Genomic DNA, 56,876 nt, shown 5'->3' with positions numbered 1-56,876 from the left:
ATTGTCTAAACGTGCTTCTAATAACTGAAGTAAGTTTTCACCGGTAACGCCTTTTTTAGAAGCCGCTTTTTTGAAAGTCTTTAGGAACTGTCTTTCCAATAGTCCGTAAGTATATTTTGCTTTTTGCTTCTCCTTAAGCTGAATTCCGTACTCAGAAGAAACTTTTCTTCTTTTGGTAACTCCATGCTGTCCGGGAGGATAGTTTTTGCGCTCTAAAGACTTATCGTAACCAAAGATTGGTTCTCCAAATTTTCTGGCAATTTTACTTGCTGGTCCTGTATATCTAGCCATAGTTGTCTAAAATTTATTTAATTATACTCTTCTTCTTTTTGGTGGTCTGCAACCATTGTGAGGAAGTGGAGTAATATCTCTAATCATTGTTACATCGATACCTGCAGAATTAATAGTTCGGATTGCTGATTCTCTTCCGGCACCCGGACCTCTTACTATCACTTCAACTTTTCTAAGCCCTGCGTCATAAGCTGTTTTAGCAGCATCGCCTGCAGCAATTTGTGCAGCATAAGGTGTATTTTTCTTAGAACCTCTGAAACCGGCTTTTCCGGCTGATCCCCAAGAAATTGTTTGACCATTTCTATTGGTAAAAGTTATTATAATGTTGTTGAATGAAGCTTGAATAAATACTTTGCCTTCCGGTTCAACAGCTACTATTCTTTTTTTCGATGATTTTTTTGTTTTTGCCATTTTCTTTAATTCTAAAGATGTTGATCAATTTTATTTAGTTACCTTTTTCTTACCGGCAACTGTCTTTCTTTTTCCTTTTCTTGTTCTTGAGTTGGTTTGAGTTTTCTGACCTCTTACCGGTAAACGCTTTCTATGACGAATGCCTCTGTAACAACCAATATCCATTAATCGCTTAATGTCCATTTGTACACTTGAGCGAAGAGCACCTTCAACTTTGAAGTTGTCCTGAATGATCTGACGAATTGATGTCAAATCATTATCATCCCAATCCTGTACTTTTTTACTAAAATCTACACCAGCCTGAGTTAAGATAAGCTCTGCTGTTGATTTCCCCACACCATGAATGTAAGTTAATGATATAACACCTCTTTTATTCCTTGGAATATCGATACCTGCAATTCTAGCCATATTCTTTCGTTTTAACCTTGTCTTTGTTTAAACTTAGGGTTCTTTTTATTAATAATATAAATTCTACCTTTTCTCCGAACTATTTTACAGTCCGTACTTCTCTTTTTAACGGATGCTCTAACTTTCATAATCTATTTTTTTCTTACTTATATCTGTAAACAATTCTTCCTTTACTTAAATCATAGGGGGACATTTCCAATGCTACTTTGTCTCCCGGCAGAATTCTGATATAATTCATCCTCATCTTACCGGAGATGTGTGCGATTACTTCGTGCCCATTCTCTAACTTGGCGCGAAACATCGCATTTGACAATGCTTCTATGATTGTCCCGTCCTGTTTTATTATATCTTGTTTTGCCATAAAAATTTTAGAGTGCAAATATCGTGAAATTATTTGAAAAAACTAGTAAGATTTTCATTTTTTTTTATTTCTTCTTCTAATATTTCAAAGGATGAAAGTATATCTGCTTTTCCCTTTTTAACAGCAACAGTATGTTCAAAGTGAGCTGATGGTTTTTTGTCTTTCGTAATGATTGTCCAGCCATCTTTAAGCTGTACAATTTCTTTTACTCCCAGGTTAACCATTGGTTCAATTGCTAACACTAAACCTTCTTTTAATAATGGGCCTGTTCCTCTTCTTCCGTAATTCGGTACCTCCGGCTCTTCATGCAGAGTTCGTCCGACACCATGTCCGACTAGTTCTCTTACTACTCCGTATTTATGTTTTTTTTCAGCAAGATTTTGCACTGCGTATCCAATATCTCCTAACCTTTTTCCGTGGACGGCAAATTCTATTGCATCATATAAGGATTGTCTGGTAACTTCCAGCAAGTTTCTAACTTCTTCGGTTATTTCACCAATAGCATACGTATATGCAGAGTCTCCAAAAAATTCATTCATTTTGACTCCGCAATCAATTGATAAAACGTCTCCGTTTTTAAAGGGCTCATCTGAAGGGATTCCGTGAACCACTTGTTCATTTGGTGATATACAAAGAGTTGCGGGAAATCCTCTAAGTCCTTTAAATGCAGGAATTGCCTTATTGTCTCTTATAAATTCCTCTGCAATTTTGTCTATTTTCTTTCCGGTTACACCTTCTTTAAGGTAAGGAATAATAGTAGCGTGGGTCTTAGAAACTAATAAAGAACTTTGACGAAGCAATTCAATTTCGTCATTCGTTTTATAATAAATCATAATTAAAAGGCTTAAATACCTGCTCCGACAGATGCAGAGCGCCCTTTTATACGGCCGGATTTCATAAGGCCGTCGTAGTGTCTCATCAAAAGATGACTTTCTACTTGCTGTAAAGTATCAAGAGTTACACTCACCATAATAAGTAGTGAAGTTCCTCCGAAGAACATAGCAAATTGCATATTCACTCCAAACATCATAGCAAATGCTGGCAATATAGCCACAAAAGCTAAAAATATGGATCCTGGTAAAACAATACGGGACATAACTGAATCAATAAATTCTGCCGTCTTCTTCCCGGGTTTTACACCCGGTATAAAACCACCGTTCTTTTTCATATCATCGGCCATTTGCACTGGATTCACAATCAAAGCTGTGTAAAAATAGGTAAACAGTATGACTAATAAGAAGTGGACAATATTATAAGGAGCAGATGTAAAATCATTAAAGGCAGCTACAAAACCGGAACTTTCAGCTGCATCGGGGAAAAACTGAGCTACAGTACCGGGAATAAACATTAAAGCCTGAGCAAAAATAATCGGCATAACTCCGGCAGCATTAACTTTAAGAGGTATATACTGTCTTACTCCACCGTACTGCTTGTTGCCCACTACTCTTTTTGCATACTGAACCGGTATCCTTCTTGTACCCTGAACCAGTAGAACTACAGCCACTACAACCGATACCAATACTGCGATTTCAATTAAAAAGACAACTAATCCTCCTCCTTCATTTAATCTGGAAGTAAATTCTGCTGCCAAAGCAAAAGGTAATGTTGCAATAATACCAATCATGATGAGTAATGAAATACCATTTCCTATACCGCGATCAGTAATTTTTTCACCAATCCACATTACAAAAATAGTACCCGCAGTAAGAACGATTACAGTTGATAATGTAAACAATCCCTGTGAAATAATAACGGCATCTCCTGCAATAAAATTAATGTTAAATATATAGCCAAATGCCTGAGCTGCTGTAACTATTACTGTCAGGTATCTGGTGATTTGATTTATTTGTCTTCTGCCACTTTCTCCTTCTTTCTGGAGTTTTTGAAAGTAAGGTACAGCCAATGTCAATAACTGCACTGCAATGGAAGCAGATATATAAGGCATGATACCAAGTGCAAAAATTGATGCTCTTGAGAAAGCACCACCTGCAAAGAGATTAACTAATCCTAACAATCCACCTTGTCCTTGTTGTTCTAAACTATCCAGTGCACTCGGATCAATACCGGGTAACACAACATAAGTTCCAAACCTGTATATAAGAATAAGGCCGAGTGTAAACAAGATTCTGTTTCTCAGCTCTTCAATTTTATATATGTTAGTCAGTGTACGGATTAATCCTTTCATTCTTTCAGTTTTTTACAAGTACTTCGGTTTTACGCGAAGTTATAAATGTTTGTTCATTTTATTTCACTTAAATTCAAAATTCAGTACAATAATATTAATTAACAAGTTAAACTATTCCTATTTAGATGTTAATCTGATATAATTGTCTATTAAACGAAACAAAATACGCTCTATTTAATTAATTCAAGTGAACCACCGGCATTTTTAATTGCTTCCTCTGCTTTAGCGCTTGACTTGTGAACTTTAACAACAAGCTTGGAGGTCAATTCTCCATTTGCAAGAACTTTTACTTTTTCTGTTCTGCTTATTACATTCTTTTCCCTAAGGAAATCTACACTTATCTCGGTTACCTTGTGCTTATCTGCCAAATGTTGGAGTGTATCCAAATTTAGAGCAGTATATGCCACACGGAATGGATTTTTAAATCCAAACTTTGGTAATCGTCTTTGTAATGGCATCTGACCACCTTCGAAACCCGGTCTGAATTTATATCCTGATCTAGACTTAGCTCCTTTATGTCCTTTAGTAGATGTTCCTCCTCTTCCGGATCCCTGACCTCTACCAATTCTCTTTCTTATTTTAACAGCACCTTTGGCTGGTTTTAAGCTTGATAAATCCATAATTTATAAATATTCAACTTTTATTAAATGTTCTACTTTCTTTATCATGCCTGCGATTTGTGGTGAGTTTTCTTTCTCCACAGTCTTGTGCATTCTTGTAAGTCCGAGCGCCTTGAGTGTTCTTTTCTGTCTCTCCGGTCTGTCAATCTGACTTTTAATTTGTGTTATTCTGACTTTTTCCATGGGTTAACCGTTAAAAACCTTTTTTAAATCTAAATTTCTCTCTGTAGCAATAGTAGAGGCGTCTCTCATTTTCAGGAGCGCATCAAATGTTGCTTTCACAACGTTGTGCGGATTAGAAGATCCTAATGATTTGGTTAAAACATCAGAATATCCGGCACTTTCCATTACTATACGAACTGTGCCACCTGCGATTACACCTGTACCATTTGATGCGGGCTTTAGCATTACTTTTCCTGCGCCAAATTTACCTTGCTGAATATGAGGAACAGATCCCTTGATAATCGGAACTTTAATCAGGTGTTTTTTTGCATCATCTGTACCCTTAGAAATAGCTACTGATACTTCCCTTGCTTTACCTAAACCATAGCCTACAACACCATTCTCATCACCTACAACAACTATAGCAGAGAAACTAAATGTTCTACCACCTTTTGTTACTTTGGCCACTCGATTGATTGCGACTACCTTTTCTTTTAATTCTGTTTCGCTCGTTTTTACTTTTTGCTTATTGGTATTCACCTTGATACTATTTTAATTTTTAGAATATTATTCCTTCACTTCTGACACCATCAGCTAAACTCTTAACTCTACCGTGATAAAGGTATCCTCCTCTATCAAAAACTATGGTTGTAATTCCGGCATCTTTAGTCAATTTACCTAATTCCTTCCCTACTAATTCAGAAACTTCAGACTTAGTTTTACCTGCTACATCATCCTTTAATTTTCTGGAAGAAAATGAAGCTAATGTAAGACCTTTTTCGTCATCAATAACCTGAGCATAGATTTCCTTATTACTTCTGTAAACGGAAAGTCTTGGACGATTTTCTGTACCGAAAATTTTCTTCCTTACTCTGTATCGTATTTTTCTTCTTCTTAGACTCTTTTTTGTTAACATTTCAATTGAGTTTATTTAGCGGCTGTTTTACCGGCTTTTCTTCTTAAAATTTCATCACTATATTTGATACCTTTTCCTTTGTAAGGCTCAGGCTTTCTAATGGCTCTAATTTTAGATGCAACTAAACCTAAAAGCTGTTTATCATTAGACTCCAAAAGTATCTTTGGGGGTGATCCCTTTTTAGTTTCTGTTGAAAGTTTTACTTCCTCAGGTATTTCCATGTATACCGGGTGGCTATACCCTACGGAAAGCTCCAATATTTGTCCCTGATTAGAAGCACGATAACCAACACCATTCACTTCAAGTGTTCTTTTATAACCATCACTTACACCGGTTATCATATTTGCAACTAAGGTACGGATTAATCCGTGTTGCGCTTTATGCCTTTTCTGCTCTGATGGTCTTTTCACTATAATATTCCCCTCCTCCATTGAAATTATCATTTCAGGAGAGAATTGTTGAGAGATAGAGCCGTTAGGGCCCTGAACTACAACTTCATTATTTTCTTTAATTTCTACCTTTACTTTCTCTGGAATTGGTATAGGTAAATTGCCTATTCTTGACATTGCTATTTATTTAATGTTAAATTTAGTAAACAGTACAAATTACTTCTCCGCCTACATTTTCATTTCTTGCTTGCTTATCGGTCATCAGACCCTTAGAAGTTGAAATAACGGCAATACCCAAACCATTTATTACTCTTGGTAAATCGTCAACATTATTAAACTGACGTAGACCGGGTCTGCTTATTCTTTTCAACTCTCTAATAGCAGGCACTTTTGAACCTGCCTTATACTTAAGAGCAATTTTTAAAATTCCTTGTTTGTCATCTTCTTCAACTTTGTAACGGAAAATATAACCGTTATCATAAAGAATTTTGGTTATTGCTACTTTAATATTTGAAGATGGTATTTCTACCACTTTATGTCCTGCTTTTTGAGCATTTCTGATTCTTGTTAAATAATCAGCTATTGGATCTGTAAACATCTGTCTCTATTTATGATTCTTTATTAATATTACCAGCTGGCTTTTGTAATGCCCGGAATCTTACCGTTTGAAGCTAATTCTCTGAATTTAATTCTGGATAAACCGAAAATTCTAATGTAACCTCTCGGTCTGCCGGTTAATTTACATCTGTTACGTAATCTTACCGGGGAAGAATTCCTTGGCAAATTAGATAATTCAATAAATTTACCTTCATCTTTTAGCTTTTTTCTTTTTTCAGCAAACTTAGCTACCAGTTTTTCTCTTTTTCTTTGTCTTGCTTTTATAGACTCTTTTGACATTATATTATTTTTTGAATGGGAATCCTAATTCCATTAATAAAACTTTTCCTTCTTCGTCAGTTTGAGCTGTAGTAACTATAGTGATATCCATACCGGTAATTTTACTGATTTTATCAATATCTATTTCCGGAAATATAATCTGCTCAGTTACTCCCATGTTAAAGTTTCCGCGACCATCAAATCCTTTTGGATTTAGACCTCTGAAATCTCTAACTCTTGGTAAAGATACAGCTAATAATCTATCTAAAAACTCATACATTCTTTCTCTGCGTAAAGTCACTTTTGCTCCGATGGGCATTCCTTCTCTCAATTTAAAGTTTGAAACTGAGATTCTTGCCTTGGTTGAGACTGCTTTTTGACCTGAAATTGAAGTCATTTCGTTCACTGCAATATCAACTAATTTTTTATCTGCCGTTGCTCCTTTAACACCTTGATTTAAAACAACTTTAGTAATCTTAGGGACTTCCATTCGAGACTTATACTTAAATTGCTCTAACATGTTAGATACAACTACATCATCATAGTGTTTTTTTAACCTTGGTACGTAACTCATTATTTTATCACCTCCCCGGATTTCTTTGAATATCTAACTAATTTATCATCTTCTATTCTTCTTCCAACTCTTGTTGGTTCACCTGATTTAGGATCAACAAGCATCAGGTTTGACAAATGTATAGAAGCTTCTTTGTCAATAATTCCGCCATTGGGTTCTTTTGCACTTGGCTTGGTATGTCTTTTTACAAGATTTACACCTTCAACAAATGCTCTGTATTTAGAAGCATCCACTTCTAATACCCTACCTTGCTTTCCTCTGTCAACACCGGCAAGTACTTTTACAGTATCGCCTTTTTTCAGGTGTAACTTAGGAGCAAATCTTTTAAAATCAGGTATTGATTTTTTCTTAAACTTCATCGTTTTGAATTTTTACTTTTATAATACTTCCGGTGCCAGAGACACAATTTTCATAAACTGACGTTCTCTCAATTCTCTGGCCACAGGACCGAATATACGGGAACCTCTCGGTTCATCATTATTATTTAATAAAACAACAGCATTGTCATCAAAACGAATATAGCTGCCATCTTTGCGTCTAACTTCTTTTTTAACTCTAACAACTACTGCTGTCGAAACACTACCTTTTTTGACGTTACCGCTGGGTAATGCACTTTTTACAGACACGATGATTTTATCACCGATAGAAGCATATCTTCTTTTAGTACCGCCTAATACACGTATACAAAGAACTTCTTTAGCACCACTGTTATCTGCAACTCTTAATCTTGATTCTTGCTGTATCATAATTAATTACTTAGCTCTTTCTAAAATTTCCACTAATCGCCATTTTTTATTCTTACTCATTGGGCGTATTTCCATAATTCTTACTGTATCCCCAATGTTGCAGGCATTTTCTCCATCATGCGCCATCAGTTTGGTAGAAAGTTTAATAAACTTACCATACTTTGGATGCCTGATCTTTCTCTGTACGGAGATTGTAATACTTTTATCCATTTTATTACTTACAACCTGTCCGATTTTTTGTTTTCTTAATTTTCTTTCCATGTTATGTAGATTTAAGACGCAGTAGTTTCTGTTTCTCTTTTATTTAATTCTGAATAAATTCTGGCAATATCTCTCCTTAAAAACTTAATTTCCATTGGATTATCTAAAGGAGATACCGTGTGATTAAATTTCATTTTAGAGAGTCTTACCTTATCATCTATTAACTTTTCGTGCAACTCTTGAGTTGTTAATTCTGCAAAATCGAATTTTTTCTTAGCCATGATTTTATAATTTAATAACCTAATTCGGTTGATTTCACAAACTTACATTTCACGGGTAATTTTTGCATACCCAGCCTCAAGGCTTCTTTTGCTGTTTCCTCATTTACTCCATCAACTTCAAACATAATTCTACCCGGTTTAACTACAGCAACCCATCCTTCCGGAGCACCTTTACCTTTACCCATTCTAACTTCAGCAGGCTTTTTAGTGATTGGCTTATCCGGAAATATACGAATCCAAACCTGACCTTCCCTTTTCATGAACCTGTTGATAGCAATCCTCGCTGCTTCAATTTGTCTGTTCGTTATCCAGGCCGACTCCATGGATTTTATTCCGTATGAACCGAAATCAATGGTAGTTCCCCTTTGGGCATTCCCTTTCATTCTGCCTTTTTGCGCCCTTCTGAATTTCGTTCTTTTTGGTTGTAACATAATATGTTAATTATATAGTCTTAAATTTACTTTTTAGGTTTTCTTCTTGGTGCTCTCGTACCGGCACCTCTTTTATTTGGTCCACCTTCTTGTTTTACACCAATATTTGGTGATAAATCTCTTTTTCCGAATACTTCTCCCTTACAAATCCAAACTTTAATTCCAATCTTTCCGTAAACCGTTTTGGCTTCTTGTAAAGAATAATCTATATCTGCTCTAAAAGTATGTAAAGGAGTTCTACCTTCTTTAAATTCTTCTGTTCTTGCCATCTCCGCTCCACCTAATCTACCGGAAGCACGGATTTTAATACCTTCAGCTCCCATACGCATTGCAGAGGATAAAGCCATTTTACATGCTCTTTTGAAATTCACTCTGGCTTCCAGCTGTCTGGCAATAGTTTCAGCAACAATCGTTGCATCTGTTTCAGGTCTTCTGATTTCAACGATATTCAATTGAACATCTTTATTAGACCATTTTTTTAACTCTTCTTTAAGCTTATCAACTTCAGATCCACCTTTTCCGATAATAATTCCGGGACGAGATGTATGTATAGTTATTGTAACTCTCTTTAAAGTCCTTTCAATTACAATTTTAGAAATTCCACCCTTACTGATTCTCGCTTTGATATAATCTCTTAGTTTTTCATCCTCGATTATTTTATCTGCGTAACGATTTCCACCGAACCAATTAGAGTCCCATCCTCTAATAATTCCCAAACGATTGGCTATTGGATTTACTTTTTGACCCATAGTATAAAATTAAGCTTCTGTATTTTGATTTTCTTCAACAATTTCATTTTCATTTTCATTCAATTCCGGTTTTTCAGGCGGCATTGCTAATATTTGCGATGACTCGACTGCTAAAAACACATGGTTTGATCTTTTTCTGATTCTATGTGCTCTTCCCATTGGAGCCGGACGTAATCTTTTCAAAGTTCTTCCCTGGTTAACATATGCTTCTGTTACAATCAGATTGTGATCTTCAATTCTCTCAGATTCATTTTTGTTTTCCCAGTTAGAAATTGCAGAAACCAATAGTTTTTCAACTCTTCTTGCAGCTTCCTTCTTTTGGAATTTTAAAATCCCGAGTGCTTTTTCAACTTGCTCACCTCTGATAGTGTCTATAACCAATCTCATCTTACGAGGAGATGTAGGGCAATTATTTAATTTTGCGATAGCTTTCATTCTTATCTTATTTTAATTTCTTAGATGAATGGCTCTTAAAGTTTCTTGTAGGAGCGAATTCCCCTAATTTATGTCCAACCATATTTTCAGAAATATAAATTGGTATAAATTTATTTCCATTGTGTACTGCCAAAGTGTGTCCAACAAACTCCGGTGTAATAGTAGAACGTCTGGACCAGGTTTTAACAACTGTTTTCTTACCACCTTCATTCAATGCGGTAATCTTTTTATCCAGTTTAAAATCTATAAAAGGTCCTTTTTTAATTGATCTGCCCATAACTAATTATTTCTTACGTTTTAATATGAGTTTATTAGATGCTTTTTTCTTGTCTCTGGTTTTAAAGCCTTTAGCTTTCACACTATTTCTTGATCTAGGATGCCCACCTGAAGCTCTTCCTTCTCCACCACCCATAGGGTGATCTACCGGGTTCATTGCTACTGCTCGAGTTCTTGGTCTGCGACCTCTCCATCTATTTGCACCGGCTTTACCAAGTACTATCTGATAATGATCCGGATTTGATACGCTTCCTATAGTAGCTGTTGTTGTTATCAATACCATGCGGGTTTCGCCCGAAGGTAATTTAACAATAGCATATTTTTCATCACGAGACAGCAATTGTGCATAAGTACCGGCACTTCTTGCCAATTGAGCTCCTTTACCCGGCTGTAATTCTATATTGTGAATTACCGTACCTAAAGGTATATTTTTCAATGGTAAAGAGTTCCCTACTTCAATAGGTGCTTCCGGTCCATTTATAATCGTTGCACCAATCTGAATTCCTTCCGGTGCCAGAATATATCTTTTTTCGCCGTCTTTAAAAGCTATTAAAGAAATAAAAGCACTTCTGTTTGGATCATACTCTACCGTCTTAACTATGCCGGGTATTCCTTGCTTATCTCTTTTAAAATCAACTATTCTATACTTTCTCTTGTGTCCTCCACCTCTGTATCTAACAGTCATTCTACCCTGATTATTCCTTCCGGCTTTGCTGTACATTGGTGCAAGCAAAGACTTTTCAGGAGTATCCGTAGTTACTTCTGCATATAGGTTACCTACTCTGGATCTGGTACCTGGTGAAGTTGGTTTATATTTCTTAATTGCCATTTTCTCTTAATTAAATATTACTGTAAAAATCAATAGTGTCACCTTCTGCCACTGTAACAATAGCCCTCTTCAAAACAGAGGTTTTACCTGAAATAACACCTGTTTTGGTGTATCTTGATTTTTGCTTTCCTACTCTTACAGATGTGTTGACATCCAGTACAGTTACTCCGTACATTTCTTCAACAGCTTTCTTTATTTCAATTTTATTAGAGCCTTTGTCAACCACGAAAGCAAACTTGTTGAGTTTATCTCCCAACTGGGTAAACTTTTCGGTTATGAGTGGCTTAATTAAAATATTTTTCATCATTTACTATTTATAATTGTAATTCCGGTGAATCTACTTTTTAAAAATTTCGTTTATAACTTCAACAGATTTTTCTGTCAGAATAAGATTATTCGCATTTAATATAGAATAGGTATTAAGTTGTTGCGGTTTGCTAAACTGTACTCTTTGGATGTTTCTTGCCGATAAAAGCACGTTTTTATCCAATTCTGTTGATACATAAACAACTTTTGTTCCTTCTACATTAAGGTTTTGCAAAAAAGAAATAAACTCTTTTGTCCGAGGCTGCTCCATGCTCAAATCTTCGATAACCTTAATTTGATTATCCTGTAATTTATAAGTAAGAGCAGATCTTCTGGCAATAGCCACTTCTTTTTTATTCAAATTAATCTTATAATTTCTTGGTCTTGGACCGAAAATGCGTCCTCCTCCTCTGAAAATTGGATTTTTAATATCTCCAAATCTCGCCGAACCCGTTCCCTTTTGTTTTTTAATCTTTCTGGTTGAACCTCTAATCTCACCTCTTTCTTTGGTTTTATGAGTACCTTGCCTTTGAGCAGCCATATACCTCTTTACATCCAAATAGATAATGTGATCATTTGGCACGGTTTTAAAAACATCATCAGAAAGATTAATCTTTCTTCCGGTTGTTTTTCCTTCTATATTTAATACTTCAAGTTCCATAATTTCTATTTGAAAAGTATACTTTAATTTTTCTTAATCATTACAATGCTTCCCTTTCTTCCGGGTACTGCACCTTTTATGTAAATAATATTTTTTTCAGCAATTACCTTTTCAACCGGTACTTTTTTCAGGGTAATTTTATCACTGCCCATTCTTCCTGCCATTCTCATTCCTTTGAATACTCTTGAAGGATATGAGCCTGCGCCTAATGATCCGGGTGCTCTTTCTCTGTTGTGCTGACCGTGAGTAGCCATACCGACACCGGCAAAACCATGTCTTTTTACTACTCCCTGAAAACCTTTACCTTTAGATACACCTTCTACACTTACTCTATCTCCCTCTGCAAAAATCTCAATGGTTATTTCATCACCGGATTCTTTTTCCAAATCGAAATCTCTGATTTCTCTAACTACTTGCATGGAATCAGAATTATGCTTCTTAAAGTGTCCTTTCTGAGCATTAGTGGTACGAGACTCTTTCCTTACCCCATAGCCGATTTGAACGCTGTCATAGCCGTCTGTTTCAACAGTTTTCTTTTGGATAACCTTACAAGGCCCTGCTTCTATAATAGTGCAGGCGACATGCGTTCCATCCGGACGGAAGTACTGAGTCATTCCTATTTTTCTACCAATTATACCTTTCATCGTTTTATAATTCTATCAACCTAAATAATAGGTTAAATTTTAAGTAATTTATTAAACTTTAATTTCAACATCAACACCACTTGGTAGCTCAAGCTTCATTAGAGCATCTACTGTTTTGGATGTTGCACTATAAATATCCAGCAACCTTTTGTATGTACAGAGCTGAAATTGCTCTCTGGATTTTTTATTCACGTGCGGTGAACGCAAAACAGTGAATATTTTCTTTTCAGTTGGCAAGGGTATTGGCCCTGCAACAACTGCACCTGCTGACTTTACAGTTTTAGCAATCTTCTCTGATGATTTATCAACCAGATTATGATCGTAAGACTTTAGCTTAATTCTGATTTTTTGCGCCATCTTAATTTTGTTTTACTTTACCTTTTACCTGTGTTACAACAGCTTCAATTACACTTTCCGGAGCCGGTGCATAGTGAGAAAATTCCATAGTTGAGGTTGCCCTTCCGGAAGAAAGTGTTCTCAACTGGGTTACATATCCAAACATTTCTGATAAAGGAACTTTCGCTTTTATAACTTGTGCGTTCCCTTTCATATCCATCGATTCCATTTGTCCTCTTCTCTTGTTCAAATCACCAACAACATCACCGGTATATTCTTCGGGAGTTATTACTTCTAACTTCATTACAGGCTCTAATAAAATTGGCTTAGCATTTTTACAAGCTTCTCTAAAAGCTGACTTAGCACACAATTCAAAAGAAACTGCATCTGAATCCACCGCGTGGAATGAACCATCGAATAATTTAACTTTCAAACTCTGAAGCGGATAACCGGCTAATACACCTGTATTCATAGCTTCTTTGAAACCTTTTTCTACTGCCGGAATAAATTCTCTTGGAATTGACCCTCCGTAGATGGCATTATCAAACTGTAATCCTGATTTTTCTTTATCCTCGTCCGGTCCAATCTCTATTTGTATATCTGCGAATTTACCCTTACCACCGGACTGCTTTTTATATATCTCACGATGTTTAAGTGTAGTTGTAATTGCTTCCTTATAAGAAACCTGAGGGGCTCCCTGATTACACTCTACTTTAAATTCTCTTTTTAATCTATCTACAATAATCTCAAGGTGTAACTCACCCATTCCGTTAATAACGGTCTGACCTGTTTCTTCATCAAATTTTACTCTGAATGTAGGATCTTCTTCAGCAAGTTTTGACAATGCATTACCTAACTTATCAAGATCTGCCTGAGTTTTAGCTTCAATAGCCAATCCAATAACCGGTTCAGGGAAAGTCATACTTTCTAAAACAATCGGATGTTTTTCATTACAAAGGGTATCTCCTGTTTTGATATCCTTAAATCCAACAGCAGCACCAATATCTCCGGCTTCAATGAAGTCGATAGGGTTTTGTTTGTTAGAATGCATTTGAAGTACACGTGAGATACGTTCTTTTTTACCGGTTCTGGTATTTAAAACATACGAGCCTGCATCCAGTCTTCCTGAATATGCTCTGAAATATGCTAATCTACCTACATAAGGATCTGTAGCGATTTTAAATGCAAGTGCAGCAAAAGGCTCATCCGGATCCGGCATTCTCTTTTCTTCAGCTTCTGTTTTTGGGTTAGTACCAATGATAGACTCAATGTCTAACGGGCTTGGCAAAAACTTAATAACAGCATCCAACATTGCCTGAACACCTTTGTTTTTAAAAGATGAACCACACATCATTGGAATAATACTCATGTCAATAGTGGCTTTTCTAAGAGCTGCTTCTACTTCATCCTGAGTAATTGATTCCGGATCTTCAAAATATTTTTCTAAAATTTCATCATCGTATTCTGCGATGCTCTCAATCATTTTTCCTCTGTACTCCACAACGGTATCGGCCAAATCTTCCGGAATTTCAATTTCCGTAAAAGTCATACCCATTGATTCGTCATCCCAAATAATTGCTTTATTGGTGATAAGGTCAACCACTCCTCTGAAATTCTCTTCTGCACCGATTGGAACCTGAATTGGAATTGGGTTTGCACCTAACATTTCTTTAATTTGCTTAACAACTTCAAAGAAATCAGCTCCTGATCTGTCCATTTTATTCACAAATCCAATTCTGGGTACTTTATATTTGTTCGCCTGACGCCAAACTGTTTCAGACTGAGGCTCAACTCCACTTACTGCACAAAACAAGGCAACAACCCCATCCAATACACGTAATGAACGCTCAACTTCTACTGTGAAGTCAACGTGTCCTGGAGTGTCAATAACGTTTACTTTATATTCATTATCACGAAACTTCCAAAATGTAGTTGTAGCAGCAGAAGTAATCGTAATACCTCTTTCCTGCTCCTGCTCCATCCAGTCCATAGTAGCAGCGCCATCATGAACCTCTCCGATTTTATGAGATAAACCAGTATAATAGAGAATTCTCTCTGTTGTAGTGGTCTTTCCGGCATCAATATGCGCGGCAATCCCAATATTTCTCGTAAATTTTAAATCTCTTTTTGCCATTGTGCTATTTTTTCTAATTATACTTTAAAATGAGAGAAAGCTTTATTAGCCTCTGCCATTCTGTGAATATCCTCTTTACGCTTAATTGCAGCACCTTCATTTTTAGAAGCTGCTATAATTTCTGCAGACATTTTATCTGACATGTTTTTGCCACCTCTTTTCTCAGAAAACATGATTAACCACTTAATTCCCAAAGCAATCTTTCTTTCAGGACGAACTTCAGAAGGGATTTGGAAAGTTGACCCTCCAATTCTTCTACTTTTCACTTCTACTCCCGGCATAATATTATGCAATGCTTTTTTCCAGGTTTCATAACCATTTTCACCGGTCACCTTTTCTACCTTATCCAAAGATTCATAAAAAATATTGAATGCAATACTTTTCTTACCATCCTGCATCAGGTTATTAACAAACCTTGTTACCAATGGGTCTTTATATCTTGAATCCGGGGCCAGTGGCCTCTTTTTTGGTTTTGTTTTTCTCATTATTGAAAGAAATTAATTTTAACGTTTATGCTTTCGGTTTTTTAGCTCCATATTTTGATCTTCCCTGCTTTCTGTCTTTTACTCCGGAAGTATCTAAAGCTCCACGAACTATGTGATACCTAACACCCGGCAAATCCTTAACCCTTCCACCTCTGATCAATACTATTGAGTGCTCCTGCAAATTATGTCCCTCACCCGGAATATAAGCGATTATCTCTATGTTGTTCGTTAAACGAACTTTAGCTACTTTTCTTAACGCAGAATTAGGCTTTTTAGGCGTAGTTGTATATACACGTGTACACACTCCACGCTTTTGTGGACAAGAATCTAATGCTCTTGATTTACTAGCGGCCTTGATTTCTTTCCTGCCATTTCTGACTAATTGCTGTATAGTTGGCATATTTACTTTAATTTTTTGGAGTTGCAAAAGTAGAAAAGAATTCTGTTAATAACAATAAAATCTAATCATTTTTTTCCATTTTTTTTTATCCATTAAGAAAAAGATTAAATTTACTCAATAATTTTAACTTTGAGGCTTAAATGGATGAAAACAATTCATTAAACTTTATTATATTTTCAGGAAACTTAAAAATAAATTTGGATTATGAAATATGAAATGATCGATAACAATCTGTTTCAAAGAAACCGTACATTATTTATGCAAAAGATGGTGCCGAAATCTATTGCCATATTTTTCTCAAATGATGAGCAACATAAAACAGCTGATCAAAATTTCCCTTTTAAGCAAAATACTGACCTCTTATATTTAAGTGGCATAGATCAGGCAAAATCAATATTAATATTGATACCGAATTCACCGGTAAGTGAGGTGCAGGAATATCTTTTTATTAAAAAAACCGATGAGTTAACTAAAATTTGGGATGGTAACTCATTGGAGCCGGAAGAGGCCAGAGCCATTTCAGGGATTGAAAATGTTCATTATCTGGATGAGTTTAATAACATTTTGCCTTTGCTGATTAACCGTTGTGAGCATATCTACCTGACCTTAAATGAGCACGATCGTTTTAAGTCGGCATTGCCGGACCAAAACCAAAGAAAGGCAGAAGAATTGAAAAAAGCTTATCCTCTTCATAATTTTATGAGAGCTTATCCGATTTTGCAGGAGTTGAGGGTTTCAAAACATGAAATTGAAATTGAATTAATAAAAAAAGCCTGCTCCATTACAAAGAAAGCCTTTTTGGAAGTTTTGAAATTAGTGTCTCCCGGAATTAATGAATATGAAATTGAAGCTGCTATTTTATATAATTTTTTGAAAAATGGTGCTTCTAGAAACGCATTTGATACTATAGTCGCTTCAGGAATTAACAGCTGTATTTTGCATTATACCCTGAACAATCAGGTTTGTAAAGACGGTGATATACTTTTAATGGATTATGGAGCTGAATATGCTAACTATGCCTCTGACATGAGCCGTACAATTCCGGTTAATGGCCGGTTTACCAAGCGTCAAAAAGAACTTTATAATGCTGTTTTAAATTCTCAAAAGGAGTGTATTAAATTAATGCGGGTAGGAATGACTCTTGATGAGTATAATAAGGAAGCCGCTAAGATTATTGAATCAGCATTGATAGATGTTAAGCTGTTGAATAAAAATGATGTAAAAAATCAAAATCCTAAAAGTCCATTGTATAAGCAGTATTTCATGCATGGTGTGGCTCACTTTATGGGTTTAGATGTTCATGACACAGGAGACCGATACACGCCTTTAGAGGAAGGTGCTATATTGACCTGTGAACCCGGCATATATGTGAGAGAAGAAAAAATTGGAATTCGATTGGAAAATGATATTCTAATTACTGAAAATGGTCCGGTTGATCTTATGGGCGACATTCCAATTGAAGCTGAAGAAATTGAAGAACTAATGAATTAATGTTTTGACAAGTTTTTTTAAGATACCTAATATCATTACACTGTTAAATTTGATTTGTGGCAGTATTGCTATTTATCACATTTTAAATAATGATATCATAATTGGAACATATTTTATAATTGCGGCAGCAGTTCTTGACTTTTTAGATGGATTTGCGGCAAGACTATTTAATCAGGCATCTGAAATTGGTAAACAACTGGATTCACTGGCAGATGTGATTTCTTTTGGACTGGCTCCCGGTTTTATTTTTTTTCAGTTATTGAGTGCCTCCGGTCATGAAGTAGGTGGAGAGATTTTAAACTTAAATATGTTGGCTTTTTTATTGCCGGCATTTGGTGCTTTGAGATTGGCTAAGTTTAATATAGATGAAAGTCAGTCTGTGCATTTCAAGGGGCTGCCAACTCCGGCGATGGCTATGTATGCAATTGGTATGGTTTATTGGTATGAAAATGATGCAGCCTGGCAATCTGTTTTTTTTAATACAGAAATCCTAATCATTCAAATAGTGGTCTTGAGTTTACTGATGATTAGTAATTTAAATTTAATAGCATTAAAATTCACTAAAAATAAAATCAAGGACAACATTGATACTATTTTATTACTGGCTGTAAGTATTTTGTTATTTTTGCTTTTTAATTTATCGGCATTACCGATGATAATTTTAACTTACATAGTAATTTCCATTTTATCCTTTAATCTAAAAATTTTTAATAAAAAATGAAATTCCAAGCAGAAATCAAAATCATGCCACTAAGTGAACTATTAGATCCTCAGGGTAAAGCTGTAGAGAAAGGCTTGCAAAACTTAGAGATAGACAATATAACCAATGTTAGAATTGGCAAAAACATTAACTTAACTATTGAAGCCGATAGTGAAGAAGAAGCGAAAAAAGTAGTTGAAACTGCTTCTAAAAAATTGCTGGCGAATCCGGTTATGGAGTCTTATACAATACAGTTGAAAGCTGTTAAATAAAACAGGCAAAAAATGAGTTATGGCAAGCTTTATATAATACCCACCCCCATAGGGAATATGGCTGACATAACTTACCGGGCTGTGGAGCTCCTAAAGAATTTACATATAGTATATGCAGAGGACACAAGGGTGAGCAGTAAGATTTTCAGGCATTATAGTATAGATACTTCGCTACGTTCTTACCATACATATAATGAAAAAAACAGAACAGAAGAGATTTTAAACCGTTTAAAAAGCGGGCAGGATGTAGGATTAATTTCTGATGCCGGCACACCCGGAATTTCAGACCCTTCATATCTGATTATTAAAAGCTGTATAGATGAAGGCATTTTATTTGAATGTTTGCCCGGAGCAACGGCTTTTGTACCTGCTATTTTACTATCCGGCATGCCGAATCATCATTTTTCGTTTTACGGATTTTTGCCTCAAAAAAAGGGTAGAAAGAAGTCATTAGATGCGATATTGGAGGATACAAAAACGTCTATCCTTTATGAATCGCCTTATCGAATTGTTAAGCTATTGAAAGAAATTTCCGAATTGGATTCGCCTGATAGAAATGTTTCTGTTTCAAGAGAAATTACTAAAATGTTTGAAGAAACTGTAAGGGGAAAATGTAGTGATGTTTTAAAACATTTTGAACAGAAAAAGCCAAAGGGTGAATTTGTAATTGTAATAGAAGGAAGTAGAAAGTAGAAAGTTTGAAAAGGGGAAAAGGGGAAAGTAGGCAGGAGGCAGCAGCAGTAGGCAGGACCCAAGAGACCAAGATCTAAGAGACCAAATTCCAAGAAGTTCAAGACTTAAATAAGGAGTTAAAAGTAGAAAGTTTATAAAGTCTGAAAGTAATCAGTTAGAAGTTTAGGGCAAAATTATGATGGAAAATGGAAAATGTTGTGAGATAACTCCCCATTAATCCGGAGATGCTTCCTATCGTCAGCATGACAGCTAAGAGTAAGGCTGTACTTTTTCATTAATGTATTAAAAAGAACTTTTTACCACAAATCCCTCTCTAACAATAGAGAGGGTGTAGGGTGAGTCATAATATAGAGCATAATAAGATAGCTGCGTGAGAGAACTCTTTCTGATTTGCAATTCTATAGTGAGAACGCTTTCTATTGAGGACATATATTTACAACTTTATGTAAAAGTGGCAATCAGTATATAATTGATGCATATTAATTTCTAAATCATTTAAATAATGGAAAAATTAAAATATACAGTTATAAAAGATGAGCATCAGTACATTCATTATTGCGATATACTTGAGTCCTTATTGTCAAAAGAAAGTGAAGACTTGGTAGATGAAATAGAGTTATTGGAATTATTGATTCAAAAGTGGGATGAGGAACATTATTCAAATATTGAACTCAATCCGGTTGAGTTGTTGAAAACATTAATGGAAGAAAATCAACTAAATCAAAATGATCTTGCCGGAATATTAGGGCTGACTAAAGGAACTGCTTCAAAAATTTTAAACTATCAAAAAGGCTTTTCAAAAGAAACTATCCGGAAACTTTCAGCATACTTTAAATTGTCACAAGAAGCATTCAATAGACCTTATGCATTAAAACAGCATACAGCTTAATTTTTTGGGTTTTCTGTTAAGAATTTTTGAAAGTTTCAGTAAAGATTTTTGTGGTTGTAGCAATGCAATTGCAAACGGATTATTTACAAATGAACAAACCAATCAAAGTAAAGCTGTACACCAAAAAGAACCCGCGAATAATGGGTGCCAATTTTTTTGATTGCGGACCAAATTGGTTTTTTGCCGGATTCGATGACGTGGGGAACGCGTGGGATTGTGTTGTAGAGACGTTGCATGCAACGTCTCTACAATGTGGGTCACGTTGTTGTTTATTATGTTTATTATCCCCTATTCTAATACTCGCATGAAAATGATTGGGCATTACCACAAATTCAACCATGGTTAAATTCATATCCGGACGCAATTCAAATGTTTTTAACTATTCTGATTTAACAATATCTCCAAACCAATAAACCTTGTCTTTTATACAGATTATGATGAAATACAGGGCGGCCGGCCGTAATCCCAATTTTGTATTTATTTTGACATTTTCACATAACGTGTCACAGCCCACACTATTAGTAGCATCCTTGCTACCGAGCAATACTTAGCCGATTATTTCTAAAAAGACATTTTTGCATGTCGAATTAAAAATAAGCGTTTTTTAAAGAACAGTTTTTTTAAGCTGCTTTTTGTTTCTACTGGTTTCTTTATCAGCCTGAGGCAGAGAGCTATCGAAGGATTTTGTATAGAATTGTTGTGGAAGTAGCCTAGCAACTATAATATTTATTGAAAGAGTAATCAGATAATTAATGCATCAGTTATATTTCTGAAGAAAAACCTTGATTTAAAAAGGAAAAAAAGTCTAAAACAGTTAATTTTGCAGTAAAATATCGGGGTGTAGCTCAGCTGGTAGAGTACACGTCTGGGGGGCGTGGGGTCGCTGGTTCAAGTCCAGTCACTCCGACAAAAAAAGGTTTCAGAGCATTTTCTGAAACCTTTTTACTTTTTATATAAAATGTATTAAGCCTGAGCAGTTGGTCCGCCAAAATTCATAGGCATTCCACCCTGACCGGCCTGACCTCCTTTGTCCTCTATTTCACCATGCAGCTTTTCATACTTTTTAATATTATCACTTAATGCATGCAATAATCTTTTTGCATGTTGAGGGGTCAGTATAATACGGGATTTAACTTTTGCTTTGGGAACTCCAGGCATCATTCGTACAAAATCAACCACAAATTCAGCGTGAGAGTGTGTAATTATAGCTAAGTTTGAATAGACACCTTCAGAAACATCTTCAGATAGTTCAATATTCATTTGTCCCTGTTGCTTCACATTTTTTTCATCAGCCATATCAATAGTTTTTATTATAAATTTAATTACAAAGTTAAGATACTTTTATTAAAAAGAAAGGCCGGTTTCATGAAACCGGCCTTTCTTCGCTATTCATCCCTTTTGAAGGACTATTCTATTCTTCAGTCTCCGCAACATTCTTCACGTCTTTTTTATCTGACGAAAGTTCTTCAAACTCTTCTCTTGAACCAACTATCAGATTGTCAAATATCCTTAAACCGGTTCCGGCAGGGATTTTATGACCAACTATAACATTTTCTTTCAGACCTAATAAAAAGTCTTCCTTAGCTGTTATTGATGCGGTGCTTAACACTTTTGTAGTCTCCTGGAATGAAGCAGCTGATATCCAGCTACTGGTACTCAAGGATGCCTTCGTGATACCTTGTAAGACCGGAGAAGATGTAGCTGCCTGAGCATCTCTGAATTCTACTATTTTCTTATCATTTCTTTTAAGTATAGAATTCTCTTCTCTTAATTGTCTTAAAGTAACAACCTGACCAACTTTTAAATTGACAGAATCACCTGAATTAGTCACAATTTTCTTATCGAAAATAAAATCATTTGCTTCTAAAAAGTCAATTTTATCAACTGATTCGTTTTCAAGAAAATGCGAATCACCCGGATCTGTAATAATTACTTTACGCATCATTTGTCTTACAATGACTTCAATGTGCTTATCATTAATTTTCACACCCTGTCTTCTATAGACTTCCTGAACCTCATTTACCAGGTATTCCTGAACGGCATAAGGTCCTTTGATAGAAAGTATGTCTGAAGGAGTAATTGCTCCCTCACTTAAAGGTAAACCGGCTTTTACGTAATCATTTTCCTGAACAAGTATGTGCTTGGACAATGGAACCAGGTATTTTTTAACCTGTCCGTCTTTAGATTCAATAATTATCTCTCTATTTCCTCTTTTAATACCACCAAAAGATACAGAACCATCAATTTCAGTCACTACAGATGGATTTGAAGGGTTTCTTGCTTCAAAAAGCTCAGTAACACGAGGAAGACCTCCTGTAATATCCCTAACCATACCCATCGTTCTAGGTATTTTTACGATTATCTGACCGGATTTGATCTTTTGGTTATCCTTTACCTTAATATGTGAATTCACCGGTATATTAAATGATTTTATATCATCATTTTTACCTTTAGGTTCTACAATTATAGCAGGTATTTTTGTTTTATCCTTCGTTTGTATAATTACCTTTTCCTTATAACCCGTTTGCTCATCGGCCTCTTCTCTGTAAGTAACACCTTCGATAAGGTTTTCAAACTTAACAGTTCCTTCTATATCAGAAATAATAACGGCATTGTAAGGATCCCAGGAACAAAGTACATCGCCTTTATTTACTTTTTGTCCATCTTTCACAAATAAGTCACAACCATAAGGTAAGTTATGAGTTGATAAAACTTTATCTCTTTTAGCATCAAGAATTCTCAGCTCACCCATTCTACCAATTACAATGGTTTTTGTCTCACCATTATCATCAGTTACTTCAGTTGTTCTTACTGAATCAAACTTTATTACACCCTCAAATTTCGCGGCTAATTTGTTACTGCTTTGAACTGAGCCTGCTGTACCACCAAGGTGAAAGGTTCTAAGTGTTAACTGAGTACCCGGCTCACCGATTGATTGAGCAGCGATAATTCCGACAGCATCACCAATCTGAGTAATTCTGTTATTTGTAAGATTTCGTCCGTAACATTTTGCACAAACACCTCTTTTAGACTCGCAGGTAAGTACAGAACGAATTTCTACAGTATCAATAGGAGAATCTTCAATTACCTGAGCTATGTCTTCAGTGATATAATCTCCGGCACGAATAATTAATTCATCCGTAAGGGGATCATAAATATCCTGAAGGCTCATTCTACCAACTATTCTTTCGTATAGGGTTTCAACAACTTCTTCATTTTCTTTCAAAGAATTTATTGCAATTCCTCTTAGAGTTCCGCAATCTTCTTCGGTTATAACCACATCCTGCGCAACATCCACCAATCTCCTGGTAAGATAACCCGCATCTGCCGTTTTCAAAGCTGTATCGGCCAAACCTTTTCTTGCACCGTGAGTAGAAATAAAGTATTCCAAAACCGACAGACCTTCTTTAAGGTTTGCCAAAATCGGGTTTTCAATAATATCGTTACTGCTGGAAGCTCCGGATTTTCTAGGTTTTGCCATCAATCCCCTCATACCGCTAAGCTGTCTAATCTGCTCCTGTGAGCCCCTTGCACCTGAATCAAGCATCATAAACACAGAGTTAAATCCTTGTTTATGTTCTTTTAACTGATCCATCAGTGTCATTGCAATTTTGGTATTGGCTCTACTCCAGATATCAATTATCTGATTGTATCTTTCATTTTCAGTTATGATACCCATGCTGAAATTCTCCATAATCATATCAACCTCTTCCTGAGCTCTATTGATAATATCGAGTTTTTCTTTAGGTTCAATTAAATCTGATAAGTTAAATGAAAGACCGCCTTTATAAGCCATTGTAAAACCAATATCTTTGATTTTATCAAGGAATAAGGCTGTTTGAGAGATACCTACACGCTTAATTACGTCACCAATAACATTTCTTAAGCTCTTCTTGGTAAGCAACTCATTTATAAATGGTACTCCATCAGGAGTAGCTTCATTAAACAATACCCTACCTACTGTAGTCTCTATAATTTTATGTACTCTATTTTCACCGGAAGATTCAACCAGTGCACGTACTTTTATGTAGGAGTGTAAATCTACTTTTCCTTCGTTATATGCTATTAAAACCTCTTCTGCTCCGTAAAAAGTCAGGCCTTCACCTTTTGCTTTTACTTCCGGGGTAGATTTTTTACCTTTTGTAATATAATAAAGGCCTAAAACCATATCCTGAGATGGAAGTGCAATAGGAGATCCATTCTGAGGATTCAATATATTATGTGATGATAACATCAACATTTGTGCTTCTAAAATAGCTGCATTGCTCAAAGGAACGTGAACGGCCATTTGGTCACCGTCAAAATCCGCGTTAAAAGCAGTACAAACCAATGGGTGAAGCTGAATTGCCTTACCCTCAATCATTTTAGGCTGAAATGCCTGTATACTCAATCTGTGAAGCGTTGGGGCTCTATTTAGTAATACGGGATGTCCTTTCAATACATTTTCTAAAATATCCCAAATTACCGGTTCTTTCTTATCGACTAATTTTTTGGCAGATTTAACTGTTTTAACAATTCCTCTTTCAATCAATTTGCGGATAACAAAAGGCTTAAATAATTCCGCGCACATATCTTTCGGGAGTCCGCATTCATGTAATTTTAATTCCGGTCCTACCACAATTACTGAACGACCGGAGTAATCAACACGTTTTCCTAAAAGGTTTTGACGGAAACGACCTTGTTTTCCTTTTAAGGAATCACTTAGTGATTTCAACGCTCTACCACCTTCAGCTTTAACAGCATTCGATTTTCTTGAGTTATCAAAAAGTGAGTCAACAGCTTCCTGAAGCATTCGCTTTTCATTACGCAAAATCACTTCCGGCGCCTTTATCTCTACAAGTCTTTTCAGACGATTGTTTCTAATAATAACTCTTCTGTATAAATCATTTAAGTCTGAACTTGCAAACCTTCCTCCATCTAAAGGAACCAATGGCCTCAATTCAGGAGGTATAACCGGCAGGTATTGTAAAACCATCCATTCCGGCTTATTCTCTTCACGACTGTTAGCATCTCTAAATGCTTCTACAACACTCAGTCTTTTTAAAGCTTCTGCCTTTCTTTGCTGGGAAGTTTCATTAGCCGCTTTATCACGTAACTGATAAGACAATTCATCTAATTGAATTCTCTTCAGTAGCTCATAAATTGCTTCGGCTCCCATTTTTGCAATAAACTTGTTAGGATCGCTATCTTCTAACAACTGATTATCTTTTGGAAGTCTGTCTAAAACATCTAAATATTCTTCTTCTGTTAAAAGCGCAAAATCTTCAACCTGGCTAGATTTCTCAAAGGTCATTCCATCGGCTGCTCCTGACTGAACAACTGCATACCTTTCATAATAAACTATAGATTCAAGTTTTTTAGAAGAGTAACCTAAGAGGTATCCAATTTTATTCGGTAAAGATTTGAAGTACCAAATATGTACAACGGGAACAACTAGTTTGATATGACCCATTCTTTCGCGACGTACTTTCTTTTCAGTAACCTCAACTCCGCATCTATCACACACAATACCTTTGTAACGAATTCTTTTATATTTGCCGCAATAACATTCATAATCTTTTGAAGGACCGAATATTTTTTCGCAAAATAAACCATCCATTTCAGGCTTATAAGATCTGTAATTAATTGTTTCTGCTTTCTTTACTTCACCATGAGACCTGTCAAGAATAACATCCGGAGATGATAGGCTAATGGTAATTTTTCTGAAATCAGAATTTATTTTCGATTCTTTTCTTGAAGGCATGTTCATACCTGGCTATATTTTAGTAAAAATTAAGTAAATTTCAATTCCAATCCAAGTCCTCTAAGTTCATTAACGAGAACGTTAAATGACTCAGGAATGGAAGGTTTAGGAAGGTTCTCACCTTTCACTATAGCTTCATAAGCTTTAGCCCTACCAATTATATCATCTGATTTAAGCGTTAGTAATTCCTGCAGGATATTAGCAGCACCGTATGCTTCTAAAGCCCAAACTTCCATTTCACCTAAACGCTGACCACCAAACTGCGCTTTACCACCTAATGGCTGTTGCGTAATTAATGAGTACGGACCTATTGATCTGGCATGCATTTTATCATCAATCATGTGAGCAAGCTTAATGATATAAATCAGACCTACAGTTGCTTTCTGGTGAAAACGATCACCTGTTTCACCATCTGTAAGATAGGTTTGTCCTAATGACGGCAGACCTGCTTCCTGAATTTGCTCTTCTATTTCATCGATTGTAGCTCCATCAAAAATTGGAGTAGCATACTTTTTGTTTAATTTGAATCCTGCCCATCCGAGTACTGTCTCATAAATCTGTCCAAGGTTCATCCTTGAAGGAACACCAAGTGGATTTAACACAATATCAACCGGGGATCCATCTTCCAGGAAAGGCATATCTTCTTCTCTCACAATTTTAGCGATAATACCTTTGTTTCCGTGTCTTCCGGCAAACTTATCACCCACTTTCACTTTACGTTTTTGAGCAACATAAACTTTAGCCAGTTTTAAAACTCCATTCGGTAATTCATCACCAATGCTAATATTTACTTTTTCTCTTTTCGCTCTGGCCAATTCTTCATTAAGCTTAATAATAAAGTTGTGAAGTGTTTGACGAACTAACTCGTTTGTTTTCTCATCATCTGTCCAGTTAACAGGGCTTATCATTGCAAAATCAATCGTTGAAAGATTTTTGCGTGAAAACTTAGCTCCTTTTGTCAATACTAAGTTATCTGCCTGATCATTTACTCCTTTGGAGGTTTTACCATCTAATATTTTAGTAAGCTTTTCCAGTAAAACTTCTTTAAGGTCTTCAAGCCTTTTTTGATGATCTTTCTCTATTTTATCAACTGCAACTTTCTCTTTAGCTTTAGATGTTTTATCCTTTTTTGCACGTGCAAAAAGTTTTTTATCTATAACTGTACCTACAGTTGAAGGAGGTGCTTTCATTGAAGCATCTTTCACATCACCTGCTTTATCTCCGAAGATTGCTCTTAACAATTTTTCTTCAGGTGTTGGGTCAGACTCTCCTTTTGGAGTGATTTTTCCAATTATAATGTCGCCTTCTTTTATGTTGGCGCCTATTCTAATTACACCGTTTTCGTCTAATTCTTTAGTAGCTTCTTCAGAAACGTTAGGAATGTCAGGAGTAAGTTCTTCTTCACCTAATTTGGTGTCTCTTACATCCATTTCAAAGCTTTCGATATGGATAGATGTAAAGACATCATCTTTCACTAATCTTTCTGAAATTACAATTGCATCTTCAAAATTGTAACCTTTCCAAGGCATGAAAGCAACCATTAGGTTTCTTCCCAATGCCAATTCCCCATTTTCTGTAGCAAATCCTTCACAAAGTACCTGTCCTTTAGTTATTTTCTGCCCTTTCTTAACAATAGGCTTAAGGTTAATACAAGTACCCTGATTTGTACGTCTGAATTTGGTTAGGTTATACTCTGTAGTTTCAGTATCGAAACTAACTAATGCTTCATCACTTGTTCTGTCATAAACAACAATAATCTTATTAGAATCAACATATTCAACCACTCCGTTTCCTTCAGAGTTGATAAGCATTCTACTATCCTGCGCAACCTTTTTCTCAAGACCTGTCCCCACTATAGGAGCTTCAGGTTTTAAAACCGGTACAGCCTGACGCTGCATGTTAGATCCCATCAATGCTCTGTTTGCATCATCATTTTCTAAAAATGGAATCATCGAAGCAGAAACACCAACAATTTGGTTAGGAGCCACATCCATAAAATCTAAATCCTTAGGAGTAGATATAGGAAATTCACCCTGGAATCTGGATTTAATTTTCTCGTTTATAAAATTCCCCTGAGGATTAATAGGTGCATTTGACTGTGCAATTGTCTGGTTATCTTCTTCTTCTGCAGAAAGATAAGTTAAATCGCCTTCTAAGTCAACCTGACCTTCTAATACTCTTCTGTATGGGGTTTCGATGAAACCCATACTATTTATTTTTGCGTGAACACACAAAGTCGAAATCAAACCAATGTTTGGTCCTTCCGGTGTTTCAATTGTACAAAGGCGTCCATAATGTGAATAGTGAACATCTCGAACCTCGAAACCGGCTCTTTCTCTGGATAAACCACCCGGTCCTAAAGCAGAGATTCTTCTTTTATGCGTAATTTCTGAAAGTGGATTCGTTTGATCGAGAAACTGAGATAACTGGCTTGTCCCAAAGAAAGAATTTATCACAGAGGATAAAGTCCTTGCATTGACTAATTCAACCGGTGTAAACACTTCATTATCTCTCACATTCATTCTTTCTCGTATTGTTCTGGTCATTCTTGCCAACCCGACACCAAACTGTGAAGAAAGCTGCTCACCAACTGTTCTAACACGTCTGTTACTCAAGTGGTCGATATCATCAACCTCTGCCTTGTTATTGGTAAGCTCAACTAAATACTTAACGATTGAGATAATATCTTCTTTACATAAAACCTTCGTTTCAATATCAATATCAAGATTTAGTTTTCTGTTAATTTTATATCTTCCAACTTCACCTAAATCATATCTTTTATCCGAAAAGAATAATTTATCAATAATACCACGTGCTGTTTCTTCATCAGGAGGTTCTGTTCCTCTCAATTGTCTGTAGATATGCTGTACCGCCTCCATTTCTGAATTAGAAGTATCTTTTTGCAGAGTATTAAAAATAATGGTAAAATCTGCTACTAAATCTTCTTTTTGAAGGATTACTGATTCAATTCCATTTTCCTGAAGTATAGTAATATTCTCTTCATCCAGCATTGTATCCCTTTCAAGAATAACTTCATTTCTTTCAATAGAAACTACTTCACCGGTATCTTCATCCACAAAATCTTCCAGCCAGCTTTTAAGCACTCTTGCTGCAAGTTTGCGTCCATTAATATCTTTAATGTTCTTTTTCAGAACTTTAACCTCTTCAGCTAAACCGAAAAGGTCAAGTATTTGCTTATCGGTATCATAGCCGATAGCTCTAAGAAGAGTAGTAACGGGGAATTTTTTCTTTCTGTCAATATATGCGTACATGACATTGTTAATGTCAGTTGCAAATTCCATCCAGGCACCTTTAAAAGGAATGACTCTGGCGGAGAATATTTTCGTACCATTTGGGTGAAAACTTTGTCCGAAGAAAACTCCCGGAGAGCGGTGTAATTGTGATACAACGATTCTCTCAGCTCCGTTAATGACAAAAGTTCCCTTAGGAGTCATATAAGGTATGTTCCCAAGAAATACATCCTGTACGATAGTTTCGAAGTCTTCATGTTCTTCGTCGTTACAAGATAGTTTTAACTTTGCCTTTAGGGGCACGCTATAAGTCAGGCCTCTTTCGATACATTCTTCAATAGTGTATCTTGGAGGATCAACAAAGTAATCCAAAAATTCAAGCTCAAAGATATTTCGAGCATCCGTAATAGGGAAATTATCAGTGAAGACTTTATATAAGCCTTCATTAATTCTGTTCTCCTGAATCGTGTCTAATTGAAAAAAATCTTTGAATGACCGAATTTGGATGTCTAATAAATCAGTAGAGTCTGATTTTTGAATAATCTTTCCAAAATTGATTCTTGAGTTGTTATCCGTAAAATTTTGAGACATAGAACAGTCAAATTAGTTAAGATGAATATAATAAAAGAAATGTATGGGCGAAATTTGTAGTTTCACCCATACTTAAACAGAATTTTTCGTGAGATATTTTCTTAACTTATCTCAACCTCTGCGCCGGCTTCTTCCAACTTAGTTTTCAAGCCTTCAGCTTCATCTTTATTTACCCCTTCCTTAACAGGTTTCGGAGCGTTGTCTACTAGTTCTTTAGCTTCTTTAAGCCCTAGTCCTGTAATTTCTTTAACGACTTTTACTACGTTAAGTTTTTGTCCACCCGGTGCTTTAAGAATAACATCAAAAGCTGTTTTTTCCTCTGCGGCTTCTCCACCTGCAGCAGCTCCACCTGCAACTGCAACTGCTGCTGCTGCCGGCTCTATACCGTATTCATCTTTTAATATTTCAGCCAACTCATTGACTTCTTTAACACTCAAATTAACTAATTGTTCTGCAAATGATTTCAAGTCTGCCATTTTTCCAAAGTTTTATAAATAATGAAATTTTTGTTTTAATTTTCTCTTTCTGATAACGTTTTTACAATTCCTGCCAGTTTACCACCGCTTGATTTAAGGGCTGATATAACATTTTTAGCAGGTGATTGAAGCAATGCTATAACATCGCCAATAAGTTCTTCTTTTGATTTTAGATTAACCAAAGTTTCTACCTGATCATCACCTTCATAAAGAGATGATTCAATATAAGCTACCTTTAATAAAGGTTTGTCGTGTTTTTTTCTAAATTCTTTTATAATTTTTGCAGGTGCGTTTGCCGTATCTGTAAAAAGCAGGGTTGTCGGTCCTACTAAAAAAGGATAAAGTTCTTCATAATGATCTCCTTCTAAAGACTCTAAAGCTTTTTTTACAAGTGTATTTTTTGCAACTTTAACCTGAATATTTTGCTCAAAACACTTTCTTCTGAAATTACTTATTTCTTCTACTGATAACTCAGCGGAATCAGTAATGTACAGATATGGTGTTTCTGCGATTTGTACCTTTAGCTGTTCAATTACAGCTGATTTTTCACTCTTTTTCATGGTCTTTTATCTTAATTTATCAGCTAATGCTTTTTGCATCTACGTTAATACCCGGACTCATAGTACTAACCATAGTGATGTTTTTTAAATAAGTTCCTTTTGAACTGGCAGGTTTCATTTTAATTAAAGTATTTAACAACTCCCTGCTATTATCATAAATTTGCTCCGGAGTAAATGAAACTCTTCCTATGGAAGTATGTATAATTCCGTATTTATCAATTTTGAATGCTATTTTACCTTTTTTCACTTCGGCCACGGCTTCCGTAATATTTGGTGTAACTGTTCCTGACTTTGGATTAGGCATTAGGTTTCTGGGGCCTAACACTTTTCCTAACTTAGCGATTTTTGGCATCACATCAGGTGTGGCTATAATAACATCCACATCTGTCCAACCTGATTCGATTTTTTCAGCATATTCTTGTAATCCTACATAATCAGCACCTGATTGTCTGGCTTCCTCTTCTTTATCCGGATTACAAAACACTAAAACCGTTTTTGTTTTTCCGGTACCGTGAGGTAATGTAACTGTACCTCTGATAGCCTGGTCTGCTTTACGCGGATCAACACCTAATCTGACATGCAGATCTACTGATGCATCAAACTTCAGGTTTGTAAGTTTTTTGATTAATTCAGATGCATCCTGCAATGAATATTTTTTAGTTTTTTCAACTAATTCGTTAACTTTTCTTCTATTTTTTGTAAGTTTCATTACCTTATTCTTTTACCGGTTTTTTATTTAGTTCTCCCAGGGGGCTTTCCCTTTAATATTCACACCCATGCTTCTGGCAGTACCTGCTACCATTTTCATTGCTGATTCAACAGTGAAGGCGTTTAAGTCAGGCATTTTAGTCTCTGCAATTTCTTTAACATGATCCCATGTTACGCTGCCAACTTTATCTCTGTTGGGCTCTGCACTACCTTTCTTAAGTTTAGCAAACTCCATTAATAAAATAGCTGCCGGTGGAGTTTTAATGATAAAATCAAAAGACTTATCTTTAAAAACTGTAATTACAACGGGTAATACTTTACCTTGCAATTCTTGAGTTTTTGCATTAAATTGCTTGCAAAACTCCATTATATTGACCCCTTTAGCACCTAGTGCCGGTCCGATAGGTGGAGATGGATTAGCTTGTCCACCTTTTACCTGTAATTTTATAAAACCTTCTATTTCCTTTGCCATTTTAAGATGTTTTTTCTACTTGCATGAAATTCAACTCAACCGGAGTTTTCCTTCCAAATATTTTTACTACTACTTTAAGTTTTTTCTTTTCGTCATTTACCTCTTCAATTGTTCCGGTAAAGTTGTTAAATGGTCCGTCTGTTATTTTGACCGTTTCATTAATAATGAAAGGTTCGTTAACGACACCTGTTCCAAATTCTTCCATTTCATCAACCTTACCTAAAATTCTGTTAACCTCGTTAGTTCTAAGCGGAGTTGGGTTTTCCTTTCCCAGAAAATGTATAACTCCGTTAGTTGTAACTATAGCAGAAATAACTTCAGAATTCAAAGTCTCCCCGTATGCTTCTATTAAGATATAACCTGGGAAAAAATTCTTTTCTTTAATTACCTTTTTTCCGCCTTGAATTTTATAAACCTTTTCAGTAGGCACTAAAACCTGTGAAATAATGTGTTCCCAACCGGATCTTTTTATTTCTCTTAAGATTAAGTCACTTAATTTCTTTTCCTTACCACTTATTACTCTAAGGGCGTACCATTTTTTCTCTACCTCAGACATTCTATTGTGATTTTCATCTTTAATATTTATAAGTTGGTAAGATTGTTAACAAAATTAGATAACAAACCTATCCTACTATTATTTGATAGACAACCTTCAGGATATTATCCGAAACCATGTCCATTCCTAAGACCACTAAAGCTATTAAGAGAGATGCTATCAACACAACTATTGTGCTTTCCTGCAGGGCTTCCCACTTTGGCCAGGTCACTTTATGAACCAGTTCGTTGTAGCTTTCCTTAATATATAGTTTTATCTTACTCATAATTTATTTTAAAAAGCACGGGTGGAGGGACTCGAACCCCCAGCCAATGGTTTTGGAGACCACTACTCTACCAATTGAGCTACACCCGTTCAAATAAGTTACTTAATTATTTCAGTAACCTGACCGGCACCAACTGTTCTACCACCCTCACGGATTGCAAAACGAAGACCTTTATCAATAGCTACCGGGTAAATTAATTTTACAGTTAAAGTAACATTATCTCCGGGCATAACCATTTCAGTGCCATCCGGTAGTGTTATCTCACCGGTAACATCAGTTGTACGTAAGTAGAACTGAGGACGGTACTTATTAAAGAATGGCGTGTGTCTTCCACCTTCTTCTTTGCTAAGAACGTATACTTCACATTTGAACTCTGTATGAGGAGTGATACTTCCCGGTTCGCAAATGACCATTCCTCTTTTGATTTCAGTTTTCTCAACACCTCTAAGTAATACACCTACGTTATCACCTGCTTCACCACTATCCAAAATCTTACGGAACATTTCAACTCCTGTACAAGTAGACTTCATGTTAGTTTCCTGTAAACCAACAATTTCAACAGAATCACCGGTTTTAACAATACCTCTTTCGATTCTTCCTGTAGCAACTGTACCTCTACCAGTAATTGAGAATACATCCTCAACAGGCATAAGGAAAGGCTTATCAATTGGTCTTGGAGGCATAGGAATATGCTCATCAACTGCATCCATTAAAGCTTCGATAGCTTTTACACCTTCGGCTTCACCCTGAAGTGCATTTAATGCAGAACCCTGAATAACAGGAAGATTGTCGCCATCATATTCATAGAAGCTCAATAAATCTCTGATTTCCATTTCAGCAAGCTCAAGGAATTCAGGATCATCAACCAAATCTACTTTATTCATAAACACTACAATAGCAGGAACACCCACCTGACGTGCAAGAAGGATGTGCTCTCTGGTTTGAGGCATTGGTCCGTCTGTTGCAGCAACAACTAATATAGCACCGTCCATCTGAGCTGCACCGGTAACCATATTCTTAATATAGTCAGCGTGACCCGGACAATCAACGTGCGCATAGTGACGCTTTTCCGTTTGATATTCAACGTGTGCTGTATTGATAGTTATACCCCTTTCCTTTTCTTCAGGAGCAGCATCAATAGTGTCATAATCTTTTTTCTCAGCCATCCCTTTACCTGAAAGTACTGTTGTAATTGCAGCAGTAAGAGTGGTTTTTCCATGATCTACGTGACCGATGGTTCCAACGTTAACGTGTGGTTTGTTTTTTACAAATTTTTCTTTAGCCATAGTTTAAAAGTTTTTAATCAATAATTACCTCATCAAAACAGAAATAATCGAGCCAATGACCGGAATCGAACCGGTGACCTCATCCCTACCAAGGATGCGCTCTACCAACTGAGCTACATCGGCAAAGCTCTGTTAAAAAAAACAGAGCGGGAGACGAGACTCGAACCCGCGACCCTCAGCTTGGAAGGCTGATGCTCTACCAACTGAGCTACTCCCGCTTGTAATTTCTGCGTGGGGGGAGAAGGATTCGAACCTTCGAAGTCTTACGACAACAGATTTACAGTCTGTCCCATTTGGCCGCTCTGGAATCCCCCCTCACTATATGGAGCCGATGGAGGGATTCGAACCCCCGACCCGCTGATTACAAATCAGCTGCTCTGGCCAACTGAGCTACATCGGCAACAATATTTTTTTTAAAGAACTATATCATCCTCTTTGAAAATGTTTGCAAACATACAAACATTTTTTTTGTTTTCCACAATTTATTTGAATTTTTCTTTACTCTTTTTTAGTTGTCTTCGCATGGATTCAACTGCACCATCAACAGACTCCTCAAAAGTTTTTGCTGTATCTTTTGAAAACAATGTACTACCCGGTATATTAATCTTTATTTCAGATGTTTTATCTTTAACTGATGAGCCTGCATTCTCTAAACGAAGAAAAACATCAACGTGAATCACCTGATCATTGATGTTTTGTAATTTCTCCAGTTTCTTTTCAATATATTGTAACAGTTTTTGGTCGGCGTCAAAATGTATTGATTGTATTTTAATTTCCATATTTTATGCTTTTGGGTGAGATTTCTTATAAATTGATTTTAAATGTTCTATTGATGTATGAGTATAAACTTGTGTTGAAGCAAGACTGCTGTGACCTAAAAGCTCTTTTATTGCATTTATATCTGCTCCGTTTTCGAGTAAATGTGTGGCAAATGTATGCCGGATGATATGAGGTCCTCTTTTGCCTAAACTCGGAAAGTTTTTTAATATGCTGCTTATCTTTTTATAGATAAATTGTCTGCTTGTTTTTTCACCTTTATCATTCAGGATGAAAAATGTAGGTGAACATATTTCTAATTCTGCATTTCGCAGCGTGATATACTCTTTAATTTCTTTGCTTAAAATCTTTCCAAGTGGAATCTTTCTTAGCTTATTTCCTTTTCCCAGGACTTCTAAAGAGCCTTGCGCAAAATCAAAATCCGAGTCTTTAAGGTTTACCATTTCACTGACTCTTAATCCGGTAGCATACAATAACTTAATAATCATTCTGTCCCGCTGACTGTTAAAATCATTTTTAAAATCAAGGCCTGCAAACAATTCAACCGATTTCTTTTTATCCAGAAATGTAGGTAATCTTTTAACGATTTTGGGCTTTGGAACCTTTGCAACCGGGTTTTCTGATACTATATTTCGCTGTTGCAAAAATTTATAAAAAGATTGGAGGGCTGATAATTTTCTGTTAACTGTTTTTTCTGTAATTCCGACTTCCATAAGAGACATAACCCAGGAACGGATATACCTGTGAGAAATTTCAACGGGCTTTTCAACATCAAAAAATTCTTTGGAATAGACAAAGAATTGGTTGATATCTGCCGCATAAGCAGATATTGTGTTCTCAGAAAATCTTTTTTCGGAACGCAAATAATTTAAAAAACGGCTTACTTCCATTTTATTTATACCAATAAACAATAGAACGGTCAGTGGTAATTCGTATTACTAAATTACCCATGAGATAAGAATTATTGAGCTTTATTTATCATTTTTTGTCTGTACGCTGCCTTCAAAACCTCATTTCTTCTTTTTACAGAAGGTTTTGTAAACGTCTGACGGCTACGTAGTTCTTTCAAAAAACCTGCTTTCTCAAACTTCTTTTTGTACTTTTTTAGTGCTTTTTCTAATGATTCGCACTCTCTTGCATCAACTATTAACATAGACTTTTTTTTAGGATTGCAAAGATAGGAAATATTGCGGAAAATTGAAAGTATTTTTTTAATATTTCAAAAATCTGCTTAGTGAGATTTTGTTAGCAAAAAATTATTTTAGGATTTCTCTGGAAATTACCAGTTTTTGGATTTCAGATGTACCTTCTCCTATAGTACAAAGCTTTGAATCTCTGTAAAATTTTTCTACCGGGAACTCCTTAGTATAACCGTAACCTCCAAGAATTTGAACGGCATCCGTTGAAGCTCTTACAGCTACTTCTGATGCATAATACTTTGCAAATGCCGAAGGTTTGGTTACATATTCACCTCTGTTTTTTAAATCAGCAGCCTGGTAAGTCAATAGTTCAGCGGCTTCAATTTGTGTGGCCATATCAGCTAATTTAAAACTGATAGCTTGAAAATTGGCTATCGGCTGATCAAACTGATGTCTTTCTTTTGCATAAGCCTTGGCAGCTTTATAAGCTCCTTTAGCTATACCGATTGAAAGAGCGGCTATAGATATTCTTCCGCCATCAAGGATTTTCATTGCCTGTTTGAAGCCTTCGCCTTCTTTACCTAAAACCTGATCTTTATGAACTCTGCAGTTATCAAAAATCAGTTCAGTTGTTTCTGAAGCACGCATGCCTAATTTATCTTCTTTTTTACCGTGGGTGAAACCTTCTGTGCTTTTTTCTATCACAAAAGCAGTTGTGCCTTTGCTGTCACGCACATCTCCGGTTCTGGCAATAACTACTGCCACCTGACTACTTTTGCCGTGAGTAATCCAACATTTGGTTCCGTTCAAAACATAGTAGTCACCATCTTTTTGAGCTACACATTTCATGTTCATAGCATCAGAACCGGTGTTTGGTTCTGTAAGTGCCCATGCGCCTATCCATTCGGCGGTAGCTAACTTTGGTAAGTATTTTTGTTTTTGTTCTTCTGTTCCAAATTGAAGGATATGTCCGGTACAAAGGGAATTATGTGCCGCCACCGAGAGGCCAATAGAACCACAAACCTGAGCAATTTCACTAATTACTTCAATATACTCGAAGTACCCCATGCCGGTACCATTATATTTTTCAGGAACTAAAACACCCATAAGGCCATTTCTACCCAATTCCTTAAATAATTCTACAGGAAATTCCTGACTCTCATCCCACTTCATTACATTGGGGCGTATATGTTTTTCTGCCAGGTCGCTTGCCATTTGAGCAACCATCAATTGATTTTCTGTCTTTTTAAAATCCATAATTTTAGATTATTAGTTGTATTCTGCTAAAGAAATGATATTCTTCGAAAATGGTTTAATTTTTTCAGCTCCGGATAAAAAATTTAATGAAATCAGAAATGAAAATCCCTGTATATGCACTTTTTGAGACTGTAGCAAATGAGCAACCGCATGCACAGTACCTCCTGTTGCCAATAAATCATCATGAATATGAACTCTTTGCCCGGCTTGTAATGTACCTCTTTGAATTTCTATAGTAGAGGAGCCGTATTCGAGGTCATAACTATGAGCAATAGTGTCTCCCGGTAATTTACCTTTCTTTCGAACAGGTACAAACGGGATATTCAATTCCTGAGCTATAAGCAAACCCCAATAAAAGCCTCTGCTTTCAACAGCACAAATTACATCTATATCATCACCTATTTGATTAATAAATGCATCTAAGGTCTTTTTTACTAAAGAAGCATTAGCCAAAAGTGGCGTGATATCTATAAAATTTATTCCGGGTTTTGGAAAATCTTGTATTTCCCTAACGTTCTTCTTGATTATCTCTGAGATCATTTAAACTGATATAAGGCACAATTTTACGATATAAATCATCATTAACCAAATGAAGTGACTGTATTTCCGATTTGCTTTTGTAAAATCCATGTTGCTCACGGAAATTAATTATCAGGTTTGCCAGATTTCTATCTATATAAGGATGCCTTACCAATTCTACAAAATCAGCAGTATTTACATTTATTTTCTTTATTTGAGTTGTATCTATATTAATATGGTCACGAATTTGCTCTATTACAGATGAATCAATACTAAAAACTTCGAGCAATTGAGTTTCTTCAAAAAAACCTCCGAGTCTATCCCGGTATTCAATTATTCTTGATGAACGAAAAGGGCCAATTCCATAAACAGTAACTAATTTCGCTGAATCAGCTGTATTTAACTCAACGATTTGAATTTCTTTTTCTACTTCTTCTTCTATATCCGATTTTTCTATTTCAACTGGCCTTCCGTATTCCCTTTTTTCAATCTCCCTTGATTCTTCCCTTACAATAGATACATAATCTGCTAAACGCTCTACATCATCTTCATCGAAACGATAAAGTCTCAGCAAATCATCGGCAGTATGAAAACGTCCTCCTGCATTTCTGAAATTTATCAGATTGTCAACTTTTCGGTCTGATAACCCTAACCTTAATAAATTCTCTCTACTCGCAGTATTCGGATCAAAATAAAATAGCTCGTAGGTTTTTTCTTCCTTTGGCGGTTCAATATCCTTAGGCTCCGTTGTTGTTACATCTGCTAAAAGCTCTTCTTCAGGCTTTTTTACCGCATTTTTCAAAAAATAATCTACTTCACTTTTAAAATCTTCATCCATTTTCAGCAAATCAGGTTTTGAACGGACATTATTATACCAGTACCTGTAGGCAATTAACATCAGTAATAGCAGCATCAAAACGAAAATTCCGTTACGCTCTGATTTAGTAAAATCAAATAAATCTTTCCACATAATCTTTAGCTTTGATTTAATGGAAAGATAAATATAATATAAATTACATAATTTCTATATTATCGGGCACATTATATTCATACTTTTGACAATAATTTTCCATATTTTGCATAATCAGGTCTAAGGATTCTTTATCGACCTTATGCTTGTTCATTTTAAACTTTTTCTGTGAGTTCAGGTAGTTTACAAAGTGTGGTTCAGCAGTGTGGAAGTTGTCAATTTTCAGCTCAGTGTATATTTTTCGTAAAAAAGTTAAGGGCTCTTTTTCAAAATCTTCAAATTTAAATTCATACAAATTCCCTTCCGGAATCAGGACTTTATCTTTTTCATATTTATCCATTAATTTTTCATACACCCAAAAGATATTTTCTATAAAACGCTTTTCTTCTACTTTATTGAGCTGCAGAGCGGGCATAGTCTTTTCAAAAAAACGTTTAGTTGAGAGGTATACTGTCACCGGATTTCTCATGATATGAATAAACTTTGCATTCGGGTATATTTCCAGTAAAGTGTCAATTCTACCTGTGTTAGGCGGGTTTTTTAAAACTATATTTTTCCTTTTAGTATTAAGGATAGCTGTTTTTACCAACTGCTTATAAGATGCTTTCCAATATTCCTTTTCTGCAGGATTTAAATCTTCAAATGTCAGGTATTTTGAAAAGTAGTTTCTGGCTTCATCCGGAAAATACCAAAAGTTGTAATAAGACAGACCATGAATATTTCCCAAAGCAAACTCTTCTTCCTGCGGAAAATCAGCTGATAGTTTCACATTATCGGCAGGCCGCTTATCGGGCATGGCCAACTGCATAAAATTTTTAAACAGCCATTTCCCACTTAAAGTTACATTCGGGAAAACTGACTGGTAGGTGGTGACATATCCAAAATCAGGATCTTGCGTCAAAAGATTATGCAGTAAGGTTGTACCGCTTCTCCAATGCCCCAAAATAAATAATGGCTGAGCCGGATCAGTGATGGTCTTAGATTTTTTATTTACTACAAAATCTTCTGCCAAGCGAAACGGTTTGCTTATGCCACCCACTAAAAATGCAGAATATAATCGCATTTTGTACTGAGAACTCACTTCGCAACCTTCGATTGTTTTACGTATCGCTTTTAAGCTTCCGCCGGCTAAAGGGATGAGTGACAATGGGATAAAAGCCTTTTTAGTCATAATTGGTAAATAAAAGGCTAAATTATCAAAACTGTGCTATTCAGGGAATTTTTCGGGGGTTTATTGAAGAACTATTTCCATAAGAGAAAGAAAATCTTTTGCATCTGTAAATTTAGAATCTCTATACGGTTGGCATAAAAATTTTACATGAACCGGTTTTGAGTCTTTAAGCAGGTATTCAATAGTCAAATTACCGAACTGCTGGTTAAATTTTTTAGGAATCTCTTTGAGTGAATATCTGGGTTTCAGGTAGTGTCGCTGACATTCACTGACATAATCCTCCATTTCCTCATATCTCACATCAGAAAGGTATAATTTATAATTCAGTTCAAGCACTTTTTCTTTCAAAAAATCAAAAAAGCACATATAGTGGTTCTTATCATATTCATTTGGATTCATTGCGCAAATAAATCCGTTTGAGGCGGGAGAAATCAAAAGTTGTATTTGAATCCCGCTTTGCGGAATATCACCCTCTTTTCGTTCAAAAAGTTGATTTTTAAATTCTGCTATAAAGCTGTCTTTTTGATTCTCTAACCAGATTTGATACAATTGCTTTTCTTTTTCAGAGCGCAATAATGTGGTCCTCTCTTTCAGTAATTTGGGGTCTGAAGGGTTTCCAAAAATTTTATTTATCAGTGATTTGAAGCTCATAGGTTCATTTTTCAAATAACAAGGAGAATAGAAAAGAGTTGAAGTCCGGATTTTTACAAAACATATTTTAGGATGAAATGTCAAAATTAAAATCGGTAATTGATACCTTTTTAGGCAACTCCTTTACGTACAAATATAAAAAATTGTTTGGTCAAAAGCTTTTTGGAAGTTTTGGTAAGAATATAAAAGCCTTTTTTACTCACCTCAACCTATCCAAAGCGCTTTCTAAAATAGTATCTATATCATTATTTTCATCTGATTTTTCCAAATCTACTTCAACATCTACCGGTACACCCAGCTCCAGATGCTCGCCTTCATTATTAATCGCTTGCGTAGAGGAAAATCGGTATGTCCAACCATTAGGGAGCTCTCCAAAAGCCGGAGTTCCTCCGCCTCCACCGGTAGAGTTACCCATGAGTATTGCATTAGGATTTTCGCGCATCATTTGTGCAAAATATGTAGTGGAACTATATGATTCACGATTGGTGAGAACGATTACATCTCCGGAAAAAATCAACCCGCTTTTAGGTTCAACACGGAGGTCTGTCCAAGAGGAAAAGCAATCGGCACAAGAACCGTTTTTAATTCTCACAGAACCATATTTATAAGAAGTGGGTGTAAAAGCTCCGGCTATTCTCAATGCATTTCCCAAATTCCCTCCCCCATTACTTCGCACATCTATAATAACACCTTTCAAACCCTGCGCTCTCTTAATCAGCTCATCAATTGCCTGATTGGTAACTTCTTCAGTAAAGGTGCGGTAATTGACATATAAAACCGAATCAATTATTTGATGACGTAAAGGTCCTGTTATCCAAAAATCCTTCCCTAAATATTGTTGGTTGATGATACCCTGATTGTAGTTACGTGGATAATTTTGAGACCATTCCCAGTTTCTACTTCTGTTAAAGGGGCTTGTCAGGTTAACGTGCCCATCTTCCAATTCAAAAAGCATATCAGCCAATACATCAAACAAATCCATTTCATCCATACCGGCATAAACCAAAGACCGATAGCGCTCTTTAACTTCTTCCCAATCAATATTTTTCAGTTCAAAATACGAATACCGGTTTTCGATATCATCGCTTAAAAACTCAAAAACTTTTGGTGCTTCCATTTCCGGATCGCCACCTAAAATTGATTTTTCGCAAGATGTTCCTCCGGCTAAAACGAAGAGAAAAACAAACCACAATCTGTATTTTATAAACTGTCTCATTTCAATTGCATAAAAAATGTTAAAAACCATGTGCCGGCACTTCTTTCAGACACATGTGCCCCTCTCAATCTACTGTACTCATACATATAATTCAGACAGATGCTGTTGCCGCTTGATAAGTGCCATTGAACCTTAGGCCATAAACCGGCGTTCCAGGCAGAGCCCGGATAGAATAAATACAAAGATTCCCAAAAGCCGGCCAGAGGAGTGTTCGGTTCGTATGTAAAACCTCTTGGGTAAGAAGAAACATAGCCGGATGGCATATAAAAACCTATTAGCTGAACATGGGATATTATCTGAAAAGTAAAATTTTGTTCTTTTAAAGAAAATTCTCTTTCATACTTCATTGCCGGACCAAAAGAAGTAAAGAAATTTGTGCGGCCATTAAAATTTGAAAATCCGTCAATATTTCGATTATTGAATGCATTATTATTGGACCACCCCCATTTGACCGGAGATTCTGTGTCACGATTGTAAAAATTGTAGTTAACAAGTCCTACAGAACTTGTCGTAAGTTGCCTGTCAAAGCTATTAGATGTTGAAGCCCGGCCATAGCTGAACATCCAGATTGTTTCCCGTCTGTCAGTATTTCTTTCATAGCCTATAAATCCGCTTATTCCCGCACCGGAGTAAAGCAGGGGAGAATACCCTTTGTCCCGTAATGATTCAAGAGTCAATCCTCCACCAAATGCCAATTCGTGCGTTTGTGCGACACCCCAAAACGACCACAGTAGTATAATTAACGAAAGCAATATCCGCTTTGACATAGAGATTTTTTACAAATTTACTACAATGATTTGAAAGTATCTATTATAGAGAGTTTAGGGTCAATATTTTTCATTCAATTATAACTAATATCAAGCAGGAGCTTACTCGAATTATGCGGCATAAATCAAAGATTTAGATTGATGTATTTCCTTATCAAAAATTGGATTCCTAAATTTTCTAACAGTAAGTAAATCCACCGGGCGTTTAAAAATTTGTTCCAGTTTTTCCTTTAATCCCATAAATTGATCAAAAGCACCAATATCTGCATGTTGTTTAAATTCAACTAAAAAATCTAAATCACTATCTTTATTAAAATCTGCACCTACAAAAGAACCAAAAACATATAATTCTTTAACATTATAGTCTTTGCAAGCTTCTTCCAGTTTTTTATTCTTTAAATCTACCCTGCTCATCAGCAAATATTTATAGTAAAATTAAGAAAAATTTTGCGAACAAAATTCAATCCAAAGTTTGTTGATTACAGATTAAGATTAATATAACTCAAAGTATCGGGAGTAAATCTACATTACCACTCCAACACATAAAAAAAATCTTTAGAAGATTTATTAAAAAACTATATTTGTTAAAGTATAGGCCTCAACAAAGGTCGTCAAGGTTTAAAAGATTTCTTAAAGCAGCTTATGAGGCTTAAATTTGAGATTTTTTTTTATAAAATGGCTAATAAATCACGCAGATGAAAAAAAAGATTAAGCAAGAAAAACTCGATTTGTTAATTAACAAAATGGCCGCCAATAAAAGCATTCATAGTGTTGCCATGAAAGTAGAAAGTGGTGATGGCAGCATTTCATTGTCTGCTGCAGCGGGCGGCATGCAAGTAAATGACAGATATTTCATTGCAAGCGTTACAAAACTCTACATTACTGCCGTAGTGATGAAATTGGTAGATGAAAACAAAATTTCTTTAAACAGCAAGATAACAGAATACTTATCGGAAGATTTCTGTGAACGATTACATGTGATGAAAGAAGTAGATTACTCTAAAGAAATAACTATCTGCCATTTGATTTCCAATACTTCCGGCATACCGGATTATTTTTCACATAAACAGCTTAGCGGAAAGACGGTTGCAGATGAACTGATTGCAGGTAAAGATGAGGCCTGGCCAATTGATAAATCTATAGAACTTATTAAAAGTTTAAAACCTAAATTTAAACCCGGCACTAAGGGAAAAGCAGCTTATTCTGATTCGAACTATCAGCTTCTCGGAAAAATCATAGAAACGATTACCGGCAAAACTATTGGTGAGGTTTTTCAGGATTATATTTTTTCAAAACTTGATTTTAAAAACACTTATCTATATAGTGATATAAACGACAAAACACCTGTACCTTTTTATTATGGTTCTGAAAAATTATGGCTGCCAAATTACATGACATCCATTGGTCCGGAGGGAGGAATAGTTTCTACTATTGATGAAGTGATGATTTTTTTAAAAGCCTTTTTTAACGGTCAGTTTTTTGAAAAGGAAAAAATAGAGGCTCTGAAAAAATGGAATATGATTTACCCGCCACCGGGCTTATTTTGTTACGGTATTGGTTTAGAAAAGCTTTGGATTCCATGGATAGCCTCACCATTTAAGTACCCGGGTGAAATTCTTGGTTTTTGGGGACAAACGGGTACTTTTGCCTTTTATAATCCAAAAACAGATTTATACTTTAGTGGTGCTACGAATCAAATTAACGGAACAGGACATAGGTTAGCCGCAGGAGCAATGCTAAAACTCATTAAAACTGTGATGTAAGGTGATTTTTTAATTAAAAAACCGGCATCATTTCAGCTTTTTACTAAAATCGGTATTTGCCTAAAACTATTTTTGAAAAAAATGAAATCACAAAGCCGAAATAAATGAATGAACAGGAATTCAAACTTCAACTTAATATATCATGCTTTTTTTATTGCTTTCAATATTAACTTTGCAACCAATTAACCATAATGAAATGACACATATTTTAAATCCATTTTCTATTGACATTGACCCCATGTCAAAGCTGCTTTTGGTAAACTTCGAAAAAGACCCAGATTCAGTATACATAGGCTTTGAACCACAAGTTTTTGATGACACCATACATGGGAAAGGGCATTTGGTAATTGGTTGGCGAATAGACGGAAAAGTAGATGTTTATCATGAGCCTTCATTAAAATTAAATCCGAAAGGCTATGATATTGTGGGTAAAGGATTAGCAAATATGGTTGAATCTAATATGCAGAAAGCTTTTTTTGAAGTTAAAAATGAAGGGGTACAAGCTCATTATATCTTTAATGATATTAACGGCCGGGAGGTACAAATAAAGATTTTTGAAAGGAACCCCAAGAAACGTAAACCTTTTGGCTTATTGGCTCCAATGGGTGATGCCGCAGAAAATCCTTCTGCTTTGCCTTTGGTCTTGCTTTATGATTTTTATTTTGTGCGAAAAAAACATACAGATATTGAGGTGACTATCGATAATGTCCGACACGAAATAGATATGCTGCCATTGCCATTGGATATGACTAAAATGTATTTTACCCGTTACAGTCCAAAGCCGCTTATCGCAAGAGTAAACCCTTCATTTAATGGTGTAGTGAATAGCATTGAAGTTGCTACAGGAGCTACAACACTCAGCACTGCTGACTATGAATTTGGTATAGTTTGGGAAAATGAAAAAGCGTTTATTCAACGGATTAGCAGAAAAAATGACGTTCATCCGGTAAACATCACTTTTGACAATCCTTTTCCTAATATACTTACATTAGAAAATGACACCGCTATCAGCGGACGATTTACCATAGAAGCGCATGTATCTACCGGTCAGATAATCGGGGAATATAAGCTTGAAAAAGCGAATAAAAACATACAGTTAACGATGATTCCGACGAAAGGGTGGAAACCAAGGCCAAGCAAGCTATCTTTACGATTTTTATATGCTGTGGCAAGTATTTTTAAAAAATGGCCCTCCACCTATCTTTGGACAGCAAATATCCGGTACGAAAAAGAAGACAACTACACTATGGCATCTGATTGGAAAAGGCTTAAATGATTTAGATTTTATTATAAATCCTTTTGTTATTAAAGGTACTATTGATAAAGATAAATTTCAATTTGGGTATGAGTTTATCCTATCAAAAAATAGTAGCCATACTGACAAAATTGATCATATTTGATAGTATCATGTTAAGCTACAACACGATCCTCCTCTGACCCAACCCTATTTTCCAAGCCAAGCGCAGAGACACTTCTCACTTATAAAAAAAGCACAATAAACATTCAAAATATTAAAAAATCCATTTTAACAGACCAACTTTACACCCGGGCAGGCTTGACTTTTCCATAATGCAAGCAGACAAAAACACGGACGACTGGAAAAGGAAGAAAACCAAGCTTTGCTAAAGAGGCAAATCTTCCCCCCTTTAGAAGTTCTAATATTTAGTGGGTTTCTTAATCTGTTTATGTTTTTTACATTTCTAATATACACCGGAATTACGAAGCTATTTACAGTCTCCGGGTGTTTAACTTTTTACTACTCGATATGTTCAGTATCGAATTCATTTAAGATTATTCTGCAAAACATTACTTTGAGAACTCGAATTCAATATACTAATAAGTAATAAGCGTAAACAAGCGATATAAAGGAATCACTTTTACACCAAAAACAAGCATTAAACCACCAAATTCCCCCTAAAAACAAAAAAGCACCAAACCTTTAATTACAAAGACTTAGTGCAAATTGTTTGTGGTACGGGGCGGGATCGAACCGCCGACACCAGGATTTTCAGTCCTGTGCTCTACCAACTGAGCTACCGTACCCTCTCCTGAGAAACGTCGCAAAGTTAAATCTTTTTAAATCTTTTATCAAAGAACCCTTTCACTTTTTTTAAAAATTCATTTTTAAAAAACTTTTTTATCCTAAATACGTAATTATTCACTTAGAATTACAATTTAAGATTACAAAAATGTCAACTACTGCTCCTCTTCAAAAAAGTCTATGGGAACATTTTTCCTCCTTAGGCATCAAACCTGAGCTCAATAATGAGATACGCAAAAAAATTGTACTCACTAATCAGTTGAGCATACTAATTTTTGTATTCATAAATATTTCCCTGGTTATTTTTGGTTTCTTTCATACCGATAAGGAGTTGATTTTACTTTTAGGTGCCTTAAATCTGTTGCCGGTAATCACCTATGTTATGAATTCTATGGGTTTTATAAATCCGGTAGATTACTTCTTTCAATCCTTACACCGCTGAGTGTTCTTTTAGTTATCGTTTTTTTGAAAAAAATGAGCCCAAATACAGATTTTACAGTAAGCGAATATCACTTTTACACGCCCAGGTACTACTTATTGATGCTCTGTTTAATCCCATTGTTTTTGATTGATTTTAATGAAAAAAGGATTTTCATTTCAGCTTTGGTTATAAACGTCATCTGTATTTTATCCTTTGACTTTGTCCATAATATTGCCGGTGTTGGACATAACGATTTTGGTTTTGAGTTTGAACAGTACTATCAGGCAACGATTATGCCGGTAGTTTTACTCTTTTTTCTATACGGTAGCATCTTGTTTTATAAATATGAAAACAAAAAGTATGAAGAAAAAATACTTCAACTAAAAGATGAGTTAAAGGAATTTAACGACGAACTGGAAGAAGAAATTGATTTAGCAAAAAATGTTGTTGAAGCTTTACTACCAAAGCAAAAAGCTAACATAAAAGGATATGAAGTGGAAGCCGGCTTGAAATGGTTTAAAGACATAGGAGGCGATTTTTATACCTACCATAAAATAGATGATGATCATGATTTGCTGTTTTTAGCCGATGTATCAGGCAAAGGAGTCGCGGGTTCTGTTGTTGTATCAATTATTAATGCTTGTTTAGAGACGCATTTGACGAAAGATACTTTTAATCTGGAAAGCTTTCTGTTGAATCTAAATAAAGTTGTGTTTAATTCTTGCGGAGGCGAAAAGTATGTAACGGCCTGGTGTGGTTTACTGAATCATAAAACCGGAACATTAAAAAGCATAAACTCCGGCCATCCACCACCAATAGTTGTAAAAGAAAACGGTGAAAAAATCATTCACTTAAAAGCCGGAAGTACCATCATCGGATTTTTTGATGAAGAGTTTAACGTGTCATCAGAAGAAATTCAATTGGAAAAAGGAGATTTGTTATTTGCCTATACAGACGGTATTACTGAGGCTCAAAACGAAAAGGACGAATTCTTTGAGCAAGTGTATGACTTAGATGAATTATTATCCTCTTGTGTGAAAAATAAGAAAAATAATGCTGTTGAGGTTTTAATGAAAAAAATAGGCTCTTTTACAAATGGCAAATACAGCCAGGATGATATGACCTATATAGCGTTGTCAAAGAATAGCAACTAATCCGTTTCTTCAATATAAATATCCGAATCTGCTTTTTTCATCTCTTCTTTCAATGGCATTTTCACAAAATAGCTATTTCCTTTAGTATTTTTTATCTCATTACCCCTTATCCACGGATTTAATAACTTAATCGTTTTATAGTTTGTATTGTGCTTTTGAGCAAATTCAGCCAAATTTGAAACGCTTGTTTCTACTTTTATAGTTTCATACTTCAAGGGCTGATACAAATCATCCGGACTAAGAAAAAAACCGTATGTCTCCGGATTATTAAAAATTTCTTTCAGAGCTAATATTCTAAACACATAACGTGCTGTTTCCTGATTCAGAAATAAGTCATAATAAGAATCTGCCTTTTGATTTTCAGCTATCCTTGATAATCTTGCCATACCGATATTGTATGAAGCTGTTGCCATTGTCCAGCTATCAAAACGCTTATAAGCATCTTTTAAATAATTAATAGCTGCAACGGTAGACTTTTCCAGATGATATCGTTCATCTATGTCATCATTAACTTCTAATCCAAATTCTTTTGCAGTAGGGGCTAAAAATTGCCAATATCCGGCAGCTCCCCTCGGAGAAACATCATGCCTGAAACCACTTTCAACCAACGCCAAATATTTAAAATCGTCGGGCATTCCATGTTGATGTAAAATAAATTCTATGGTTGGAAAATAGCGGTTAGCCAATTTCATTAACTGAAGAGTATTAGAATGCCAGTAAGTATTAACCAACAATTCCCTGTCTAACCTTTCTCTAACATCAAAAATCTCCAAAGGCACTCTTTCTCCGGCAAAATAAAGTTCATCAGGCACTTTTATAGCCAAAACTCTCATCTCCACCCGGGTTTCTCTACTTTCAAATTCAGGAGTAACGTCTCTTTCGGTAATCATTAATCCCTCTTCAGAATCAATATCAAACTCAGACCCTTCATCCTTACTTGTAAAGTTTAAGGTTAACATCAAAATACTGAAACTAAAGAAAATCCAAAAACCGGATTTATAAATATGTATATTTTTTATCTTTTTCATACGCTTGTGATTTGTCTATATATCATAATTTAAATGACCTATGTAATACACTAAGGCTAATCATGAAAATACACCGGATTATAATTACTGTAAGAGATTTTTTTGGTAAAAAGTTCAGATTACTTGTTCTTGTCCATGGCATTTCTAACCATCATAAACTCTGAGATATTTTCTGTATTCAGCACTCCAATCAGTTCTCCGTTTTCCATTACCGGAGCTATGTCAAACTTTTTAATCATCATTTTATGATATACATCATTCAGGGTTTGATCAGGAGATAAAACAGGAAAATCAGTAGAGGCAATTTCGGAAATCAATGCATTATTTCCTTTTTCCGATAGTCCTTTTATCACCATATTTCTTGTGAGTATACCTTTCATATTTTCGTTTTCCATTACTATGAACTCTTTATCTTGTCCGTCGAGAATTATTTTTACCACCTCTGAAATTGTCTGAGAAGTTTGAACTATAGGAAGCTTAGTCATCATAATTTCCCTTACGGTATAATCTTGTAACAATCCTTTTGTTTTGACCTGATTTGCTTCAGCTTGTGCACCTAAAAAGACAAATATTCCAATAAAAATCATGAAAGGGTTATAAAACAAACCTAGTATTACAAAGAAAAAAGCTGTAATCTGTCCCAATAAAGCTGCGATATTGGTCGCTTTAATCCTACCCATTTTAAAAGTCAGCAAAGCTCTAAAGACTCTTCCCCCATCCATAGGAAATGCAGGAATCATATTGAAAACTACCAGTATGATATTAACAGCCATTAAACCGAGGAAGAAATTTTGAAAATTCAGATATCCCAACTCAATTTGTTCAGCATCAAAATAAAGATTTCCCGTAAAATATAGGCCCAGAAATAATATTAAAGCAATTACCACATTCACTAATGGACCGGCGATAGCTACAACTAATTCTTGTTTTGGGTTTTCCGGCATTTCTTCCAGGCTGGCTACTCCGCCTATTGGTAAAAGGGTAATGTGTTTCGTTTGTATGCCGTATCTTCTGGCAGCCAAAGCATGACCGTATTCATGAAAAGTCACACAGGCAAAGATTGCCAGCACAAAAACAATAGCTGCTAATGTTTCTTCTATACCTTGCCCCTGCTGAACATTCATATAAACAATCCAGGCTATCAGGATTAAAAATGTCCAATGCACAAAAACAGCTATGCCAAAAGGCTTTCCCAAAGATAATGACCACTTCATATTTAATTATTTACTCAAGAACAACTAATACCTGATTCTTCTCTACAGCATCCCCTTGTTTAACACTAAAAGATTTTATCTTTCCGGTGCCCGGTGATTTCAAAACATTTTCCATCTTCATGGCCTCAAGTACTAAAACAGCTTTTCCCTTTTCAAGTTCATCTCCTTTTTGAGCAATTAACTTAGTAACCAAACCGGGCATGGGAGCTTTGATTTCAGAGATTTTGCCGGAATCCGGATTATCCATCCCCAATTGAGCCAGTAGCAAATCATGCTTATCTTTAATGGAAACCTCATATACCTTCTCATTGAGTTTCAAAGTCATTAATTTTGTAGTATTATCAAAACTCAAAATCTCAATGTCATAGTTTTTATCATTCAAAATCAAATGATAGTGACCTTTTTTCCAACAAACTATATCTTCGGCTAAGATTTCTTTTTTATCGATTGAAAATTCCTGATTTTCGTTAACTTTTAGTTTGTACATTTTTTTTGCAATTAAAAACAAATATAGGTTAAGTAGGTTAAACAAGCTATGTCATGTTGTATTTTTCTTAATTTTGTCCCTATTTTAAATTAATTCTAATGTTAATGAGGTTCGTATTGTTTTTTTCAGTTATTCTGTTCATTACTTCATGCAGTGTGTTTAAAAAAACTGCTATTGATCCGGATGAAATTGCCATGACAGTGGATTTAGATACGGTGAATATTTATTCCGGCAGAACAGCCTATATTGAAACTCCGGCTATTAACAGTCGGTTACTGCACACCAGGTTAAAAGTTGATTTTGACTGGGAAAACAGAAGATTAAACGGTGAAGCTACTTTACGTTTTACACCTCACTTTTACAATCAGGATAAACTTGTATTGGATGCTAAGGCATTTGATATCATTGAAGTAAAACTATTGGAAAATGACGTCAAAACAAACCTGGATTATGCCTATGACTCTTTAGAATTAACTATTTCGTTTGACCGGACTTACAGCAGAAACGACACCTTTGAAGTCTTCATAAAATACACCGCAAATCCTTACAGTCAGGACTTTCTTAAAGATGGTGCGATAAGGGGCGCCAGGGGTTTATATTTTGTCAATCATGATGGCAAAACGGAAGGCAGGCCAAGACAAATATGGACACAGGGGCAAACTGAATCCAATTCATTTTGGTTTCCGACTAAAGACAAACCCAATCAACGCACTACAAGTGAAATTTACATGACAGTTAATGATTCATTTAAAACTTTATCAAACGGAGAGCTCTATTACTCTGAAATGGTCGGTGATGGTATGCGTACAGACTACTGGAGACAGGATATAAGCCACCCTCCTTATTTGATGATGATGGCCGTAGGTGAATATGCAATTGTCAGTGATACATGGCGGGATTTGGATGTCGACTATTATGTATATCCTGAATTTGAAGAACATGCCCGGGCCATTTTTGGGAATACACCTGAAATGATGGAATTTTTTAGTGAGCTTTTCGGAGTTGATTATCCCTGGGAAAAGTATGCTCAGGTGATAGTGCACGATTTTGTTGCAGGCGCAATGGAAAACACTTCAGCCTCTGTATACATGGACTTAGTCCAAAGAACAGAAACGGAACTTAAAGACAGAAACTTTGAGAGAATCATTGCTCACGAACTGGCTCACCATTGGTTTGGCAATTATGTAACCTGCGAATCCTGGTCAAACTTAGTATTAAATGAAGGTTTTGCGACTTACAGTGAATACCTGTGGGCTGATTACAAATATGGCAAAGAAAGAAGTCAGTATAAATTACATTTTAACCGAAGAGCCTATTTATCCGAAGCCCGCTCCCGAATTAACTCTTTAATCAGGTTTCAGTATAACGACCCTTTGGAAATGTTTGACCGGCATTCCTATCAAAAGGGCGGACTTGTTTTGCACATGTTGAGAAACAAAATTGGAGACGAAGCTTTTTTTCTTGGGTTACAGGAATATTTAACAAAAAATGCTTTAGAAGCTGTTGAAGTGCATCACCTGAGATTAGCTCTTGAAGATGTAAGTGGTATCGATTTAAATCGTTTTTTTAATCAGTGGTTTTTATCTGCCGGTCATCCCGTTTTGGATGTAAATTATGCGTTTGATACCACTAGCAGACAATTAAACATAAAAATTAACCAGATTCAAAATTTTGAAAATGACATTCCTGTTTTTCATTTTCCGATAACATTCAAAGTCTTAACCACTGAAAACGAATGGTTAGAAAAAACTTTTAACGTTAAAAAGATGTATCATGATTTTGATTGGGAGCTTGAAAGTGAACCGAAATTGATTTTAGCAGATCCGGAGCAAATTCTTCTGGCTGAAATTCTGGAAAAAGGAAAAAGTGAAAGTCAGCTCTATGAACAACTGAAAAGCTCAGAACATTTTTTTCACCGCTTAAATGCATTTGACAGTCTTTTGGCTTCAGTTCAGGATATTAAAACCTCGCGCACAGTATTCCGTGAAATTTCGAAAACTCTGGACGACAAGCATTGGTATATCAGGAATCAGGCAATTGAACGTATTCCTTTAACCGAACTGGAAAACCTGAAGTCTTCTTTCAAAAATAAATTAATTGACCTCTATAATAATGACCCCGAAAACAGAGTGCGTGCAGCTGCTTTAGAACGAATTTTCAAAGACTTTGGTGACCGTGAAACGATCTCAATGTTGGGAGACTTAATGAATGTTGAATCATACATGGTTAAAGCGGTTGCGCTAAGAAATTTGTATGATTTTAATGCAGAAACGGCCATTGATTTCGTTTTAAACAATCTGGAAACAAACAATCCGGATTTGATATCGGCCATAGGTGAAGTGTTATCAAAATCTTTTATACCGGAAGCTCAGATATTTTTTCAACGAAATCTAAACAGACTTAGCTTTCGTTCACAGGGTTCATTATTGGCTTCATATAATAAATACTTGCTGGGCAGTAGTTTTGCAAGAGTGAGAGCTGCCATGCCTCAAATAGAAAATATTATAACAGAAAGTGAAGGAAGCCGGACCAGAGTGAGAGCCGCAGAATTACTGAGAGACTTAAGAGATATTAACAGAAAAAGAATCACCGGTGAAGAAATTAAAGACGATGCTCCTTTTAAAGATGTTAAGATTTCAATGGAAGATTCCGAACAAATCGTTGAACTTGTTTCAAATGTTATTGAGAACATTCGTTTAAAAACAGATAACAGGCGGATACTTAATATACTGAGAAATTAAACAGGCTTAGTTTATTTGAATTTTTAATCCGTCATAAGCAAGCGAAACATTTTCAGGTAATTCTTTTTCCACATCAGCATGTTTACCTAATTGATGACTGATATGTGTTAAATAGGCCTTTTCGGGTTTAATGTCTTTAATAATTTCAATAGCTTCTTCCAGGGTAAAATGAGAAATATGTTTTTCTTTTCTGAGCGCATTTAACACTAAAGTTTTAGTACCTCTTATTTTTTCATACTCTTTCTCGGGAATGTGATTTGCATCAGTGATGTATGTGAAGTCATTTAGTCGAAAACCGAATACCGGCATTTTATAATGGTAAACCAGTATAGGTAGTATTTCTAACTCATTAATTTCAAAGAGTTTATTTTCAAAATGATGAATTTTGACTTTGGGCACACCCGGATAAGGATGGTTTTGAAAAATATAATCATATTGCTTTTTAATAGTGATTTCTGTGTCATTATCTGCAAAGACAAGCATATCCTGTTTTTGTAAAAAATTAAAAGCACGAATATCATCCAGTCCGCCGGTATGATCTTTATGACCGTGGGTAAAAAGCACGGCATCCATCTTTTTAATTTTGTTTTTTAGCATTTGATAACGAAAATCCGGTCCGCAATCTATATTTAAAGTAGTTTGCTCACTTTGAATATTAATGGATGTACGTAATCGCTTATCTTTTTTATCTGCTGAATTACATACCTCACAATCACAACCAATCACAGGAACACCCTGAGAAGTACCTGTTCCTAAAAAAGTTATAGTTATCAATTTTTTGTCCGAATTCATGAATTATCAATAAATCAAAAAGGGATTATTCTTTAGTGGCTTCCCGTTTAACTTTCAACCAGGCTCCCAGCCATTTTCTATCAGCATCAAGGCTGATAATTTCATCTATACCCATATTATCAATGATGTCTAAAATACAATTTATTCGGGCTTCTGTTGAATAAAACTTATTGATAACAATTATTTTTTTGTTTTCTAAAATACAATAGCCCGCATTAAAACTGCCTTTTTCATAGCGGATAATGTAACCGCTATTTTTAAGGATTTGCTCAAATTTTCCTAAGTTATGTTTCGTAAATTTCACTACCATAAGTTTTCATAAAAATAAGGACTTCTGAATTCTTTGAGACATAGATTGTCTTTTTAAGTACTTTAAATTTACTGTAATCTTTGTGATTACCGACTATTCATAGATTTTTTTCTAAAAACAAAAAGCACAACATTTTCTCAAATGACTGTTTATCAGCTTTTTAAAAATTTAGCATAAAATTAAAAAGGAAGCTACTGATTATAATCTAAGTATTTAGCTGTAACTTTGCGCCCAAATTCAAAAAAGGTGAAGCAAAAAATCAGAAACATAGCTATTATAGCTCACGTAGATCACGGGAAGACAACTTTAGTTGACGCAATGCTATATCAGTCAAAGTTGTTCAAAGAACACGAAGAGAAAAAAGAGTTGATTTTAGACAGTAATGAACTTGAAAGAGAAAGGGGGATTACGATAGTTTCTAAGAATGTTGCTGTTCGTTTTAAAGACTTTAAAATCAACATAATTGACACTCCCGGTCACGCTGATTTTGGTGGTGAGGTAGAAAGAGTTTTGAAAATGGCTGACGGCGTTTTATTATTGGTAGATGCATTTGAAGGCCCAATGCCTCAAACCAGATTTGTACTTAAAAAAGCACTTGAACTAAATTTAAAACCAATCGTGGTTATTAATAAAGTAGATAAGCCAAATTGCCGTCCGGATGAAGTTCACGAAATGGTTTTTGATTTATTTTATAAACTGGATGCATCTGAAGAGCAATTGAGCTTTCCGGTTGTTTACGGTTCTTCATTACAAGGCTGGATGACAAATGACCTGGCAGTAAAGAAAAATTCTGTAGAAGATTTACTCGAAACGATTATTGACTATGTTCCTGAACCTAAGGCAAAGGAAGGAACGCTGCAAATACAAATTACATCTTTAGACTACTCTTCTTATACCGGAAGAATTGCTATTGGGAAAGTATTAAGAGGCAACTTAGCAGAAAATCAGGCTGTTTCTGTAATTGATAGAAATGGAAATATTAAAAAGTCCAGAGTAAAGGAATTATTTATTTTTGAAGGCCTTGGCAGAGTGAGAGAAAGCGAAGTTTCTGCCGGAGAAATTGTTGCTATAAATGGTTTAGAAGGCTTTGAAATTGGTGACACCATAGCGGATTTTGAATCTCCTGAGGCATTGCCACCGATTCACATAGATGAACCAACTATGAGTATGTTGTTTACTATCAATAACTCTCCATTCTTTGGAAAGGATGGTAAATTTGTTACTTCAAGACATATCAGAGACCGTCTGTTAAAAGAAACGGAAAAAAACTTAGCCCTTAAAGTTGAGGAAACAGACTCTCCTGACAATTTCATTGTTCACGGCAGGGGAATTCTTCACTTGTCAATTTTGATTGAAACCATGAGAAGAGAAGGCTATGAATTACAAGTGGGTCAGCCAAAAGTTATTATAAAAGAAATTGACGGAGTAAAACATGAGCCCATTGAAGTATTAACCATTGACTTGCCGGAAAGCTTTTCAGGAAAAGCCATTGAAATTGTTACGAAAAGAAAAGGTGATTTGATAAATATGACTACCAAAGACGAATATACTCACCTTGAGTTTTCTATCCCTTCCAGGAGCTTAATGGGCTTGAGAAATCAAATGTTATCCTCTACAGCCGGGGAAGCAGTTATTGCCCACAGATTTGAACAATATGAGCCGCTTAAAGGAGATGTTCCCGGTCGCTTAAATGGTGTTTTAGTTTCCATGGAAACCGGCACAACTACTGCATATAGCATCGACAAACTTCAGGACAGAGGTAAGTTTTTTGTAGATCCGGGTGAAGATATCTATGAAGGTCAGATTTTGGGAGAACACATCAGAAATACTGATCTTGTAATTAACATCATTAAAGGAAAAAAGCTTACAAACGTAAGAGCTTCCGGAAGTGATGATAATGTTAAAATTGCACCCAAAATAAAAATGTCTTTAGAGGAATGTCTGGAATATATAGCCGGTGACGAGTATGTTGAGGTTACTCCAAAAGCCATCCGTATGAGAAAGATAAAGCTCAAGGAAAATGAGCGTAAAAGAGCTTAACAATTAACACTCTACCGAATTAGAATTACAACATAGAACATCAGCCGGAGGCTGTTCAACACTTACGCTCGCGAAACGCAAAGCGAAAGCGGTTTCTTTATTTATTAGGAGACTCTTCGTTGCCACCCAGAGTGACAAACGAGGTTAAAGAGCTCCCACATTTGCCATCATAATTTTTTCATTAAAAATACCTTTCTAACCTTTTTTTTAGAAAAAAAGGGTTAACAAAAAAATCGCGGCTGAATTCTTCTTTATGGTCTTTCAGCTTAAAGTTTATCTAAAATATAAATACAAAAGCCTGACGTGCTGTTAATCGGGCCTTGAGGGATTGTCCAATAAAACAAGAAAACCGGAACGC

Annotated in this window: 69 protein-coding genes and 7 tRNA genes (1 of these 76 running past the window's edge); 13 read left to right on the top strand and 63 right to left on the bottom strand. The window is 35.6% G+C overall.

From position 1 onward, the window contains the following. The 31 genes from EA412_13085 to EA412_12935 form a co-directional block, all read right to left on the bottom strand. Positions 1-291 carry the 5' portion of a 30S ribosomal protein S4 gene (locus EA412_13085; protein ID TVR76773.1) on the bottom strand. Its footprint begins 315 nt before the window's first position, so 291 of the gene's 606 nt are visible here — the first part of the coding sequence; its start codon is at positions 289-291; its stop codon lies beyond the left edge, outside the window. 21 nt (positions 292-312) lie between these two features. Continuing rightward, positions 313-702, bottom strand: a complete 390-nt coding sequence (locus tag EA412_13080) for a 30S ribosomal protein S11 (protein ID TVR76772.1) — start codon at positions 700-702, stop codon at positions 313-315. A gap of 30 nt (positions 703-732) precedes the next feature. After that, positions 733-1,110, bottom strand: a complete 378-nt coding sequence (locus tag EA412_13075; protein ID TVR76771.1) for a 30S ribosomal protein S13 — start codon at positions 1,108-1,110, stop codon at positions 733-735. A gap of 11 nt (positions 1,111-1,121) precedes the next feature. Then, entirely contained in the window at positions 1,122-1,238 is a 117-nt protein-coding gene (locus EA412_13070) for a 50S ribosomal protein L36 (GenBank protein ID TVR76770.1), read from the bottom strand. 14 nt (positions 1,239-1,252) lie between these two features. Then, positions 1,253-1,471 (bottom strand): translation initiation factor IF-1, encoded by a 219-nt coding sequence (locus EA412_13065; GenBank protein TVR76769.1) that lies wholly within the window; start codon positions 1,469-1,471, stop codon positions 1,253-1,255. 29 nt (positions 1,472-1,500) lie between these two features. Further along, positions 1,501-2,304: a type I methionyl aminopeptidase gene (map, locus tag EA412_13060; GenBank protein ID TVR76768.1), complete on the bottom strand. Its 804-nt coding sequence runs from the start codon at positions 2,302-2,304 to the stop codon at positions 1,501-1,503. Positions 2,305-2,315: 11 nt separating this feature from the next. Continuing rightward, a complete protein-coding gene (gene secY / locus EA412_13055) occupies positions 2,316-3,656 on the bottom strand; it encodes a preprotein translocase subunit SecY (GenBank protein TVR76767.1) in 1,341 nt (446 codons plus the stop codon). 170 nt (positions 3,657-3,826) lie between these two features. Then, on the bottom strand, positions 3,827-4,276 hold the full coding sequence (locus EA412_13050) for a 50S ribosomal protein L15 (protein ID TVR76766.1): 450 nt from the start codon (positions 4,274-4,276) through the stop codon (positions 3,827-3,829). A 3-nt stretch (positions 4,277-4,279) separates the two neighbouring features. Then, positions 4,280-4,459, bottom strand: a complete 180-nt coding sequence (gene rpmD / locus EA412_13045) for a 50S ribosomal protein L30 (protein TVR76765.1) — start codon at positions 4,457-4,459, stop codon at positions 4,280-4,282. A 3-nt stretch (positions 4,460-4,462) separates the two neighbouring features. Next, on the bottom strand, positions 4,463-4,984 hold the full coding sequence (locus EA412_13040; GenBank protein TVR76764.1) for a 30S ribosomal protein S5: 522 nt from the start codon (positions 4,982-4,984) through the stop codon (positions 4,463-4,465). A gap of 13 nt (positions 4,985-4,997) precedes the next feature. Continuing rightward, positions 4,998-5,354, bottom strand: coding sequence for a 50S ribosomal protein L18 (locus EA412_13035; GenBank protein ID TVR76763.1), 357 nt, complete (start codon positions 5,352-5,354; stop codon positions 4,998-5,000). 11 nt (positions 5,355-5,365) lie between these two features. Next, positions 5,366-5,920 carry a 50S ribosomal protein L6 gene (locus EA412_13030; GenBank protein TVR76762.1) on the bottom strand — a complete coding sequence of 185 codons (555 nt, stop codon included), beginning with the start codon at positions 5,918-5,920 and terminating at the stop codon, positions 5,366-5,368. Positions 5,921-5,942: 22 nt separating this feature from the next. Next, on the bottom strand, positions 5,943-6,341 hold the full coding sequence (locus EA412_13025) for a 30S ribosomal protein S8 (GenBank protein ID TVR76761.1): 399 nt from the start codon (positions 6,339-6,341) through the stop codon (positions 5,943-5,945). A 29-nt stretch (positions 6,342-6,370) separates the two neighbouring features. After that, positions 6,371-6,640, bottom strand: coding sequence for a 30S ribosomal protein S14 (locus tag EA412_13020; GenBank protein ID TVR76760.1), 270 nt, complete (start codon positions 6,638-6,640; stop codon positions 6,371-6,373). 4 nt (positions 6,641-6,644) lie between these two features. Further along, positions 6,645-7,193 carry a 50S ribosomal protein L5 gene (locus EA412_13015; GenBank protein TVR76759.1) on the bottom strand — a complete coding sequence of 183 codons (549 nt, stop codon included), beginning with the start codon at positions 7,191-7,193 and terminating at the stop codon, positions 6,645-6,647. Beyond that, on the bottom strand, positions 7,193-7,552 hold the full coding sequence (locus tag EA412_13010) for a 50S ribosomal protein L24 (GenBank protein ID TVR76758.1): 360 nt from the start codon (positions 7,550-7,552) through the stop codon (positions 7,193-7,195). Before EA412_13010 ends, EA412_13015 begins: the two co-directional genes overlap by 1 nt. Before the next feature lie 18 nt (positions 7,553-7,570). Further along, positions 7,571-7,939, bottom strand: a complete 369-nt coding sequence (locus EA412_13005) for a 50S ribosomal protein L14 (GenBank protein TVR76757.1) — start codon at positions 7,937-7,939, stop codon at positions 7,571-7,573. A 6-nt stretch (positions 7,940-7,945) separates the two neighbouring features. Then, the gene (gene rpsQ, locus EA412_13000) at positions 7,946-8,200 is read right to left on the bottom strand and encodes a 30S ribosomal protein S17 (GenBank protein TVR76756.1); all 255 of its coding nucleotides are present in this window, start codon (positions 8,198-8,200) and stop codon (positions 7,946-7,948) included. A gap of 11 nt (positions 8,201-8,211) precedes the next feature. Further along, the gene (locus EA412_12995; GenBank protein ID TVR76755.1) at positions 8,212-8,421 is read right to left on the bottom strand and encodes a 50S ribosomal protein L29; all 210 of its coding nucleotides are present in this window, start codon (positions 8,419-8,421) and stop codon (positions 8,212-8,214) included. A gap of 11 nt (positions 8,422-8,432) precedes the next feature. After that, on the bottom strand, positions 8,433-8,852 hold the full coding sequence (locus EA412_12990; GenBank protein TVR76754.1) for a 50S ribosomal protein L16: 420 nt from the start codon (positions 8,850-8,852) through the stop codon (positions 8,433-8,435). Positions 8,853-8,878: 26 nt separating this feature from the next. Beyond that, the gene (locus EA412_12985) at positions 8,879-9,601 is read right to left on the bottom strand and encodes a 30S ribosomal protein S3 (protein ID TVR76753.1); all 723 of its coding nucleotides are present in this window, start codon (positions 9,599-9,601) and stop codon (positions 8,879-8,881) included. Between the two features lie 9 nt (positions 9,602-9,610). Then, the gene (locus EA412_12980) at positions 9,611-10,036 is read right to left on the bottom strand and encodes a 50S ribosomal protein L22 (protein TVR76752.1); all 426 of its coding nucleotides are present in this window, start codon (positions 10,034-10,036) and stop codon (positions 9,611-9,613) included. 7 nt (positions 10,037-10,043) lie between these two features. Continuing rightward, positions 10,044-10,313 carry a 30S ribosomal protein S19 gene (locus tag EA412_12975; protein ID TVR76751.1) on the bottom strand — a complete coding sequence of 90 codons (270 nt, stop codon included), beginning with the start codon at positions 10,311-10,313 and terminating at the stop codon, positions 10,044-10,046. Between the two features lie 6 nt (positions 10,314-10,319). Further along, on the bottom strand, positions 10,320-11,141 hold the full coding sequence (locus EA412_12970; GenBank protein ID TVR76750.1) for a 50S ribosomal protein L2: 822 nt from the start codon (positions 11,139-11,141) through the stop codon (positions 10,320-10,322). A 10-nt stretch (positions 11,142-11,151) separates the two neighbouring features. Continuing rightward, entirely contained in the window at positions 11,152-11,445 is a 294-nt protein-coding gene (locus EA412_12965; protein ID TVR76788.1) for a 50S ribosomal protein L23, read from the bottom strand. Between the two features lie 33 nt (positions 11,446-11,478). After that, complete coding sequence (locus tag EA412_12960) at positions 11,479-12,108, bottom strand: 50S ribosomal protein L4 (GenBank protein TVR76749.1); 630 nt, start codon at positions 12,106-12,108, stop codon at positions 11,479-11,481. 23 nt (positions 12,109-12,131) lie between these two features. Then, on the bottom strand, positions 12,132-12,752 hold the full coding sequence (locus EA412_12955) for a 50S ribosomal protein L3 (protein TVR76748.1): 621 nt from the start codon (positions 12,750-12,752) through the stop codon (positions 12,132-12,134). 51 nt (positions 12,753-12,803) lie between these two features. Next, positions 12,804-13,109 carry a 30S ribosomal protein S10 gene (locus tag EA412_12950; GenBank protein TVR76747.1) on the bottom strand — a complete coding sequence of 102 codons (306 nt, stop codon included), beginning with the start codon at positions 13,107-13,109 and terminating at the stop codon, positions 12,804-12,806. A 1-nt stretch (position 13,110) separates the two neighbouring features. After that, positions 13,111-15,222: an elongation factor G gene (fusA, locus tag EA412_12945; GenBank protein ID TVR76746.1), complete on the bottom strand. Its 2,112-nt coding sequence runs from the start codon at positions 15,220-15,222 to the stop codon at positions 13,111-13,113. A gap of 17 nt (positions 15,223-15,239) precedes the next feature. Further along, positions 15,240-15,707, bottom strand: a complete 468-nt coding sequence (locus EA412_12940) for a 30S ribosomal protein S7 (GenBank protein TVR76745.1) — start codon at positions 15,705-15,707, stop codon at positions 15,240-15,242. 25 nt (positions 15,708-15,732) lie between these two features. Continuing rightward, positions 15,733-16,107, bottom strand: coding sequence for a 30S ribosomal protein S12 (locus EA412_12935; protein ID TVR76744.1), 375 nt, complete (start codon positions 16,105-16,107; stop codon positions 15,733-15,735). A 204-nt stretch (positions 16,108-16,311) separates the two neighbouring features. On the opposite strand from EA412_12935, the gene EA412_12930 reads away from it, so the two are divergent. From EA412_12930 to EA412_12900, 7 genes are all read left to right on the top strand, one after another. After that, positions 16,312-17,598: an aminopeptidase P family protein gene (locus EA412_12930; GenBank protein ID TVR76743.1), complete on the top strand. Its 1,287-nt coding sequence runs from the start codon at positions 16,312-16,314 to the stop codon at positions 17,596-17,598. Then, a complete protein-coding gene (pssA, locus tag EA412_12925; GenBank protein TVR76742.1) occupies positions 17,594-18,319 on the top strand; it encodes a CDP-diacylglycerol--serine O-phosphatidyltransferase in 726 nt (241 codons plus the stop codon). Before EA412_12930 ends, pssA begins: the two co-directional genes overlap by 5 nt. Beyond that, entirely contained in the window at positions 18,316-18,570 is a 255-nt protein-coding gene (gene purS, locus EA412_12920) for a phosphoribosylformylglycinamidine synthase subunit PurS (GenBank protein ID TVR76741.1), read from the top strand. Before pssA ends, purS begins: the two co-directional genes overlap by 4 nt. Before the next feature lie 12 nt (positions 18,571-18,582). Beyond that, positions 18,583-19,263 (top strand): 16S rRNA (cytidine(1402)-2'-O)-methyltransferase, encoded by a 681-nt coding sequence (gene rsmI / locus EA412_12915; GenBank protein ID TVR76740.1) that lies wholly within the window; start codon positions 18,583-18,585, stop codon positions 19,261-19,263. A gap of 502 nt (positions 19,264-19,765) precedes the next feature. After that, positions 19,766-20,152, top strand: coding sequence for a helix-turn-helix domain-containing protein (locus EA412_12910; protein ID TVR76739.1), 387 nt, complete (start codon positions 19,766-19,768; stop codon positions 20,150-20,152). A 26-nt stretch (positions 20,153-20,178) separates the two neighbouring features. Beyond that, positions 20,179-20,460, top strand: coding sequence for a hypothetical protein (locus EA412_12905; protein TVR76738.1), 282 nt, complete (start codon positions 20,179-20,181; stop codon positions 20,458-20,460). Between the two features lie 526 nt (positions 20,461-20,986). Next, positions 20,987-21,062 (top strand) — tRNA-Pro (locus EA412_12900). 53 nt (positions 21,063-21,115) lie between these two features. On the opposite strand, the gene EA412_12895 is transcribed toward EA412_12900, so the two are convergent. The 26 genes from EA412_12895 to EA412_12770 all read right to left on the bottom strand — a co-directional run bounded on the left by EA412_12895 (position 21,116) and on the right by EA412_12770 (position 42,941). Then, entirely contained in the window at positions 21,116-21,448 is a 333-nt protein-coding gene (locus EA412_12895; GenBank protein TVR76737.1) for a DUF3467 domain-containing protein, read from the bottom strand. A 115-nt stretch (positions 21,449-21,563) separates the two neighbouring features. Further along, entirely contained in the window at positions 21,564-25,895 is a 4,332-nt protein-coding gene (gene rpoC, locus EA412_12890) for a DNA-directed RNA polymerase subunit beta' (GenBank protein ID TVR76736.1), read from the bottom strand. Positions 25,896-25,924: 29 nt separating this feature from the next. Continuing rightward, the gene (rpoB, locus tag EA412_12885; protein ID TVR76735.1) at positions 25,925-29,737 is read right to left on the bottom strand and encodes a DNA-directed RNA polymerase subunit beta; all 3,813 of its coding nucleotides are present in this window, start codon (positions 29,735-29,737) and stop codon (positions 25,925-25,927) included. A gap of 101 nt (positions 29,738-29,838) precedes the next feature. Next, the gene (locus EA412_12880; protein TVR76734.1) at positions 29,839-30,213 is read right to left on the bottom strand and encodes a 50S ribosomal protein L7/L12; all 375 of its coding nucleotides are present in this window, start codon (positions 30,211-30,213) and stop codon (positions 29,839-29,841) included. A gap of 35 nt (positions 30,214-30,248) precedes the next feature. Continuing rightward, the gene (locus tag EA412_12875; protein TVR76733.1) at positions 30,249-30,773 is read right to left on the bottom strand and encodes a 50S ribosomal protein L10; all 525 of its coding nucleotides are present in this window, start codon (positions 30,771-30,773) and stop codon (positions 30,249-30,251) included. Between the two features lie 19 nt (positions 30,774-30,792). After that, entirely contained in the window at positions 30,793-31,482 is a 690-nt protein-coding gene (locus tag EA412_12870) for a 50S ribosomal protein L1 (protein TVR76732.1), read from the bottom strand. Between the two features lie 27 nt (positions 31,483-31,509). Then, positions 31,510-31,953: a 50S ribosomal protein L11 gene (gene rplK / locus EA412_12865; GenBank protein ID TVR76731.1), complete on the bottom strand. Its 444-nt coding sequence runs from the start codon at positions 31,951-31,953 to the stop codon at positions 31,510-31,512. 1 nt (position 31,954) lies between these two features. Then, complete coding sequence (gene nusG, locus EA412_12860; protein ID TVR76730.1) at positions 31,955-32,509, bottom strand: transcription termination/antitermination factor NusG; 555 nt, start codon at positions 32,507-32,509, stop codon at positions 31,955-31,957. A gap of 67 nt (positions 32,510-32,576) precedes the next feature. After that, on the bottom strand, positions 32,577-32,765 hold the full coding sequence (gene secE / locus EA412_12855) for a preprotein translocase subunit SecE (protein ID TVR76787.1): 189 nt from the start codon (positions 32,763-32,765) through the stop codon (positions 32,577-32,579). 25 nt (positions 32,766-32,790) lie between these two features. After that, positions 32,791-32,863: transfer RNA gene (locus tag EA412_12850), tRNA-Trp, on the bottom strand. A 9-nt stretch (positions 32,864-32,872) separates the two neighbouring features. Beyond that, entirely contained in the window at positions 32,873-34,060 is a 1,188-nt protein-coding gene (gene tuf, locus EA412_12845) for an elongation factor Tu (protein ID TVR76729.1), read from the bottom strand. A 47-nt stretch (positions 34,061-34,107) separates the two neighbouring features. Beyond that, a tRNA-Thr gene (locus EA412_12840) sits at positions 34,108-34,183 on the bottom strand. A gap of 22 nt (positions 34,184-34,205) precedes the next feature. Next, positions 34,206-34,278: transfer RNA gene (locus EA412_12835), tRNA-Gly, on the bottom strand. Positions 34,279-34,292: 14 nt separating this feature from the next. Beyond that, a tRNA-Tyr gene (locus EA412_12830) sits at positions 34,293-34,375 on the bottom strand. A gap of 8 nt (positions 34,376-34,383) precedes the next feature. Next, positions 34,384-34,460, bottom strand: a tRNA-Thr gene (locus tag EA412_12825). An 82-nt stretch (positions 34,461-34,542) separates the two neighbouring features. Next, the gene (raiA, locus tag EA412_12820) at positions 34,543-34,839 is read right to left on the bottom strand and encodes a ribosome-associated translation inhibitor RaiA (GenBank protein TVR76728.1); all 297 of its coding nucleotides are present in this window, start codon (positions 34,837-34,839) and stop codon (positions 34,543-34,545) included. Positions 34,840-34,842: 3 nt separating this feature from the next. After that, entirely contained in the window at positions 34,843-35,727 is an 885-nt protein-coding gene (locus EA412_12815; protein ID TVR76727.1) for an integrase, read from the bottom strand. 71 nt (positions 35,728-35,798) lie between these two features. Then, positions 35,799-35,990, bottom strand: coding sequence for a 30S ribosomal protein S21 (locus EA412_12810; protein TVR76726.1), 192 nt, complete (start codon positions 35,988-35,990; stop codon positions 35,799-35,801). Positions 35,991-36,093: 103 nt separating this feature from the next. Continuing rightward, entirely contained in the window at positions 36,094-37,233 is a 1,140-nt protein-coding gene (locus EA412_12805) for an acyl-CoA dehydrogenase (GenBank protein TVR76725.1), read from the bottom strand. A gap of 12 nt (positions 37,234-37,245) precedes the next feature. Next, positions 37,246-37,773 (bottom strand): adenine phosphoribosyltransferase, encoded by a 528-nt coding sequence (locus tag EA412_12800; protein TVR76724.1) that lies wholly within the window; start codon positions 37,771-37,773, stop codon positions 37,246-37,248. Then, positions 37,742-38,722 (bottom strand): hypothetical protein, encoded by a 981-nt coding sequence (locus EA412_12795; protein TVR76723.1) that lies wholly within the window; start codon positions 38,720-38,722, stop codon positions 37,742-37,744. The genes EA412_12800 and EA412_12795 overlap by 32 nt, the downstream gene beginning before the upstream one ends. 43 nt (positions 38,723-38,765) lie before the next feature. Further along, entirely contained in the window at positions 38,766-39,893 is a 1,128-nt protein-coding gene (locus EA412_12790) for a sulfotransferase (GenBank protein TVR76722.1), read from the bottom strand. Positions 39,894-39,953: 60 nt separating this feature from the next. Next, the gene (locus tag EA412_12785; GenBank protein ID TVR76721.1) at positions 39,954-40,559 is read right to left on the bottom strand and encodes a hypothetical protein; all 606 of its coding nucleotides are present in this window, start codon (positions 40,557-40,559) and stop codon (positions 39,954-39,956) included. 184 nt (positions 40,560-40,743) lie between these two features. Continuing rightward, complete coding sequence (locus EA412_12780) at positions 40,744-41,790, bottom strand: peptidase S41 (GenBank protein ID TVR76720.1); 1,047 nt, start codon at positions 41,788-41,790, stop codon at positions 40,744-40,746. Then, positions 41,757-42,455: a hypothetical protein gene (locus EA412_12775; protein ID TVR76719.1), complete on the bottom strand. Its 699-nt coding sequence runs from the start codon at positions 42,453-42,455 to the stop codon at positions 41,757-41,759. The genes EA412_12780 and EA412_12775 overlap by 34 nt, the downstream gene beginning before the upstream one ends. 183 nt (positions 42,456-42,638) lie before the next feature. Continuing rightward, positions 42,639-42,941: a hypothetical protein gene (locus EA412_12770; protein TVR76718.1), complete on the bottom strand. Its 303-nt coding sequence runs from the start codon at positions 42,939-42,941 to the stop codon at positions 42,639-42,641. Between the two features lie 329 nt (positions 42,942-43,270). Here EA412_12770 and EA412_12765 point away from each other — a divergent pair, with 329 nt between their 5' ends. Continuing rightward, entirely contained in the window at positions 43,271-44,290 is a 1,020-nt protein-coding gene (locus EA412_12765; GenBank protein ID TVR76786.1) for a class A beta-lactamase-related serine hydrolase, read from the top strand. Between the two features lie 196 nt (positions 44,291-44,486). Beyond that, complete coding sequence (locus tag EA412_12760) at positions 44,487-45,566, top strand: hypothetical protein (GenBank protein ID TVR76717.1); 1,080 nt, start codon at positions 44,487-44,489, stop codon at positions 45,564-45,566. 691 nt (positions 45,567-46,257) lie between these two features. Here the strand turns inward: EA412_12760 and EA412_12755 are convergent. Then, a tRNA-Phe gene (locus tag EA412_12755) sits at positions 46,258-46,333 on the bottom strand. Between the two features lie 146 nt (positions 46,334-46,479). Between EA412_12755 and EA412_12750 the strand changes: the two genes are divergently transcribed. Beyond that, positions 46,480-46,773: a hypothetical protein gene (locus tag EA412_12750; protein ID TVR76716.1), complete on the top strand. Its 294-nt coding sequence runs from the start codon at positions 46,480-46,482 to the stop codon at positions 46,771-46,773. 32 nt (positions 46,774-46,805) lie between these two features. Continuing rightward, entirely contained in the window at positions 46,806-47,906 is a 1,101-nt protein-coding gene (locus EA412_12745; GenBank protein TVR76715.1) for a serine/threonine-protein phosphatase, read from the top strand. On the opposite strand, the gene EA412_12740 is transcribed toward EA412_12745, so the two are convergent. The 3 genes from EA412_12740 to EA412_12730 all read right to left on the bottom strand — a co-directional run bounded on the left by EA412_12740 (position 47,903) and on the right by EA412_12730 (position 50,635). Next, entirely contained in the window at positions 47,903-48,934 is a 1,032-nt protein-coding gene (locus EA412_12740; protein ID TVR76714.1) for a lytic transglycosylase domain-containing protein, read from the bottom strand. The two genes, EA412_12745 and EA412_12740, sit on opposite strands and share 4 nt — an antisense overlap. Before the next feature lie 119 nt (positions 48,935-49,053). After that, positions 49,054-50,148 carry a site-2 protease family protein gene (locus tag EA412_12735; GenBank protein TVR76713.1) on the bottom strand — a complete coding sequence of 365 codons (1,095 nt, stop codon included), beginning with the start codon at positions 50,146-50,148 and terminating at the stop codon, positions 49,054-49,056. 10 nt (positions 50,149-50,158) lie between these two features. Next, positions 50,159-50,635: an acetyl-CoA carboxylase biotin carboxyl carrier protein subunit gene (locus EA412_12730; protein TVR76712.1), complete on the bottom strand. Its 477-nt coding sequence runs from the start codon at positions 50,633-50,635 to the stop codon at positions 50,159-50,161. Positions 50,636-50,733: 98 nt separating this feature from the next. Here EA412_12730 and EA412_12725 point away from each other — a divergent pair, with 98 nt between their 5' ends. After that, complete coding sequence (locus EA412_12725) at positions 50,734-53,376, top strand: M1 family peptidase (protein TVR76711.1); 2,643 nt, start codon at positions 50,734-50,736, stop codon at positions 53,374-53,376. Positions 53,377-53,382: 6 nt separating this feature from the next. Here EA412_12725 and EA412_12720 read toward each other — a convergent pair whose 3' ends face one another. After that, entirely contained in the window at positions 53,383-54,147 is a 765-nt protein-coding gene (locus EA412_12720) for an MBL fold metallo-hydrolase (protein ID TVR76785.1), read from the bottom strand. 46 nt (positions 54,148-54,193) lie between these two features. Then, entirely contained in the window at positions 54,194-54,478 is a 285-nt protein-coding gene (locus EA412_12715) for a hypothetical protein (protein ID TVR76710.1), read from the bottom strand. A gap of 246 nt (positions 54,479-54,724) precedes the next feature. On the opposite strand from EA412_12715, the gene typA reads away from it, so the two are divergent. Next, on the top strand, positions 54,725-56,518 hold the full coding sequence (typA, locus tag EA412_12710) for a translational GTPase TypA (protein TVR76709.1): 1,794 nt from the start codon (positions 54,725-54,727) through the stop codon (positions 56,516-56,518). The last annotated feature ends 358 nt before the right edge of the window (positions 56,519-56,876 follow it).

The sequence above is a fragment of the Chitinophagaceae bacterium genome (genome assembly GCA_007695095.1).
Lineage (GTDB): Bacteria > Bacteroidota > Bacteroidia > Chitinophagales > REEL01 > REEL01.
Note: the sequence above shows the minus strand (reverse complement) of the source record. Positions and strands in the feature narration are given on the sequence as shown.

Bases quoted from the DNA above. Each gene is read 5' to 3' on its own strand.
- EA412_12790 (TVR76722.1), bottom strand. From the start codon at position 39,893: ATGACTAAAAAGGCTTTTATCCCATTGTCACTCATCCCTTTAGCCGGC.
- EA412_13030 (TVR76762.1), bottom strand. From the start codon at position 5,920: ATGTCAAGAATAGGCAATTTACCTATACCAATTCCAGAGAAAGTAAAG.
- EA412_13050 (TVR76766.1), bottom strand. From the start codon at position 4,276: ATGGATTTATCAAGCTTAAAACCAGCCAAAGGTGCTGTTAAAATAAGA.
- EA412_12955 (TVR76748.1), bottom strand. From the start codon at position 12,752: ATGAAAGGTATAATTGGTAGAAAAATAGGAATGACTCAGTACTTCCGT.
- rpsQ (TVR76756.1), bottom strand. From the start codon at position 8,200: ATGGAAAGAAAATTAAGAAAACAAAAAATCGGACAGGTTGTAAGTAAT.
- EA412_12935 (TVR76744.1), bottom strand. From the start codon at position 16,107: ATGCCAACTATACAGCAATTAGTCAGAAATGGCAGGAAAGAAATCAAG.
- EA412_13025 (TVR76761.1), bottom strand. From the start codon at position 6,341: ATGTTTACAGATCCAATAGCTGATTATTTAACAAGAATCAGAAATGCT.
- purS (TVR76741.1), top strand. From the start codon at position 18,316: ATGAAATTCCAAGCAGAAATCAAAATCATGCCACTAAGTGAACTATTA.
- EA412_12990 (TVR76754.1), bottom strand. From the start codon at position 8,852: ATGTTACAACCAAAAAGAACGAAATTCAGAAGGGCGCAAAAAGGCAGA.
- EA412_13035 (TVR76763.1), bottom strand. From the start codon at position 5,354: ATGTTAACAAAAAAGAGTCTAAGAAGAAGAAAAATACGATACAGAGTA.
- tuf (TVR76729.1), bottom strand. From the start codon at position 34,060: ATGGCTAAAGAAAAATTTGTAAAAAACAAACCACACGTTAACGTTGGA.
- EA412_12810 (TVR76726.1), bottom strand. From the start codon at position 35,990: ATGTTAATAGTTGATGCAAGAGAGTGCGAATCATTAGAAAAAGCACTA.
- EA412_13070 (TVR76770.1), bottom strand. From the start codon at position 1,238: ATGAAAGTTAGAGCATCCGTTAAAAAGAGAAGTACGGACTGTAAAATA.
- EA412_13080 (TVR76772.1), bottom strand. From the start codon at position 702: ATGGCAAAAACAAAAAAATCATCGAAAAAAAGAATAGTAGCTGTTGAA.
- EA412_12870 (TVR76732.1), bottom strand. From the start codon at position 31,482: ATGAAACTTACAAAAAATAGAAGAAAAGTTAACGAATTAGTTGAAAAA.
- EA412_12965 (TVR76788.1), bottom strand. From the start codon at position 11,445: ATGAAAAATATTTTAATTAAGCCACTCATAACCGAAAAGTTTACCCAG.
- raiA (TVR76728.1), bottom strand. From the start codon at position 34,839: ATGGAAATTAAAATACAATCAATACATTTTGACGCCGACCAAAAACTG.
- EA412_12735 (TVR76713.1), bottom strand. From the start codon at position 50,148: ATGAAGTGGTCATTATCTTTGGGAAAGCCTTTTGGCATAGCTGTTTTT.
- EA412_12980 (TVR76752.1), bottom strand. From the start codon at position 10,036: ATGAAAGCTATCGCAAAATTAAATAATTGCCCTACATCTCCTCGTAAG.
- rplK (TVR76731.1), bottom strand. From the start codon at position 31,953: ATGGCAAAGGAAATAGAAGGTTTTATAAAATTACAGGTAAAAGGTGGA.
- EA412_12960 (TVR76749.1), bottom strand. From the start codon at position 12,108: ATGGAACTTGAAGTATTAAATATAGAAGGAAAAACAACCGGAAGAAAG.
- fusA (TVR76746.1), bottom strand. From the start codon at position 15,222: ATGGCAAAAAGAGATTTAAAATTTACGAGAAATATTGGGATTGCCGCG.
- EA412_12910 (TVR76739.1), top strand. From the start codon at position 19,766: ATGGAAAAATTAAAATATACAGTTATAAAAGATGAGCATCAGTACATT.
- EA412_12750 (TVR76716.1), top strand. From the start codon at position 46,480: ATGTCAACTACTGCTCCTCTTCAAAAAAGTCTATGGGAACATTTTTCC.
- EA412_13065 (TVR76769.1), bottom strand. From the start codon at position 1,471: ATGGCAAAACAAGATATAATAAAACAGGACGGGACAATCATAGAAGCA.
- EA412_12740 (TVR76714.1), bottom strand. From the start codon at position 48,934: ATGAAAAAGATAAAAAATATACATATTTATAAATCCGGTTTTTGGATT.
- EA412_13005 (TVR76757.1), bottom strand. From the start codon at position 7,939: ATGATACAGCAAGAATCAAGATTAAGAGTTGCAGATAACAGTGGTGCT.
- EA412_12765 (TVR76786.1), top strand. From the start codon at position 43,271: ATGGCCGCCAATAAAAGCATTCATAGTGTTGCCATGAAAGTAGAAAGT.
- EA412_13075 (TVR76771.1), bottom strand. From the start codon at position 1,110: ATGGCTAGAATTGCAGGTATCGATATTCCAAGGAATAAAAGAGGTGTT.
- EA412_12815 (TVR76727.1), bottom strand. From the start codon at position 35,727: ATGGAAGTAAGCCGTTTTTTAAATTATTTGCGTTCCGAAAAAAGATTT.
- EA412_12725 (TVR76711.1), top strand. From the start codon at position 50,734: ATGTTAATGAGGTTCGTATTGTTTTTTTCAGTTATTCTGTTCATTACT.
- EA412_12875 (TVR76733.1), bottom strand. From the start codon at position 30,773: ATGAAAAAGAGTGAAAAATCAGCTGTAATTGAACAGCTAAAGGTACAA.
- EA412_12715 (TVR76710.1), bottom strand. From the start codon at position 54,478: ATGGTAGTGAAATTTACGAAACATAACTTAGGAAAATTTGAGCAAATC.
- EA412_12805 (TVR76725.1), bottom strand. From the start codon at position 37,233: ATGGATTTTAAAAAGACAGAAAATCAATTGATGGTTGCTCAAATGGCA.
- EA412_12930 (TVR76743.1), top strand. From the start codon at position 16,312: ATGAAATATGAAATGATCGATAACAATCTGTTTCAAAGAAACCGTACA.
- EA412_12940 (TVR76745.1), bottom strand. From the start codon at position 15,707: ATGAGAAAAACAAAACCAAAAAAGAGGCCACTGGCCCCGGATTCAAGA.
- EA412_12795 (TVR76723.1), bottom strand. From the start codon at position 38,722: ATGTGGAAAGATTTATTTGATTTTACTAAATCAGAGCGTAACGGAATT.
- EA412_12950 (TVR76747.1), bottom strand. From the start codon at position 13,109: ATGGCGCAAAAAATCAGAATTAAGCTAAAGTCTTACGATCATAATCTG.
- EA412_12895 (TVR76737.1), bottom strand. From the start codon at position 21,448: ATGGCTGATGAAAAAAATGTGAAGCAACAGGGACAAATGAATATTGAA.
- rsmI (TVR76740.1), top strand. From the start codon at position 18,583: ATGAGTTATGGCAAGCTTTATATAATACCCACCCCCATAGGGAATATG.
- map (TVR76768.1), bottom strand. From the start codon at position 2,304: ATGATTTATTATAAAACGAATGACGAAATTGAATTGCTTCGTCAAAGT.
- EA412_13015 (TVR76759.1), bottom strand. From the start codon at position 7,193: ATGAGTTACGTACCAAGGTTAAAAAAACACTATGATGATGTAGTTGTA.
- secY (TVR76767.1), bottom strand. From the start codon at position 3,656: ATGAAAGGATTAATCCGTACACTGACTAACATATATAAAATTGAAGAG.
- EA412_12780 (TVR76720.1), bottom strand. From the start codon at position 41,790: ATGGTTTTTAACATTTTTTATGCAATTGAAATGAGACAGTTTATAAAA.
- EA412_12995 (TVR76755.1), bottom strand. From the start codon at position 8,421: ATGGCTAAGAAAAAATTCGATTTTGCAGAATTAACAACTCAAGAGTTG.
- EA412_12730 (TVR76712.1), bottom strand. From the start codon at position 50,635: ATGTACAAACTAAAAGTTAACGAAAATCAGGAATTTTCAATCGATAAA.
- EA412_12880 (TVR76734.1), bottom strand. From the start codon at position 30,213: ATGGCAGACTTGAAATCATTTGCAGAACAATTAGTTAATTTGAGTGTT.
- rpmD (TVR76765.1), bottom strand. From the start codon at position 4,459: ATGGAAAAAGTCAGAATAACACAAATTAAAAGTCAGATTGACAGACCG.
- rpoB (TVR76735.1), bottom strand. From the start codon at position 29,737: ATGTCTCAAAATTTTACGGATAACAACTCAAGAATCAATTTTGGAAAG.
- nusG (TVR76730.1), bottom strand. From the start codon at position 32,509: ATGTCTGAGGTAGAGAAAAAATGGTACGCCCTTAGAGTAATAAGTGGT.
- rpoC (TVR76736.1), bottom strand. From the start codon at position 25,895: ATGCCTTCAAGAAAAGAATCGAAAATAAATTCTGATTTCAGAAAAATT.
- EA412_12745 (TVR76715.1), top strand. From the start codon at position 46,806: ATGAGCCCAAATACAGATTTTACAGTAAGCGAATATCACTTTTACACG.
- EA412_12800 (TVR76724.1), bottom strand. From the start codon at position 37,773: ATGATCTCAGAGATAATCAAGAAGAACGTTAGGGAAATACAAGATTTT.
- EA412_13010 (TVR76758.1), bottom strand. From the start codon at position 7,552: ATGAAGTTTAAGAAAAAATCAATACCTGATTTTAAAAGATTTGCTCCT.
- EA412_12770 (TVR76718.1), bottom strand. From the start codon at position 42,941: ATGAGCAGGGTAGATTTAAAGAATAAAAAACTGGAAGAAGCTTGCAAA.
- EA412_12985 (TVR76753.1), bottom strand. From the start codon at position 9,601: ATGGGTCAAAAAGTAAATCCAATAGCCAATCGTTTGGGAATTATTAGA.
- EA412_12970 (TVR76750.1), bottom strand. From the start codon at position 11,141: ATGGCAATTAAGAAATATAAACCAACTTCACCAGGTACCAGATCCAGA.
- EA412_13020 (TVR76760.1), bottom strand. From the start codon at position 6,640: ATGTCAAAAGAGTCTATAAAAGCAAGACAAAGAAAAAGAGAAAAACTG.
- EA412_12760 (TVR76717.1), top strand. From the start codon at position 44,487: ATGACACATATTTTAAATCCATTTTCTATTGACATTGACCCCATGTCA.
- EA412_12975 (TVR76751.1), bottom strand. From the start codon at position 10,313: ATGGGCAGATCAATTAAAAAAGGACCTTTTATAGATTTTAAACTGGAT.